Here is a 57,671-nt window from a genome sequence, read left to right on the forward strand (position 1 = left end):
ACGTATCGAAGCTGGTGAGTGGCGATCACAAGAACGTTTACCTGCTGAAAGAGATTTGGCACTTGAATTTAACGTGTCGCGTATGACATTACGCCAAGCAGTTCAAACATTGGTTGACGAAGGCATATTGGAGCGTAAAGTAGGATCAGGCACTTACGTCGCTGAACAGAAGGTTTCTGAACGTGCCCTGGGTGTCACTAGTTTTACAGAATTAATGGCAGCTACAGGTCGAACGCCGCATACGGTGACGGTTAGCTATAAGACCACGACGCCATCCGCTTCGGAAATTGAGCATTTGCAACTGGATAGTACAGATAAAGTATTGATCATGGAGCGTTTACGTTTGGGGGATGATGAACCTATTTTACTAGAACGTACAACCTTGCCAGTCCAATTAATTGAGTCATTCACTCGTGGCGCATTGACAGAATCATTGTACGCCACATTAGCATCAGCGGGGGTATACCCTGGACATGCTGAACAAACAATTACGGCCACGTTAGCAAATGAAAGATTGTCGGAATTATTACAGATAAAAAGAGGTGATCCAATTTTATCTGTGCGACAGGTCTCATATGATCAACATGATACGCCGTTTGAATATGTGCGATCATATTATGTAGGTGAGCGTTTCGAATTTACTTTAACAAGATAAAAAGATGGTTGATCTATGATCAACCATCTTTTTTTATTTATGATTAAACTTCTTAGCCAGGAAGTCACCGGTAACTTGAACAGTTAACACCAATATTAAGACAAGCAGTGTAGCGACCAAAGTTGTGTCAGTTGCAAAACGATTGTATCCGTATGAAATGGCCATATTACCTAGACCACCAGCACCAATGGCACCAGCCATGGCAGTTAAACCAATCAGACTAATTAAAGTCACAGTCGATACACGAATGATTTCTGAAAGGCCTTCCCGTAAATAAACGCCAAAGACAATATCCCAAAATGATGAACCCACTGACTGAGCAGCTTCAACAATTCCGCTGTCAACTTCGCTCAAGGCTACCTGTATTTGACGCGCATAGAAAGGGAATACACCCAATGATAATGGCACTAAAGCAGCTGTGGTACCAATTTGAGTACCAATGAGGAGCTTTGTAAATGGTGCGATAAAGGCCAGCAAAATAATAAATGGAATAGCACGGAAAAGGGACACGACCTTATCAAAAATCCAAAATGAAGCTTTGTTCGGTGCAATACCGTTGGGTGCAGTAATGATTAATCCAAGACCAAAAATTAGCCCAAGTATGCCACCAAAAATAGCTGACCAAAAAGTCATATACAGCGTTTGAATAATTGATGTCCACCAACCAGTATCGCCGCTCCAACCTTGATAAACAACGTTAGGGAATGTATTTGTAAACCATTGACTCATAATTAGTTGCCTCCTTTAAGAATTGTAACTTCAACATGATGATCATGTAATGTAGATAGGGCTGTTTGCACTTGCGTGGGTTCACCTGACAAAATAACAAGCAAAGATCCAACTGGTGTATCCTGCAAGACTTCGATATTACCATACAGAATGTTTGCCGTAACATTGAAATCACGGAACAAACTAGCGATTAATGGTTCATCAGTTGTTTCACCAACATATGATAAACGAGCAAAAATTTCGCCTTCTTTTAACTCATTAACTAGTGGTTCGTGCCTAATTGTTTCAATGGCTTTATCAATATTTGTAGCTGTTTCAATAAATTCTCGTGTCAACTGTTGCTTTGGCTGGGCAAATATTTCCAAAAGTGAGCCGCGTTCAATGATTTCACCATTTTGCATCACAGCCACTTTATTTGCAACTTCCTTGACGGCCTGCATTTCGTGCGTAATTAATACAATTGTTAAACCAAATTCCTGGTTTAGCTTTTTTAATAGGGCCAAAATTTGATTCGTTGTTCTAGGATCCAATGCGGAAGTTGCTTCATCAGAAATTAAAATTTCAGGATCATTGGCTAACGCACGAGCGATAGCGACACGTTGTTTTTGACCACCAGAAAGTTGTGAAGGGTATTGTTCTGCACGATCAGATAGATCAACTAATTCGAGTAGCTCAGCCACTTTAGCTTTCTTTTCATCGTCTTTTAATTTACTGTGTTGCAGTGCGAAGGCAACATTTTCTGTGACTGTTCGTTCATTTAATAAATTGAAATGTTGGAAAATCATTCCAATCTTTCGACGGCGAACACGCAAGTCATTTGTGCCAATGCGTGTTTTTTTAGCATCCTGACTATCAGCCTGAAAAAAAGTTTCTCCATTAACAGTTACAGAACCACTAGTTGGTTCTTGTAGTAAGTTAATTACACGTACAAGTGTTGACTTTCCAGCACCAGAATAGCCTACGATACCGTAAACATCACCACGTTCAATATTGATGGAAACGTTTTTGACAGCTTCTATGGTGCGCTTTTTTTGATGGAAAGTGACATCGATATTTTTTAGTTCAATGATTGGTTCTGTCATTTTTCATAACTCCTAATTAGTTCTTTGATTACAGCAATATGTTGATTATAATCTGTTAATCGGATATTTTCATTGGGTGCATGGTCTAATGTATGTGCGTATCCTACACCCAAGCTAGCTATGGGTGCGTTCAATGCTTCGTGAATGTAATACATTGGGCCAGTACCGGGTGACGTTGGCATAATAACTGGATGCTGATGATAATACTTTTCAGTGATATCAATAACACGCAAAATTTCGGGATCCGACATGTCACTGCGATATCCTGGTTGACCTAACGTCTTAGTTACCACGATATCAGAAAATCCTTCATTTTGGAAATGCTGTTTAATTTGTTGCAAGGTTTTGTCAGGATCCATATTAGGAACTAAACGTGCTTCAAGTTTAGCAGAGGCAACAGCAGGCAAAACAGTTTTTACACCGTCACCTAAATAGCCACTTTGAATACCTTCTATATTTAATGTTGGTTGAAAATATAATGTTTCTTTTAGGTCATCGCCAGTTTTATCACTTAAAAGTGGCGAGGTTAGACCATGTTGTTGAATCAATGTGTCTCTTGTTGTAGGAAGACTTCTAACCAGTTCTTTTTCTCGTTGATTAGGGATGGCTACATCGTCATAGAATCCTGGGACAGCAATGTGACCTTCTCTATCAAATAGGGTTGCTAAAGCTTGGGTCAGACGCCAAGCAGCAGAATCTACGACACCAGCTAAAGATGAATGAAGATCGGTCTTTGCTGTTTTTACATCAACATTGAATGTTACGATACCCTTGTTACCACCAAAAATCTCCACCACATCATGCACGTTTTTTCCGCCTGATTCCCAAATAACTAAATCTGCGAATAGTTGATCTTGATACTTACTTAAGTATTCATCCAAGTGCTGAGAGGATGATTCTTCAGAACCTTCAATAATAAAAGTGATATTTACTGGTAAATGACCTTCGTGTTCAGTTAAGTAATCTTCGATAGCTGTCAAGCGGGCAGTGATGTTTCCTTTGTCATCATCAGTTCCGCGTCCGTATAATTTACCGTCATGTTCAGAAAGCGCCCAAGGATCTGTTTGCCACAATGATATTGGTTCTACCGGTTGTACATCATAGTGATTATAGATAACTAGCGTCTGAGCATCAGGGACGCTGCTCCTAAATTGCGCTAATACGAATGGCGCAAAATAAGTATCATCATAGGTTACTTGAGCACCTAATTCACGAAAAGTTGTCGCCAAGAGTTGAGCTGCTTCGGGTAAACAGCGATGAGTTGCCGAAACACTGGGTAGTGCAACTAAATCGCGGAGTAAGTTTAGATATTTTTGATTAGAGCTCATGTTCATTTATTACCTTCCACAGAAATTATGTACGCGCCGAGGCGCATGTCTTTACTTGTTATAGTCCCAAACTGTAACTTCCGCTGAACCGTAATATTTTTTAACTAGTTTCTTTGTCTTATCAGTTTGCAATGACTTCACGACCTTTTTGTAAGTCTCGTTGTCTTTGTCTTTCTTATTGGCAGCGATGAAGTTGAAGTATTGTTCAGTTTCCTTATTCAAACCTTCCACGTAAATGGCTGAATTGACATCTAAGTTAGCTGATACGGCGTAATTGGTGTTCACCACGGCACCAGCAACTTTTGAATCATCTAACGATTTAGCGGTTTGCGAAGCATCAACCGGCGTAATCGTCAAGTTTTTAGGATTTGATGTAATATCTTTTGGTGTAGCTGTGTCAGTATCTTTAATCTTAATTAGTCCTGCTTCAGCCAAAAGATGAATACCACGGTTTTCGTTAGTGACATCGTTAGCTACCAAAATTTGGTCACCAGACTTAAATTCAGAGATCTTCTTATATGATGTTGAATATATACGAAGTGGTGTTGTCCAAGTGTCTCCAATAGAAACAATGTTAGTCTTGTAAGTCTTGTTCCAGTTCTTCAAAAAAGGATAGTTTTGGAAAGCATTCAGATCAATGTCACCATCTGCTAAGGCTTTGTTCGGTTGTGAATAGTCAGTGAATTTCTTTGTTTTCAAAGTAATGCCGTACTTATCTTTGGCAGTTTTAATAGTGGAAGCCCAGATTTCATCTTCCGCTTTTGATCCAGCCATTACACCAATAGTAACGGTCTTAGATTCTGTTTTTCCTTGTCCACCAAATGACAGGTAGGCCGCACCAGCGATAACGACAACGGCAACACCAGCGATAATATAGTTCTTTTTCTTACTCATAATAAATTCTCCCTTAGTATCTCATTCTTATTTTGAAAAATCTTTATCCCAAGCAGGTAGTTCAACACCATCATATTGCTTATTAATGGCTTTCTTAACGGCATCTGTTTGGTAAGCCTTCACAACTTGTTTATAAGTTTTATTGTCTTTATCTTTGCTGTTTGCGGCAATAATGTTAACCCATTGATGTGAATTCTTGTTGATTGGTTCAACGAAAATAGCTTTTTTATAGTCCAATTTAGCTGAATCTGCATAAGTACCGTTGATTACTGCGCCTTGGATGTCAGATAAGGTACGAGCTGTTTGATCTGCAGCTAATTCTTTAATTTTCAAATTTTTAGGATTTTTTGTGATGTCTTTAACTGTTGCAGTCGTTAGACCATTTTTTAAATCAATTAATCCAGCAGATTTTAAAACATACAGTGACCGGCTTTCATTTGATGGATCATTTGGTACGGCGATTGTGTCGCCACTTTTGAACTGAGAAACCTTGGTGTATGTTTTAGAATACAATCGGATAGGTGAAATAACCGTGTCGCCGATTGAAACAATTTTATTACCGGTTGCTTTATTTGACGCCTTTAAGAATGCATAATGCTGGAAGGCGTTAAGATCAATGTCGCCTGCAGCCAAGGCTTTGTTTGGTTGTGAATAATCTGTAAATTCTTTGAATTTAATTGTAATGCCATATTTATCTTTAGCAGTTTTCTTAACAGTATTCCAAATGGCTTGGTCTTGTTTAGAGCCAGACATTATACCGATGGTTACTGTTTTTGACGATGTTTTTGAGTGCTGCCCAAAGCTGGCGTAAGCGGCACCAGCAATTACAATCACTGCAGCACCACCAATAAGCCATTTGGTTTTTTTACTCATAATATATATTCTCCTCAATATTCCCAAATAACGTGCAAAACGGATTTTTAAAACAAACAACAGAACGAAACAGTTTTGATGAGTTCAAAAAAGCCGTTTCCATATCATAGTCATAGATACAGAAACGGCTAAAAAATAGCGTGTTACCATTCTGAGTTGTAGATATTTGTTACCAAATATTTGCTCACTAACCATCAGGCATCGGGAGATGATCCTAGCCGAATGGTGTGCCCGGTAACGGGGGCCAAGTCGTTGTAAGCTTAACGGTAAACCGATTCGCATACACCAATCACAGGTCATTTTCACAATCGCACTCACGCTGGCTCTCATCAACCGTCAGCTTTCTTAGCTTCGATAAATTGCTACTTTTCTGTTCAATTTGTTTTCGTTTTAAAAATCGTTATAGCCTATAATAACTAGATTATATTTATTTGTCAAATGTTTTATTTAATTCTTGAATAATAACAAGAAAACAACAAACATAATTATGCTGGAACCAAGTAGTGCGAAAGTGCCAAAGATACCAGAAAGAACAGCAGAAGAGAAGGCACCAACCATGAAAAAGACAACTAATATTGAAAATACCCATGCATTATGTAGAAAAATATGGTCACGGTTAATAAAGTATTTTACGAGATTGGTACCCACATTACGTAAATTACCAGTTGACATAACGCTTGTGAAAGGTAGACCACGTAATTTGGGGAATGAGTCTAATTGCATTGCTAATAGAAAGGATAGTGCCGATATGATGACCGTACTAGCTAGGTGATGATTAAAGACACCAATCATTGCAATACCAATAAATTCGATCAAAATACTGTGCTGTTGTAAGGATAATTTGCCGGCTGGAACAAAATGATTTAATACAGTATTAAATGCAGCCCCAAGCACGAAGAAAATGATTGGGATAACAAAAAATAAGGTTGCTTTCCAGTGTCCTTGGGCAAGGTGGAATCCTGCTTGGATAATATTTCCAGTTTGTAAGCTAGCAAATCGTTCGTGGTGGTATTCAAATGTGTACGAGTCGATAAAACCCGAATTCATGACGAGCAGTAGACCAATACGCAATCGTTCTTGCATTGGATTTTTATTCTTCAATATCATAACATCTCCTAAAAAATATTATTTTAACACGCCTGATTTGCTAATACTAGTAAAAAATAGATATACTGATACTACCATTTGGAGAGGGGAAGTTAATTGATAAAATTGAAGATAGTAGTATTTATATTTTTGTTTGCCATGATGGGTGTCTTAACGGTTTCCGCAGATGGCGATTATCGTATTACTGATTTGAATGAGGTTGTACGAATTGATGCCAATGGGGATGCGCGTATTACTAAAAAGGTCACTTATCATTTTGATGATGAGATGAACGGTGTGTATTTTAAAGAATCACTTAAAAAAGGAACTGATTCACAATCGTTACAGTGGGGAGGATTAACTTCAATTGAGGTTAGCCATAACAATGGGGAAAAGCAGACTATTTTACCTCGTCAGGGTGATAGTAGTTATGGTTATGTTGAAACAAAAACCAGTCAGCAGGTTCAAGAAAAAATATATTATCCAGTTCAAGAAAATGATCAGTTGACAATGTTTTATCATTACACTTTAAAAGGTGTCGTGGTAAATTGGGATGATATTGCTGAGATAAACTGGTTACCTATAGGAACTAGGGACGTTGCCATCGAAAAATTACGTTTGGAATTTGCACTACCTAATCAACCAGCATCAACTTTAAAGGCTTGGGTACATGGTCGGTCGGTGGGACATGTTCTTGTGAATAAGAAACAGGCGAACATAACAGTTAACAGCAAGAAAATTGGCCCCGATGATACCGTCGAAGTCCATACTTATTTTGATACCAGCCAGACACCGTTGAATACGAATAAGCAGTCAGGTAACCGTGCTGCCTATATTCAAAAGCAAGAAAAAGCGATTGCGTTAAAAAATAAGAAATCCCTACAGATAAAGAAAGTAATTGGATTCATTGTTTCTCCAATTGTTATTATGATACTCGTATTCATTATTATGCTAAAAACTATCCAACGACGAAAGCTATTACAAAGCGCGCGACAACAGAGCGGTGTAACTGGTGACATTGTCCATATCTTTGATATACCAAATGATATTGGACCAGCGCTGGTCAGCGAACGAATTGCTAAATCAGTTACAAATGCGAAACTTATTATTGCAACACTGCTCGATTTGATTGCCCGTCGCAAAATTGCAATGACATATGACGATATTCAAAAGCAAGATGACATAACCTATTCAGTTTTGGATGAAACGAATTTACAGCCATTTGAATTAGTTTTCATTAATATGATTTTTGGTAAGTATCGTAGAGCGGTTGTACATGCCGAATTTAGGCAGCCAGAATCAGGGGTGTCAAATCGGATTAAAAAAGATATCAGTTCTTTTACAAAAGCACTAAAGGAAGCTGAAAAGCAGGCTTCAATAATTGACCATGTACTGACTAACAAAATAAAAAGTCAGCAATTTTTTCTAACGCTAGCCCTAATTATTAGTACAATAATATCTACTTTTTTGTTAGGAATTTTTGCTTATAGTACACAAGCATGGTCCATGTGGTATGTTATTTTTACGGAAATTATTGTTGTCATATTAGTTCTTATTTTTAGTATTAAACCAGCAATATTTTATAAGGTTCCTGATGGCTTTCAGGAAAAATGGCAGTGGGATGGATTTGCCAAAATGTTACACGATATTGCTCATTTAGAGAATAAAACGGTTTTGGACGTACAACTTTGGGATAAGTTGTTGGCCTATGCTATCATATTTGGCGAGGCAAAAAATGTCGCAAAACAAATGAAAGTTTGGTCACAAAAGGTTGATACAGATGATTCTATAATTTTTGTGCCAATCATGTTATATGGCGATGACTGGAGCGAGAGCTTGATTTATAATATTGAAAATGACGGTGCTTTTCACGTCGATAATAATGTGAATGGCGACGGTGGGGGATTTTCCGATGGCTCATCAGGAGGTGCAGGGGGCGGCAGTGATGGTGCTTTCTAAAATGATAAAATTTCCAAACAAAAATGACACGTACTTAGAAAAATTTGTTATACTATAAACATAAGTTAATTTCTGAGGGAGTAACTGACGGAATGATCGTGGCTGAATCGTCAAAGCAAAACAGCAATGTTTTATATCGCGCTTTATTGCGCCGGTTTAGCATTAAACAGTGAGACTCATGTAAACACACTTTTATTTGTGTTTACATGAGTTTTTTCTTTTGTTGGTAAAAACTTGGAAATTTATTTGAAAGAATAAGGAGATATTCAACATGGCAGATAAGCCACTCTATAATCAAGATAACACAGAAGTGTTGTCTCATTTGCAGACGGATGCTAGTAAGGGGCTTTCGAGTTCTGAAGCTAATAAGCGTCTTGAGCAAAATGGCGCTAATCAATTGAATGAAGCTAAGTCAACGAATTTAGTCCAAAAATTTATTAATCAATTTAAGGACTTGATGATTGCTATTCTGTTGGCCGCCGCCATTGTTGCCGCATTTACTGGAGAAGTGGTTGATGCAATTTTCATTTTAGCTATTGTTATTATTAACGCCATTTTTGGTGTTTTCCAAGAAGCTAAAGCTGAGGATGCGATTAATGCCCTAAAAGAAATGTCGACACCAAATGCTAGTGTAATTCGTGATGGTAAAGAAACTTCAATTAAGTCCACAGAATTAGTAGTCGGTGATATTGTTCGTTTGGAAGCTGGAGATATTGTACCAGCTGATGTACGTTTGATTGAATCTGCGTCCTTGCAGGTTGAAGAAGCATCGCTGACCGGTGAATCTGTGCCAATCAATAAGAGTGCGGAAACACTGCAAGAGACAGATTTGCCCCTCGGTGATCGTACAAACTTGGGATTCATGAACACTAATGTGACTTATGGTCGTGGTGTTGGTGTCGTCACAGGTACTGGTATGCAAACTGAGATTGGTCATATTGCTGGTATGTTAGAAGCAACGGATGAAACTAAGACACCATTGCAAGCAAACTTGGCTAAGTTGGGACAAGTATTAACTTATTTGATTCTCGGTATTGCTGTGGTCACTTTCATCGTTGGTCTAGCACGTGGTAAGGAAACAATTATTGACATGTTGTTGACCTCCATTTCTCTAGCGGTGGCGGCAATTCCAGAAGGATTACCTGCCATTGTAACAATAACCTTAGCATTAGGGACAACGCGTATGGCCGCTCGTCATGCACTAGTTCGTAAACTACCTGCGGTAGAAACGCTAGGCTCTACAGATATTATCGGATCTGATAAAACAGGTACCTTGACACAAAACAAGATGACTGTGGAGAAATTAGTCGTCAATACTGAAATTTCTGATGCTGCTACTACTGAAGAATTGACGGGAACTTACGCTCGCTTAGCAGATATTCTGGCTTTAAATAACGATACAAAGCGAACTGAAAATGGTTTTATCGGTGATCCTACAGAAACAGCTTTGATTGCTTTTAATGAAAATCATGGGCGTGATTTAGATAAGCTGTTTACAGAAATGCCACGTGTGGCCGAGATTCCGTTCGATTCAGAACGTAAATTAATGTCAACTGTTCATCCGGCACCGACTGGGTATATTATAACTGTCAAAGGCGCGCCAGATGAATTACTTAAGCGTGCGACACGAATTGAGATTAATGGTGAAATTAAGCCATTATCTGATGACATTCGAGCAAAGCTCTTGTCGATTAACTCAGAGTTAGCAACGCAAGCTCTTCGTGTACTTGGTTTTGCTTATAAGACAGTTGACCAAATACCTGGCAATCTGGATACAGAAACGGTTGAGCAGGAACTAGTATTTACCGGATTCGTTGGCATGATTGATCCAGAACGTCCTGAAGTTGCACAAGCCGTTGCAGAAGCTAAAGCAGCTGGTATTCGTCCAATGATGATTACTGGTGACCATCGAGATACAGCAGCAGCTATTGCTATTCGATTGGGTATATTGGATGAAGCGGATAAAGAAACAGCTGTTATTTCAGGATCTGATTTAGATGCAATGAGCGAAGAGCAATTTGCACAAAATGTTGATAAATATAATGTTTATGCACGAGTAGCGCCTGAGCATAAGGTTAAAATTGTTAATGCTTGGCAAAAGAAGGGCAAAGTCGTTGCCATGACAGGAGACGGTGTTAATGATGCCCCAGCCTTGAAGACAGCTGATATTGGTATTGCCATGGGTATCACCGGTACAGAAGTATCCAAGGGTGCTTCTGACATGGTTTTGGCTGATGATAACTTTGCTACGATCGTTCATGCCGTTGAAGAAGGACGTAAGGTCTTTGCCAACATACAAAAGGCTTTGCAATACTTATTGGCCTCAAACTTAGCTGAAGTTATTGCAATTTTCGTTATGACATTGTTGGGCTGGAATATATTGGCACCAATCATGATTTTATGGATTAACTTAGTAACAGATACTTTGCCAGCTATTGCATTAGGTATTGAACCGGCTGAAAAAGGTATTATGAAGAATAAGCCCAGAGGTCGTGGTGCTAGCTTCTTATCAGGTGGTGTTGGACCAGCAATTATTTGGCAAGGGATTTTGCAAGCTGTGATTGTGTTAAGTGTATATGGGTTTGCGTTAGCAGCTCCTGTTCATCCAGAAGTACATTTGGCGCACCAAGATGCCTTGACAATGGCATTTATGACGCTTGGTTTAATGCAAATGTTTAATGCCATTAACGTAAAATCTGTCTATGGCTCAATGATTGGGCCGCAAGCATTCCAAAACAAAATGTTTAACTGGGCATTGTTAGGATCTGTCTTAGTAATGGCTGCAGTTGTTGTTATTCCAGGTTTGAACCCACTTTTCCACGTATCACATTTGGATGGTTATCAATGGGCTATTGTGTTAGTGGCTGGAATGAGTATCATTGTCATCGTAGAACTGGTAAAATTGATACAGAGATCAATTTTCAAAAAAGGATAAACAACATTGGCAAAATTCAACCCCAAACAAGCACAAGTTTACGTACAAACATTGCAAGAAGTATTAACAATAACTCAAGACACTGCTGATCGTGTAGCACCATTTTTTACAAAGTTAGATGATGCAAAGGAAGCGAATGCTGTTGCAGATATCCCTGCAGCAGAATTCGCCGAAATCAAAGCAGAATTTGAAGACGCTGTAGCAGCATATCAAAAGAATGCTCAAATTTTAAATACGGTTCAAGCACCTGTTCGTTTGTTGGGATTGCATAAATCATTGGCTAAAAATTATAGTGCCTATGCTGGAGCAACCAATATGATGAGCGAGGCATTAAATGTTGCCGATCAGACAGTAGATGACGTATTATACGTTAAATCAGAGGAAGACCAGGAACTTTATCTTGGCAAAATACAAGCAAATGTTTCAAAAATTATGATGGGTGCCGGTCGTTAAGAACGGTAACTTGCTATTAATATAAGGTTTGAAAAACGAGTAACTTACTCAGTAAGTTACTCGTTTTTTATTACATTAATTTTTTAAGTGTTTGCTGTGTGAAATAACCATTTTCTAGCTGCTTGGCCAAAGGAATAATATTTTTTTGCCAATTAGCATATTGTTTTTCCGATATTGAAGAAATCCTCTCAAGCTCAGACAAGGAGTCAATAACAAACCCTAGGTTGTATTGAAGGATTAAATGACCAATTGCACTTTGATTCCAAGCAATTAATGGCAAGCCAGCGCGCAAATATAGGCTAGCTTTGTGTGGTGCATTGAATCGTGTGTAGGTTTGGTATGTTTTGTCCTCAAAATCACTATCCCATAATAAGCCAAAACCATCATGAAAAGCATCTAAAATACTGGTAGGGTCGAAGTTTTCACGATAGTTAATGTTTGAAGGAAAGGCCACGTCAGCCCAACGCTTTGGTCTTGAACCAAAAAGATCCATTTTGGGGCCATTATAATGTTTAAGCCACGGAGATTTTTGAAAAGTACCCGCAAAGTTAATTTTGTGACTAAAAGTAGCTTTTTTAGTGACGTCACCTAAATAATCAAAAAAAGGTTGAATAATGGCAGGTACGTGAATACCCAATTTCTTAAGTTCATCATACATTGCTTGCGAATGAACGATAATGGTGTCGTAGCTATTTAACACATTTATTTCCCAAGGCGCTGTTTTAATCAAGCGTAAGGGCTCAATATCATGAATCAATAGAGCGCTCTGTGCCTGATGTTTACTCAAGGCCGTGATAAGTTCAAGTTCAAAATCAGCGCTCATATAAGTTGGAAATTGGTGGATGACCTGATCACCCGGATTTACCATATTTAGCCATGATCGAATCTTTTGTTGACGTGTTTCGCTGTCAAAACGTCCATCGTTATAGCGTTCTAAAGGTAAAATTTTCCAACCAGTTGCAGCGGCAATTGATGCGTAGTCCGCTTTTGCTTTTAAAGCACCTGGTGGCATCCAGGGTTCTATTGTATGAGTTATAAAGTTTGTCATAGTACGATTATATCAAAATCCGAACATTTTTAAATGTTTTTTGTCAAAAAACGAACTATAAAATAACAAAACGTTAAATATTCGGATATAAAACAGACTTTTAATCAAATTCTAAGAAAAAAGCTGCTTAAAAAACGGATAATAAGAGCATAAAGAATATTTGGAGAAAAGATATGCAACGTTCAGCAAAAATTGGTATTGGTGTAGCAGCAGTAGTCGTTATTGGTGGTGGTGTTTATGCCGCAACGCAAAAGTCTTCTACTAAAAGTACAGGATACGCTGTAGCTTTGGTTACTGATGGCGGTGGTATTGACGACCGATCATTTAACCAATCAGCATGGGAGGGATTGAAAGCCTATGGAAAGGCTAACAACCTCGAACAAGGGAAAGGTGGTTATAATTATTTCCTAAGTTCAGATACTTCGGATATAAAAACTAATTTGCAAACTGCTGTTAAGGGTGGTTACAAATTAGTATATGGTGTGGGATTCGCAGCCGCTCCTGCCGTTACTAGTGTTTCTAAGGCTAATTCTAAGACTAATTTTGCGATTATTGATTCAGTCGTAAACAACAAAAACGTAGCTTCATTGCTATTCAAGTCAGAACAATCATCTTATTTGGCGGGTGTCGCTGCGGCAAAGCAAACTAAGTCAAAGACCGTTGGTTTTGTCGGCGGTATTCACAGTGACACAATTGACACTTTTGAAGCTGGCTTTAAAGCTGGTGTGAAAGATACAGACAGCAGCATCAAGGTCATTACGCAATATACAGATTCATTTACAGATGCAGCTAAAGGAAAGACAATCGCGGCTTCAATGGTTGCGAATGGTGCTGATGTGATTTTCCAAGCTGCCGGTGGCGCAGGTAATGGTGTGTTTGCCGAAGCCAAGGCAGAAAACCAAAAGTTAGCTGCAAATGCAGATAAAAAGGTCTGGGTCATCGGTGTCGATCGTGATCAAAAAACTGATGGTAACTATAAAGATAAAGACGGTAAAGCGTCAAACTTTACTTTAGTATCTGCAGTTAAGCGCGTTGACAGTGCGGTTGAAGATGTGGCAAACAAGGCGAAAAACGATAAGTTCCCTGGTGGAAAGACCATTACATATGGACTGAAGCAAAAAGGGGTAAGCTTATCAAAGGATTCAGCTTCAGAAGATGTTTGGTCAGCAGTTCAGACGGCACAAAAGAAGATTATTAGTGGGAAAATCACTGTGCCAGTGCATCCTTAAAAACGAACAGCTAAGTAAAAAATTATCGATTAATAAGTCGATAATTTTTTTGATGTAATATTGAACTCAAAAATAAAGAGGCCAGTTTCTGCTACAATTTCTTGGATACAGATTAATAACATTTCTAAAAAACAGATGACTTTTCGTAAGACATAAACAGATTAGCTGCATTTCAGTATCAATTGTTATATGCTTTTAGATTAAAATCTAACATTATCTGGTCTAACCAATCGTTTTTTTGTTATACTAAATATATTATGAAAAAAATATGGATAATTCTCACAACGCTTGCAGTTAGTTTCATTGCAATGGCGTCTGTTACGACCGTCAGCGCAGCAAAACCAAACTACATCATCACAACGGATGCAACATATCCGCCGTTTGATTTTCAAGATAGCAATAATCAATATACAGGTATTGATCAAGAAATCTTGAAAACTATCGCAAAACGTGAAGGATTCACGTACACATTAAAGCCTATGAGCTTCAATGCGGCAACGCAATCGGTCACATCAGGTCAAGCTGATGGGATTATCGCTGGTATGTCAATTACTGACGAACGAAAAGAAGTGTTTGACTTTGGAACGCCTTATTATAAATCTGGTATTGCATGGGCAGTAAAAAAAGGATCTAATATCAAATCGTTAAGCGATTTAAAAGGGAAAACCGTTGCCTTAAAGACGGGAACTGCGGGTGCTGATTACGCACTTTCAATTCAAAAGCAGTATGGCTTCAAGGTTACCTATTTTAATGATTCAGATACGCTATACAATGATGTTGTGAATGATAATGCACAGGCAACATTTGGTGATTTACCAGTGTTGCAATACAGTATTAAAAATGGCACAAAGTTGAAAGTTATGAACGCGAAGTCACCATATGAATCAGGATGGTATGGATTCGCCGTTAAAAAGGGCCAAAACAAACAACTTTTAGCTTCTTTTAACAAGGGATATGCAGCAATTAAAAAAGACGGTACATATGACAAAATTATCAAAAAATATCTTGGTGCACCAGCATCGGATTTCACTGGTAAAAAGTCGGATAATAACTCAGTATTAGGTATTTTAAAAGCCAACAATGGGGCGTTCATGCGTGGCTTGTGGCAAACATTGTTGTTAACGATTTTGGGTATTATCTTAGCCTCAATTTGGGGCGTAATTCTAGGAGTCATGGGTGTTAGTCAAAACAGCGCAGTTCGTGGTTTGTCAACAACACTTATTTATATTTTCCGTGGTTTGCCATTGATGGTATTGGCATTCTTCATTTATATTGGCTTACCAGGAGTGATTGGAACAAAGATACCCGCCTTTACAGCGGGACTAATTACCTTAATCTTAAATGAAGGTGCTTATACAGGGGCCTTTGTACGTGGTGGCTTTGAAGCCGTTGATAAAGGTCAGATGGAGGCAGCACGAAGTCTAGGGTTCACTTATAATCGTTCAATGCGTAAGGTCATCATGCCACAAGGATTGAAGATTATGGTACCAAGTTTCATTAACCAATTTATCATCACGTTGAAAGATACCTCAATCTTGTCAGCCATTGGTATTTTAGAGTTAACACAAACTGGAACCTTAATCGTGTCACGTAATTCGCAAGGTTTCCGTGTGTGGGCTATTGTGGCTGTGATATACTTAGTCGTTATTACATTACTCACGTGGTTGAGTAATTGGGTAGAAAAGAGGACACGTGCATGAGTGAAGCACAAACTAAAGTTAAAGTACATGTCGATAAAGTTAATAAATCATATGGTTCGAACCATGTTTTGCGTGATATTTCCTTAGATATCAATGAAAATGAAGTTGTCGTAATGATTGGACCATCTGGTTCAGGTAAGTCAACATTCTTACGTATGTTGAATCAGTTAGAAACGCCTGACAATGGTACAATCGTTGTTGATGGCTACGATCTTTCTGATAAAGGCACAGATATTAATAAAGTTCGTGAAAATATTGGTATGGTTTTCCAAAGCTTCAATTTATTTAATAACTATACTGTTTTAGAAAATATCATGTTGGCACCTGTTGAACTTGGTAAGATGGATAAAGAAAAGGCCGAAAAAAAGGCCCGTGAATTACTGGAAACGGTTGGTCTAGCTGAAAAAGCAGATGTATCAGTGAATTCATTATCTGGTGGACAAAAGCAACGTATTGCTATTGCACGTGCCTTAGCCATGGAGCCAGATATTATGCTCTTCGATGAACCAACATCCGCTTTGGATCCAGAAATGGTAGGGGATGTTTTGGATGTTATGAAGAATTTGGCCGGATCAGGTATGACAATGATTATTGTGACACACGAAATGGGATTTGCTAAACAAGTGGCGGATCGGGTTGTGTTCTTTGAATCAGGTAAGATTCAAGAATCTGGTGTACCAGAACAAGTTTTCAATGCACCAAAAAATGAGCGTTTACAAGAATTCTTGAGCAAAGTTATGCATGCATAATAGCGTAAACAAAAAACAATTAAGTAAGATGGCTTAAAATGCCATCTTTTTTTGAGAGGGAAAAACATGTTCAAAAAAGGTTTCATCCTTGCTGTTACACTGGTTGTAGCACTACTATCTTTTTCATTGGCGGCAGATTGCATTCATGCCGATAAACCACACTATACAATTTCAACAGATGCCACTTATCCACCATTTGACTTTCAGGATAAGAACAATGATTATATTGGTATTGATCAAGATATTTTGAAAGAAATTGCTAAACGAGAAAATTTTACTTATACACTTAAACCAATGAGCTTTACCTCAGCGGCGCAACTAGTGGCTAATGGTCAAGCGGATGGCATTATTGCCGGTATGGCTATTACAGATGAACGCAAAGAAGTTTATGATAATTCGACGCCATATTATAAAACCGGTGTTGCTTGGATTGTAAAAAAAGGTAGCGAAATTAAGTCTTTGAAGGATTTGAAAGGTAAAACAGTAGCTTTGAAAACGGGCACAGCTGCCTCTGAATATGGTAAGTCACTTCAAAGAAAATACGGTTTTAACATCAAATATTTTAATGATACTGATACGATGTATAATGATGTCGTTGTGGGTAACTCTGCTGCCACTTTCGAGGATATGCCAGTCATTCAATATGCTATTAAAAATGGTGTAAAGCTCAAGGTAATGAATGCCAATAATCCAGGTAATGCTGGATCATACGGTTTTTTCGTTAAAAAAGGCGAAAATAAAGAATTATTGGCATCCTTCAACAGGGGATTTGCATCAATTAAAAAAGACGGTACCTACGACAAAATTATCAAAAAATATCTTGGTGCGACACAGTCAACGTTTACTGGTTCCAAGAAAAACAATAATTCAGTGCTAGGTATCCTAAAAGCAAATGATGGTGCATTTCTAAAAGGATTATGGTTAACAATTGAGCTGACTGTATTGGCAATTATTTTAGCCTCAATTTGGGGCGTAATTCTAGGAGTCATGGGTGTTAGTCAAAACAGCGCAGTTCGTGGTTTGTCAACAACACTTATTTATATTTTCCGTGGTTTGCCATTGATGGTATTGGCATTCTTCATTTATATTGGCTTACCAGGAGTGATTGGAACAAAGATACCCGCCTTTACAGCGGGACTAATTACCTTAATCTTAAATGAAGGTGCTTATACAGGGGCCTTTGTACGTGGTGGCTTTGAAGCCGTTGATAAAGGTCAGATGGAGGCAGCACGAAGTCTAGGGTTCACTTATAATCGTTCGATGCGTAAGGTCATCATGCCACAAGGATTGAAGATTATGGTACCAAGTTTCATTAACCAATTTATCATCACGTTGAAGGATACCTCAATCTTGTCAGCCATTGGTATTTTAGAGTTAACACAAACTGGAACCTTAATTGTGGCGCGAAATTCACAAGGTTTTCGTGTTTGGGCAATCATCGCTATTATTTATTTGATAATTATTACATTACTCACATGGTTGAGTAACTGGGCTCAAAAGAAAATACAGTGATAAGGACACCTCTAATTCGTATGATGAATTAGAGGTGTTTTATGATTATTGCATGTGATAGTAACAAGAAATATGTGCGGGCCGACGAAGCAAATAAAAGAAATAATTACTTTTGCCCTGGATGCCATGAAAAAGTTATTTTAAAGAATGGGGAAGTCAAACAAAAACATTTTTCACATTGTGCTGGTGCGGCATGCGTGACTTTTACTGAAAACGAATCGATGCAACATTTGTCTGGAAAATTGCAACTCGCGTCTAAACTACAGTGTTATGGTGATGTGCAAATTGAAGCAGTTTTGCCAGAAATTCAACAGCGACCAGATATACTACTAATACATAACCATAAAAGAATAGCTATCGAGTATCAGTGCAGTCCCATATCGCAAAAAAAACTCGACATGAGAAATAAAGGATATTTCGCTGAAAATATTCATGTTATTTGGATTTTAGGGCAAACTTATTTTAATAGAACAATGACACAAGGAACAATTATGAAATTCATGGCTGATAATGCATTGGTTTTCTATTTGCCCGATAAACAATATTTTGTACATCGGCAGCATTTTAGAAAACCAGATTTTTCACGTGTACTTTTTGTTGATAAAATAAATACAACATTATTTAATGCAAAAGTTCCAAAACAAAGAACGAGATTAAATATTCCAAAACAAATCTATAAACTGCAGAGCTTAATTCTACAGCAGCGAGTCGATCCTAAGTTGGTTGATTATCTATACAAAAAGAATCGGCTGCTAATGGATGTGCCCGTGTGGGTACATGGTGGAAATACTTTTGGGCTTAAGGTGCCTAATTGGTATTGGCGTTTGATTACTATTCTATTTTTAGAAAAAATAGGTCAACAAAATGTTGTGAAAAAGGCAGAATTAACAGTTAAGCTAATCCCTTTTTTGTTAGGTGATAATACATTTAAGCGACAACAAATTGCAGAGTTATACCATGATCTCGAAGTACATGATTACATCTTGCAGCAAGAGAACTACATATTAGTGAGGCGTCTGCCACAGTGGAAAAATGCGCGTCAACAAAGTATAGTGAAAATATGATAAAATGATTAGTACTGAATGATAAGGAGTATGCGTTTGATCGCAAATTAAATAATTATGTCTGAAAAACAACTATTACGTAATCAAGTACCAGAAAATCTTACATGGGATCTATCCTCAATTTTTCCGACAGATGAAGCTTGGGAAACCGCTTTTAATGAGACACGAAAGTCTGCACAAGCATTAAGCAAGTATGCTGGACACGTCGGGGATTCTGCGGATGTTTTGAAAGAAGCCTTAGAAGCAGATTTAGCAGTAGAACGTCAATTCGAAAAAGTCTACGTATATGCTCATCAAATTTATGATCAAGATACAACTAATCAAAAGTATAGTGCATATAATGCTCGTGTTCAAGGCTTATATGCTGAATTAAGTGCGAATACAGCCTTCTTCCAGCCTGAAGTGTTAGCATTGTCAAACGAGAAACTAGATGCATACTTAGCGACAGCTGGTTTGAAAAAATATGCACACTTTTTTGACGTTTTAAAAGCTCGTAAACCGCATACGCTACCTGCAGAACAGGAAGCCTTACTAGCAGGAGCAAGCGACATCTTTAATGCTTCTGAACAGACTTTTGGTGCATTGGATAATTCAGATATTGTTTTTGGTGATGTCCATACTGAAACAGGTGAAATTGTGCCATTGACAAATGGACTCTATTCATTGTTGTTGGAGTCTAAAGATCGTTCATTGCGTGAGGAAGCGTTCACAACGCTTTATGATAGTTATATTGCTTTACAAAATACATTTGCCTCAACGTTATCTTCACATGTCAAGGGACATAACTTTTTGGCTAAAACTCGTCACTATGATTCAGCTCGTCAAGCTGCTGTAACAGCCAATGATATTCCTGAGTCAGTTTTTGAAACATTAACCAAAACAGTTGATGCCAATCTGCCATTACTACACCGTTTTGTATCATTACGTAAAAAAATTCTTAATGTTGACGATGTACACTCTTACGATTTATATGTACCACTTGTTGATGAAATTAATTTTGAAGTAACATATGAAAAGGCAAAAGACATTGTTTTGGCGGCTTTGGCACCGTTAGGCGAGGATTACATCGCTATTGTTCAAAAGGCTTTTGATGAACGATGGATTGATGTGGTTGAAAATAAGGGGAAGCGTACTGGCGCTTATTCAAGCGGTTCGTATGATACAAAACCATTCATTTTGCTTAACTGGCAGAACAATTTGAATAATGTTTATACGTTGGCTCATGAAATGGGACATTCGGTTCATTCATACTTTACACGCCATAATCAAGAGTATCATTATGGTGATTATCCAATATTCTTAGCTGAAATTGCTTCAACTACTAATGAGGGATTATTAACGGATTATTTGCTAAAGACAAATGATGATCCCAAGTTTCAGGCCTACGTATTGAACCAGTATCTAGATGGATTCAAAGGAACAGTTTTCCGCCAAACTCAATTTGCTGAGTTTGAGCAATGGATTCATGAACAAAGTGCGGCTGGAGTGGCTTTGACAGCTGATGAGATGAGTACATTCTATGGATCGTTGAATCAAAAGTTTTATGGATCGGACTTATTTCCAGATGAAGCTATTGCTTATGAATGGGCACGTATTCCACATTTTTATTACAATTTCTATGTTTATCAATATTCGACAGGCGAAGCTGCTGCCACAACTTTGGCAGAACGCATACTAACACAAAATGGTGCTGAGGATTATAAGAACTATCTGAAAGCAGGTAATTCAGATTATGCTTTAAATGTGATCAAAAAAGCTGGCGTTAACATGAGTCAACCGGACTATTTAAATGAAGCTTTCAAAGTGTTTGAAGAGCGATTAAATGAGTTTGAAAAAATCATGTTAAAGTGAAATATTTGTCTATTGGTTAAATAGAAATTGTTAACCACGTATATAAAAAACAAAACTAATCAGTCCTTGCGGCTGATTTTTTGCTAAAATAATATTAGGAGAAAATGATCATGGCCCCACGAAAACTTGTCGACGTTGCAAATCAAGCACTTAACGATACATATACCCCTTACTCTCATTTTCCTGTAGGTGCTGCGTTACTCGGCGAAAATGGTGAAATTTTCAAAGGTGTTAATATTGAAAATGTATCATTTGGTCTAACCAATTGTGCCGAGAGAACTGCAATTTTTACAGCTATAGCAGCAGGGCAACGCCATTTTCATGGGTTAGTTATTTCAGGGCGTACAGACGAACCTATAGCTCCATGTGGTGCTTGTCGACAAGTGATGGTGGAGTTTTTTGATCCTGACATGCCGATTTGGTTGATTAACGATCAGGGTAAAGAAATTGAAACAAATATTGCAGAACTAATGCCGGGATCCTTTAATTCATTACAATAAAGAAAGAAGAATAATAATGTCACAAATCTATCTTGCAGGACCTTTTTTTTCAGATGAACAAATCGATCGTGTGAAACGTATTGAAGCTGCTCTTGATTCGAATCCAACTGTTACTGATTATTATTCACCCCGCAAACATCAAAAGACTGAAAACCCTGAATTCACCTCACCATGGGCGGCAGAGGTTTTTCAACGTGATATCAAGAATGTCACAGATGCGGACATGATTTTGTCGATTATTGATTATCGTGATGATGATGCCGATTCAGGAACAGCCTTTGAGCAGGGCATGGCATGGGTACAAAAAAAGCCAATTATTGTATTTAATGAATTGAAGTTCCCAGTGAATTTGATGCTATCAGAATCACTGACTGCCTACATCACAAATTCGGACGACATTGCAACGTATGATTTTGATCAAACACCAAAGTTACCATTTACGGGAGAACTATTCTAATGAAAAAAGTATTAGTAGCTAACATGACATCTCAAAAAGCTGTCGACTATCTTGAATCCAAGGGATATCAAGTGATTAAAAATGATCAGGCCTCAGATGATGATTTTCTGGAGCATGCAGATGTTGATGGCATTCTAATTATGATGCATCCATTTGGTGAAAGCTTGATGTCCAAAATGCCCAATCTCAAGGTAGTTGCACGTCATGGCGTTGGATATGATAATGTTGATTTAGATGCAGCCAGTGCACATGATATTGTTGTGACCAACACGCCTGGAGCGAATGCAACTGCGGTCGCCGAAACGGCTATGATGCATATATTGATGGCTGGACGACTGTTTTATCAGCGTCGTCAAGCTATTACTGATAACGCGAACAAGCGTTACCTAGCCGCGCATCACGGTCAAGAGTTAACTGGAAAAACAGTTGGTCTTATTGGCTATGGGCACATCGGCCAAGAAATTAATCGTATGTTGACAGGATTTAATGTAAAAGTATTGGCTTATGCACGACATCAACATGAGGTAACTAATGGTCATATGGCAACGCTAGATGAGATATATGAACAAGCGGATTTTGTAGTGACAGCGCTTCCAGCAACTCCTGAAACAAAGCATATGATTAATGCAAGTGTTTTTAGAAAAATGAAAAAGAGTGCCGTATTAGTTAATATCGGACGTGGAGCACTTGTTGATGAGAGGGCATTGGTTGAGGCATTAACTAATGAGGAAATTGCTGGCGCTGGGGTAGATGTTGTTGAAAAAGAACCAATTACAGCGGAAAATCCATTACTACACTTGCCTAATGCATTTGTTACACCACATGTCGCTATGATTTCCAAGGAGGCCATGGATAATGTAGCTTTGAAAGCGGCAGAGGATATCGTTCGTGTCTTGGAAGGTGAACGAGCTGTATTTCAAGTGAATTAACTAAAAATAGGGGGTTATGATGGTTAAAAAAACAAAAAATACTGAAAATACTTTGTGCAAGAACTTCACCTGTACTTTCGAACTTTTGGGGCGTAAATGGAACGGACTAATTATTGAAACATTGCTGATTAGTGGCGCCAAAAGGTTTTTAGAAATATCACGTGCTGTTTCAGGGTGTTCGGATCGGGTGTTAGTTGAGCGCTTAAAAGAGTTAGAGGCTGCAAACATAGTAATTCGTCAAACTTATAAAGATTCCAATTTAATTGAGTATAAATTAACTGAGGCGGGAGAAGCTATGCGACCTATGATGACAGCAATTCATGAATGGTCAGATCAATTCAATAACGTTGCTAACCTGGAAGAACCTGACAGTGCAACAAAATTTTGATATACTAAAGAAGCATACGATGAATGACCCAGTAATTGTATTGATGCCCTCAGCGAACGGTGATTAGTGAAAGACCGTGGCTAAGATACGGTGAAATTCAGTCAGGAGTATTGGTTTAATCGCCAACGGTTGTCTCCGTTATGGACACCAAAGCTGGATTTATCCAGGAATTTGGGTGGTACCACGGTATTTAACGTCCCATGTAGTTCTTTTTTGGAAGAATTACATGGGACTTTTAATTTGTAAAGTATAGGTGACTGGTAAAGACAAAAGTTAATGGTCACAATATTGAAAGGAAAAAATATGGGCTTAATTGAAGATCTTACGGCTTTAAAAAATTCAGCAGTAGAACGAATTAATGATAAAAATGCTGATATTGAGCAATTACGTGTGAAGTTATTAGGAAAAAAGGGTGAGTTAACAGGTTTGCTGAAGGGGATGAAGGATGTCGCCGCAGAAAATCGTAAAATGGTTGGTGAAGTTGGTAATGATGTTCGTCAAACTATCACAGAGTTATTGAAACAAAAAAAACAAGCGCAAGAAGAATATGCTTTAAATCAACAGTTATTGGCAGAAAAAATTGATGTTACTCTGCCGGGTAGCGCGCATCAGGTGGGACAACCACACGTTTTACAACAAATTATTGACGAAATTGAACAACATTTCTTGGGCCTTGGGTTTGAAATAATCGATGATACAGTTGATTCACCAGAAGTTGAGACTGATGAATATAACTTTGAACGTGAAAATTTGCCTAAGGATCATCCTGCTCGCGATATGCAAGATACATTTTACATTACGCCAGAAATTTTATTGCGTACGCAAACATCTCCAGTTCAATCTCGATCGCTTGAAAAACATGATTTTTCAAAGGGACCACTGAAAATGATTGCTCCTGGAAAAGTCTATCGTCGTGACACGGATGATGCCACTCACTCGCATCAGTTCCATCAAGTTGAGGGCATGGTGGTTGGCGAAAATATCACAATGGCTGACTTAAAAGGTACATTGCTTTCCATTATGCAAGAATTATTTGGTGAAAAACATCAAATTCGCATGCGACCTTCTTATTTCCCTTTCACTGAGCCATCTGTGGAGGTAGATGTTTCCTGGAATGAAGTTACACCAGATATGAATCCAGAAGACATTGAGTGGATTGAAGTTCTTGGTGCTGGAATGACACACCCAAATGTGTTAAAAATGGATGGCATTGATCCTGAAAAATATTCAGCTTTCGCCTTCGGCTTAGGACCAGATCGATTTGCTATGTTGAAATATGGCGTAGATGACATCCGCCAATTTTACTTGAATGATGTGCGTTTCTTATCACAATTCAATCGAAAGGGGAACTGATTATGAAAACAAGCTTAACATGGATAAATGAATATTTGGATAATGAAATTGACTTGCACCCAAAATCAGTGAGTGATTTAGCGGAAAAAGTAGAGCGTACAAGTGTAGAAATCGACAGTAATACAACGATTGCTTCAGGGCAAAACGGTCTTGTAGTAGCTAAAATATTATCAGTAATTCCACACCCAGATTCTGACCACATGGTTATTACTCAGGTTGAGGCTGGTGAGCCAGAACCAATACAAATTATCACAGGAGCGCCTAACGTAGCCGAAGGACAAATGGTTATTTTAGCTAAAGTTGGTGCACATATTATTAACCGTGAAAATGGTGAGCTAATTGAACTAAATGCAGTTAAATTACGTGGAGAATTCTCTTATGGCATGTTAGTTGCACTACAGGAAATTGGCTTCAGTGACAAAATTGCCCCCAAAGCGTTTGAAGCAGGGATTTATGTTTTTAATGAAACTGATGATGTTAAACCTGGAGATGATGCGCTTGTAGCTTTGGGAATGGATGAGCCGGTATTAGATACTGACTTAACGCCTAATCGAGCAGATATGCTATCAATGATCGGTACAGCCTATGAATTTGGGGCGATGTTAAATAAGCCGGTTACTCTGCCATCATTTGAACTGGTCGAGTACGAACAAACAGCAGATAGTCAAGTTTCTGTTCAAATTGATGATCAAGAACTAGTTTCAAAGTATGCGTTGCGCGTTGTAAACAACGTCACTATAAAGGATTCTCCCTTGTGGTTACAAAAGCGCCTGTGGAATGCCGGTATGCGTCCAATCAACAATATCGTTGATATCACTAATTATATGATGTTAACCTATGGGCAACCACTACATGCATTTGATTTGGACAAGTTAAATGGTTCAGATATTTACGTACGCCGTGCGAAAGATGGCGAAAAGTTGGTAACCCTCGATGGTGAAGAGCGATCATTGCGATCCGGTGAAGACATTGTCATTGCTGATGAATCAGAAGGATTGATGTTAGCTGGTGTCATGGGTGGCATGGGTTCTGAAATCGATAATAATACAAAAAATATTGTGATTGAAAGTGCCATATTTAACCCAAGTTTGGTTCGAGCAACTGCAAGACGCCATAATTTGCATTCTGAGGCATCATCACGCTTTGAGCGTGGATTAAACTGGGATGAAACACTTAATGCCTTGGATCATGCAGCTAGTTTAGTAGATGAATTAGCAGACGGTCAAGTAGCACGTGGCCAAATTGTTGCCGCTGATAATGTTCGTAAAGATATCCGCTTGTCATTGTCAACGCAACGGGTAAATAATATTTTGGGTACATCATTAGAAACAGATGAAATTGCTAACATTTTTGATAAGCTGAACTTTGTTTATGAAAAAAATGATGAAAAAATTGTTGTTGATGTGCCAGCACGTCGTGCTGATATTTCTATTGAGGCCGATTTAATTGAAGAAGTAGCACGTTTGTATGGTTATGATAACTTACCAGTTACATTGCCTTACGGTCCTACAACGTCTGGTAAATTGTCTAGAGAGCAACGTCAAATCCGTGCTAGTCGGCATATTATGGAAAGCTTGGGATTAAATCAAGCAATTTCATATGTGTTAACAACGAGTGAAAAAGCCCAGTTATTTGCTGAAAATAAAGCAGATGGTGTTGTAACATTAAACTATCCTATGAGCTCTGACCGTACAACGGCTCGCCAAAATTTATTAGCAGGATTATTAGATGATGTCAGTTATAATGTGAGCCATTTTGTACCTAACGTTGCGTTATATGAACAAGGTCGAGTGTTCATTGCTAATGAACCTAATGAGCAACCAAAAGAAATTGAGCATATAGCGGGAGTAGTAACTGGTAATTTACAAAAATCATCATGGCAAGAATCTAAGCAAGAAAAAGCCGTTGATTTTTATGATATCAAAGGAATTGTAGAAAATTATTTAGATCAGATTGGTGTCGATAACGTCCGTTATATTGCGACAGAACGCCATGAAAGTATGCACCCTGGTCAAACGGCTGATATTTATATTGGAGAACAATATGTCGGATTTGTTGGTCAAATTCATCCCAAGATTACAAAAAAGCAAAAATTAGCGCCAGTATTTGGGTTTGAACTTAATTTATTTACTGTATTTAATCATGTGACAGATAGTATTCAATTTAATCCTATTTCACGTTTTCCACAAATTAGTCGAGATGCCGCATTATTAGTTGATCAGGCGACAACAAATAGTGAAATTAGTGCAACAATTGTAGAGACAGCAGGGGAGCACTTAGTTGATGTGACTTTGTTTGATGTTTATACAGGTAACAATCTGCCAGAAAGCAAAAAATCACTTGCTTACACGTTAACTTATCAAGATAGTGATGGCACGTTGCTAGAAACTGATGTGAATTCTGATTTTGAACATATTATGAGTGAATTACAATCTAAATTTAATGTAGAAATACGCTAATTATTTTTCTAATGTTATTTGAGTTGTCATTGTAAATACGATATAATGGGTTGCAGACTATAAAGTTATAGGATAATTTCATGGCAAAAATAATCGTACACGGCGGTAAACGCATACGTGGAGAAGTCACAATTGGTGGCGCTAAAAATTCAACAGTAGCATTAATCCCGGCGGCCATTTTAGCTGATACACCGGTGAAATTTGATACGGTACCACAAATTCTAGATGTTAAAAACCTGCAATTGATTTTGCAAGCAATGAATGTGACGTCTAAGTTTGAAAATGGGGTGTTGGATATTGATCCAACACGCATTGAAGAAAGTGATTTGCCCAGTGGCGCTATTAAGTCATTACGCGCTTCATATTATTTTATGGGTGCATTACTTGGCCGGTTTGGCCGTGCAACAGTGACTTTCCCTGGTGGTGATAATTTAGGCAGACGCCCTATTGATCAGCATATTAAGGGGTTTGAAGCGCTAGGTGCCGTGGTGACTGAAAGCAATGATATTATTCATATTGATGCAACGGATCATGGTCTAATTGGTGCGCGTATCGCTTTAGATACTGTATCTGTTGGTGCTACTATTAATATCGTTTTGGCTGCGGTTCGTGCAAAAGGCCAAACAGTTATTGAAAATGCTGCACGAGAACCTGAAATCATTGATATTGCAACATTTTTGAACAACATGGGTGCTAACATTCGTGGTGCGGGAACAGATACTATTCGTATTGCTGGCGTACCGACTTTGAAGGCACGCAATACGCACACTGTTATTCCTGATCGGATTGAAGCTGGAACATACATGAGTATGGCAGCAGCATATGGGGATGGCGTGACAATAAAAAATGTTATTCCAGAACACTTAGAATCATATACATCAAAACTAATTGAAATGGGTGTTAACCTTGATATTGGTGAAGATGCAGTTCATGTATACAAATCAGATGCATTAAAACCGGTCGCCATCAAAACGATGCCGTACCCTGGTTTTGCTACTGACTTGCAACAACCTATCACTCCTTTACTGCTAATAGCTCAGGGTGAAAGTACTATTATTGATACCATTTATCCAAAACGAGTGAAGCATATTGCTGAATTACGTCGTATGGGTGGTGATATTGCTTCAGCTAAGCCGGGCGAAATTAAAATTAATCAGTCACCGCGCTTGGTTGGTACGGATGTTGAGGCTGCAGAAATTCGCGCAGGAGCAGCATTAGTCATTGCAGCAATTATGGCTGATGGTGAGACGATCATTAACAATGCCGATCATATTTTACGTGGATATGATCGTATTCAAGAGAAGTTAACAAGTTTAGGTGCCGACATTAATATTGAAGGCATCGACCTTATCAATCTAATGCCATAATGTATTGCGTTACGAATTAATATTTGGTATACTAGTTTAGTTAATAACTGACTCTGGGTCACGAGACTCAGGGCGCTAAGGAGAAATGAACAATGCAAGCAGAAATCCACCCAGATTATCGTCAAGTTGTTTTCATTGATGCTTCAACAGGAAAGAAGTTCTTGTCAGCTTCAACTGTAACATCAAATGACACAACTGATTTTGAAGGTAAAGAATATCCAGCAATTCGTATGGATATTACATCTGATTCACACCCATTCTACACAGGTAAGCAAAAGTTTACGCAAGCCGATGGTGCGGTCGACAAGTTCAACAAGAAGTTTGCTGGATTTGGTTTCAAGAACAACGAAGACAAGTAATTGTTCTTTTAGAAGCGTTCACTTTAGTGAACGCTTTTTATGTATGAGGTGAAAATTATCGCACGCACAGTTTTACCAGTAAAATTAAATCAAGAGTTGATCGTTGTCGTCGATGATATTCGGATTGATGGTATGGGTATTGTTTATGTCACAGCAAAGTATCCGTTGTATGTTGCTGATGCATTACCAGGAGAAAAGGTGCATTTACTGGTAACTCAAGTAGACAAATTTTCTGGCTATGCTAAAGTTCTTGATTGGTTGGAAAGTTCAGATAAACGTCAAAATAGTGACCGGCAGTATTTGATTGATGCCGGTACAGCACCATTAGTGAACTTGAAATATGAGGCACAACTTGAACTAAAACAAGCCCAAGTGAAGAGACTGTTTGAAGAACAGCATATTGATGTGTCAGTTGACCGAACGATTGGGATGGACAATCCAACATACTATCGTAATAAGACTATTGTGCCAGTGAAATGGCAGAATGATCATTTGACTAGCGGGTTTTACAAGAGGGGGACTCATGATTTAGTACCCATGGATGATTATTTTGTTAACGATGCAGAAATTGATCAGGCAATTATTGTGGTTCGAAATATTCTGGAGAAGTATGATATCACAGCATTTGATCCTGATTTGGAACGTGGTGCGATTCGTTATATAATGATACGTCGTGGCTATTATTCTCATGAATTAATGGTCGTATTGGTTTCAAACGAAGAAGTCATTTCGCACGAAACAGAAATTATTGCTGATATCCGAAACCAGCTGACAGAATTAAAAAGCTTGATTTTGAACTATAGTCCCAAAAAAGACTACGTTTTGTTAAGTCCAAATAATCGAATACTATGGGGCGAGAAAGCAATTTATGATACTTTGCTTGGGTATGAGTTCATTATTGGTCCTAATTCGTTTTATCAAGTTAATCCGCAAACCACCGAAGTTCTATATGATTTAGCTGCCCAAAAAGCGGATTTGAAGCCGACAGACACTGTTATTGATGCTTACTCAGGTATTGGGACTATTGGAATTAGCGTTGCTAGTCGGGTTAAAAAAGTACTTGGTGTTGAAGTTGTTCCTGGTGCAGTTGCTGATGCACAATTGAATTTACAGGTCAATAATATTTCTAATGCCGAATATATTTTGGCTGATGCACCTGTGCAATTTAAAAAGTGGCAAGAACAAGGTTTGAAGCCAGATGTTGTTTTCGTTGATCCACCGAGACGTGGCTTAACGACTTCTCTCATTAACGCCACAACTGATATGTCACCAGAAAAAATAGTATATATTAGCTGCAATCCAGTAACTTTGAGTCGTGACGCCGTTGAGATTATTGAAAATGGGTATCATATTGATGGTTCGGTCTTACCAGTGGATCAATTTCCACAGACTTCTCACGTCGAAAGTATTACAGTGTTCCGAAAGGATTAAAATGAATTACTCAGTAAAAAAGATAGGTCAGATATTAAATGCGACAACACAAATAGATTCCAAAATAGTTACTGGTGTGTCTTTTGATTCTCGTAAAGTTAAATCTGGAGATTTATTTGTTGCTCTGGTTGCTGAAAACGATGGGCATGATTATGTGCAACAGGCGTTGACAAAAGGGGCCACAGCCGTTTTAGTGGACGACAGGCATCAAATAGATTCAAAAATTCCAGCTATTATTGTATCAGACACATTGTTAGCTCTTCAGCAATTGGGAGAATATCGTCGTCATCAAATTAATCCTAAAGTTGTTGCTATTACTGGTTCAAATGGTAAAACAACAACAAAAGATATGACTTCGGCAATAATGGGTTCTCAATACAAAACCTTTAAAACACCTGAAAACTTTAACAATGAAATTGGTGTTCCTTTGACGTTGCTCACTATGCCAGATGATACAGAAGTGTTAGTGGTAGAATTAGGTATGGATCGACCTGGTCAATTGACGACATTATCTGAGTTAGTGAGTCCAGACATTGCCATCATTACTATGATTGGAGAGGCGCATATTGAGTTTTTCAGAACACGTGAAAATATCGCTAAGGCAAAACTCGAAATTACTAAAGGTCTCAAATCACAAGGAACATTATTGATTCCTTACGATGAACCTCTCCTGACAAATGCACAAGTTAAACAAAATGTGCAAACCTTTGGACAAGATATTAAAGATATTAATTCGTCATCCTCCAAGACAATTTTTACTTATCAAAATACTCGATTTGCTATTCCACTGTTGGGTCGGTATAATATAATGAATGCGCTCGCAGCGATTTCAGCGGGTATCTTATTACATATTGAATTAAAAAACGCTGCAGAAGCGCTTCAGCATTTTGATTTGACAAAAAATCGCACAGAACAGCTCACCACATCTCACGGCGTGAACTTAATTAGCGATGTTTATAACTCAAATCCAACGGCTGTTGCTGCTGTCTTGGCAACATTAAAAATTATACCGGCCACACACAAGTATGTTGTGTTGGGTGATATGTTAGAATTAGGCGAACAGGCTGCAAGCTTGCACGCTTGTCTGGCAGAAACGGTGATAAATGCGAATGTTGATGGCGTTTACTTGGTTGGACCATTGATGAATAAATATCTATATCCAATCTTGCAACGACGCTTTGATTCAGCGCACTTGCACCAATATGAAACAGATCAGTTAGCCGAATTAATCAAAGATTTACAGACGTTAGGTGAAAACGGGGACGTGATTTTGTTAAAAGCAAGTCATGGGATTCATCTTGAGAACGTTGTTAACGCATTGGTAAAATAGTTTTATGTGTTGAGGGGCACAAAATGAAACGCAGTCAGAAGCAACAATTTAAGATCAGAAAATGGTCTGTGTTCTTAATATTAGTTTGTACCATGGGATTAGTGTTATGGCCGAATCAGTTGAATAACGGTCAATATACGATTAATCCAATCGTTGATGATAAGTATAGTGCTAACAGTATGTCAGCACTAAAAAGCAATATCTCGCCACAAAATAAATTTGCTGAGACATTGGATAAAAAACTTCAGTCGGAAAACTATATAGGTACAGCGCTGATTGTGCACCATAATGAAATTATTTTGCAAAAGGGCTATGGTGAGGCAGATGAAAAAATGCATCGTGATAACGATGCCTCAACACTTTTTCAGCTTGCCTCAATTGAAAAATCCATGACTGCTGTATTAATAATGCAGCAAATAGAATCTGGTAAACTGTCATTTGATACCAAGCTGAGTGATTATTATCCGAATGTGGTGAATGCTAATCGTATTACGATTAGCGATTTAATCACCATGACTAGTGGTTTAAGTCAACGTATTCAACCGACGACATTTGAGTCCGAAGAAGATAACATTGATTTTTCTGCTGTTCATGCTGTTAAAATTGGTGAACCTGGTACTGGAATCGGTTGGTCTTACCAGCCGGTCAATTATCGTTTGTTAGCAGGTATTTTGATGAAGCTCACTAATAAAACGTTTGCCGTATTGTTGAACCAAGTATTCAATAATACTTATCATTTAAATGTGAGAAATTACCAAGATTTCATCAATTCCAAACATCGTTCTATTGGGTATGATAATAGTTACGAAAAAGCTTATAGTGAAAATCAAGTGGCATACAACCGTGAAACTGGCACCGGAAATGTTGCCATGACAACTGGAGAATTGTATCACTTTTATCGATTAATGATTGATAAAGTTATCATTAAACATCCCAGTCAGTTATGGCAAACACGAACCGGTGAGACTTATGCTGCTGGAATGTATCACGAGGGAAAATACCTTAATGCTCACGGCATTTTGCCAGGATTTGAACCCACGGTTGTTATAAGCAATAATGGACAAGATGCGGTAATATTGCTTAGTAATCAATATTATAAGAATCACAGTTTTCAACCATTAGCCAGAGAATTATTTACAAAAATGACTGCCATTCCAACAAAGTAATGGCAAACGCGCACAAAGCGCAAGGAGAAAAAATTTTGAAATTTAGTGAATTAGGTTTGTCACAAGACATTTTGGATGCTATTACAACGCATGGATATGTTGAAGCTACACCAATCCAAGAAAAGACAATTCCATTAACATTAGCAGGACGTGATGTAATTGGACAAGCACAAACAGGAACTGGTAAAACAGCAGCATTTGGTTTGCCAATCTTGGAGCACATTGATTTAAATAATAAAAACATTCAAGCATTGATTGTATCACCAACGCGTGAATTAGCAATTCAAACAGCTGAAGAATTAAAAAAGTTGGGACGCGACAAGCGAGTTGATGTACAGGTTGTCTTTGGTGGTGCTGATATTCGCCGTCAGATCCAAAATTTGAAGTCACATCCACAAATCCTAGTTGGTACACCTGGTCGTTTACTTGATCACATTAACCGTAAGACTGTAAAAATTGATAATGTTCGTACATTAGTATTGGATGAAGCTGATGAAATGTTAAATATGGGCTTCTTAGACGATATTGAGGCAATTATTTCAAAGACACCAGCAGAGCGTCAAACACTGTTGTTCTCAGCAACAATGCCACCAGCAATTAAGCGTATTGGTGTCAAGTTCATGACGAACCCTGAACATATTCAAATCGAAGCAAAAGAATTAACAACTGATTTGGTTGATCAATACTTTGTTCGTATGCGCGAAAACGAAAAGTTTGATACTATGACGCGTATCTTTGATGTGCAGGCACCAAAATTGGCGATCGTCTTCGGTCGTACAAAGCGTCGCGTTGAAGAATTATCACGAGGATTAGAAGCACGTGGTTACCACGCTGCTGGTTTGCATGGTGATTTAACACAACAAATGCGTTCACGTGTGTTGGCTCAATTTAAGTCACATGAAATTAATATTTTAGTTGCAACAGACGTTGCTGCACGTGGTTTGGATGTGAAGGACGTATCTCACGTTTATAACTTTGATATTCCGCAAGATCCAGAATCTTATGTTCACCGTATTGGACGTACTGGTCGTGCTGGAGCTAAGGGTGTATCTGTCACTTTCGTTGCACCAAACGAAATGGATTACTTACGTGCTGTTGAAGATTTGACTAAGAAGCGCATGACGCCTCTTGAACCAGCATCTCTAAAGGACGCTCGTATTGGAAAGATTAACAATGCTGCTGGTGAAGTTGCTAAGTTAATTGATACAACTGAGGTTTCAGAAATTCAATCTCAGGTAGATGCGTTGACAGCAAAGTATAGTGCTGAACAATTAGCTGCTGCTGTATTATCTAGCGTTGCTGATTTAGAAAAGCAAAATACACCAGTTGAAATTACTCGTGAACGTCCATTACCACGTCGTAAGGGTGGTAATGGTGGCTCACGCGGTGGTTCACGTAATGGCGGCGGACGTCGTAATGGTGGTGGCGGTGGTTACCGTGGCAATCGCGAACGTCGTGGTAATGGTGACACCCGCGGTAATGATCGCCGTCGAGGCAGTGGCGCTGCTTCTAGCGAACGCCGTTTTGGAGATTACAAGCGTCGTGACGGTCGCTCAACTGAAAGTCGTCGCAACAGTAGTGGCGGATCACGTCGCGAATTTACTGTACGTGAAAAAGATTAATAAATTAAAATGCTGTTTGAGACATCTTTGTATGATGTCTTATGAACAAGTGGAGCTCAGCTATTATTGAGTTGTTATCCACACATTTTGTAACACGATGAAACCGTCCAAACATTTTGGACGGTTTTTAGTTGGAGAAAGTAAATGAAAACAGTTGAAGATGCCATATCTTATATTCATAACCGGCCAAAAGGTGGTCAAAAAGAGTCATTATACCGCATGACCACATTGTTAGCAGCCTTGGGAAATCCACAAAATGATTTACCATATGCCATACATGTCACTGGTACGAATGGTAAGGGCTCAGTATCAACGATGGCTAGTAACATTTTACGTGTGGCAGGTTATGATACTGGTTTGTTTGTTTCACCTTTCATCACTAATTTTCGGGAACGAATACAAATCAATAATGAGATGATTTCGAAAGATGATTTACTGCACGCTACTAACAAAGTCGCACAAGTGTTAATAAACGTTGATGCAGAATTATATCCGGATATTCCTGTAGAATTTGAAGTTTTGACAGCGATTATGTTCACCTATTTTTCTTCAAAAAAATTAGACGCATTAGTGATAGAAGTGGGTATTGGTGGTTTACTTGACTCTACTAATGTGATGCCAAATACAAAGGTAGCTGTTATCACTAGCGTAGGATTAGATCATCAGAAAATGTTGGGTAATACAATTACTGAAATTGCATCACAGAAGGCCGGTATTATTCATGATGATGTTGCTGTTGTTACCGGTGATTTACCAGATGAAGCACGCTTGGTCATTGAAAAGAAAACCCCACATGTCATAAAAGGTCTGCGCCATGAATTTCAATCCGGATTGCCAGGAGAATATCAGATAGAAAACACAGCGACTGCTGTTGCAGCAGTACGTGCTTTTGCTCAGAATATTTCTGATGATACAATTCAAAAAGGGCTAGAAGAGAGCCACTTTTCGGGACGGTTTGAATTAATTGCACCAAACATTATGGTGGATGGTGCTCATAATGCTCAAGGACTTCGTGCTTTATACAAGTCGTTGTCAGTGGCATATCCAAAGGAAAAAATCACCTTGATTATTGGTAGTTTGATGGATAAAAATGTTACTGCTGAATTCAATGAAATATTGCGAGATGACAGATTTAATATTGTTCTTGTGCCATTTAGTGGACCTAATGGCCGTCCTAGTTTATCCATTGAGCAGACATTAAAACAGTATCAGGTATCTGCGATGCCACATTGGCAAGAAGCGGTTGAAAAATCAACCGCGGATTTAACGGTATTGACTGGATCATTATATTTTATAAGTGAGGTAAGAGAGCAATATGATAGATGATAAGTTATCCCCACGTTTGGTGCTAAGTGTCTTAGCGATTGGATTGCTGGGATTTACTGATATTATGTTAGAAACTGCCTTGAACGTCAGCTTTCCAATGTTGATGACAGAATTTAAGGTAACCTCTAGCACAGTACAATGGTTGACCTCAGGTGTCATCTTGTTGACAAGTATGGTAGTTATTTTGTCGCCATGGTTAAAGAAAAACTTCACCAATCGGAGCCAGTTTATTGTTGCCACGGTTATATCGATTGTAGGTGTTCTGATTGATGCTGTGAGTAATACCTTTGTGATTACATTGTTCGGCCGGTTGCTACAAGGGATTGGTGGTGGCGTTGGCTTACCATTAATGTATAATGTTATTTTCGAACAAGTTCCTGAGAAAAAGCGTGGCACGATGGTCGGACTTGGCTCATTAATTATTTCTTTTGCTCCAGCAATTGGTCCAGCTTTTGGTGGTTATCTAACTCAAAATTACGGTTGGCATATGGTCTTTTGGGTTGTGCTGCCCGTTCAAATTGGTTCTCTCATACTTGGGTGGGCCACAATCAAGCAAGTTTCAACAATTAAAAAAGAAAAATTAGATATTATTGGCTGGCTGTTGTTAAGTCTGTTTTTTGTCTCTGGTATTTTTGTCATCGAAAGAATCAGCACACATGGATTAGTAAATCTTTTAAGTTTATTGATGACTTTGGCGATGTTTGTGGGTATTATTGGATATATTCTTTATGCAAAAAGAGTTGAAAATCCATTGTTAAGCCCAGAAATATTTAAGTTTAAGGTTTTTCGTTTTGGTATAGCAGCGGCATTTGTAGCTCAAATAGTTAATCTAACGTTTAACTATGCAATACCCATGGTTCTACAAATTGTTTTACTCAAAAACCCACAAGTTGCCGGTTTGACTTTACTTCCAGGTGCTTTAAGTTATGCTATGATGGCTATAATTTCTGGTCGCCTATATGATCGATATAGTGCACGGCTACCAATTACAATTGGTGTGACATTGATGTTTGTTGGGACGTTACTAATTGCATTTATCCCAATTAATCTCATTAGTTTAACAGGTGGATTCATGGTTATTCAGATAGGGGCGGGTTTCTGGTTTGGTAACAACATGACCTATTCGGTAAGCAGTGTACCAGTTGAATTTCAAAGCTCAGGAAATTCTATTTTTTCTGCAACAACGAACTATTCCGCTGCAGTTGGTATTGCACTTGCTGCTGGCATTATTGCTACATTTCAAAAGCAAGCAATTAACGTACGTGAGTTGGCTTCATCAACACACATTGGTGCATTGTGGACATTTAGAGTGGACATAGTACTGATTGTTTTAGCCGCCATTCTTTCATTAAGTGCTTTAGGTTCTATAAGAAAATAGAGAGAATGACGTATCATATTGTAGAGGTAAACAATATGGTCAAAGAAAAAGTAGAGAAATTTTACAATGTTTTGGGGTATAAGGAAAAGAAAGATATTCGTATTTTTCAACGTTACTTTCCAAATAACTATAATTTAAATGAATTGACAAATGATATAGTGGAAGATTTTTTGTCTCATAATCCGATTGCTAATGAAGCTTTGCTGTTAGGAATTGAAATTGGCAAACATGTTGCGCACCAGCGACGGCCACAGTTACTAAATGCCAAATATTCAGCAGCAATAGGCCGGTTTGCGCAACAACAAATTGGTAATTTAATGCAGGAACAATTAAGTGTAGCTTTGCTTGATACGCAGTTGAATGTTATCGGTTGGGAAGTAGTCTTTGTGGGTACTTTAAGTCAAGTACAAGCTTCACCACGAGAGATATTTCAACGCGTACTAAAAGCCAACGCATTTGGATTCATGATTGCACATAACCATCCTAGTGGTAATATTATGCCTTCCAATGCAGATATTACTTTCAGTCAGCGTTTGGCAACAATTGGTCATCAAATGGATTTACGTTTATTTGACTCGTTTATTGTGACACAAAATGAGTATTGGAGTATGTCAGAAAATCAACAATTAAAAAAAGTTATCTGATTTTTCAGATAACTTTTTTTATTTAGACAGCTACGGGCGCTTTAATGGCCGGTTCACTATCGTAATCTAATATTTTGATGTCATCCATCGTATAATCAAACAATGATTTAACTTCCGGATTTAGCCATAGTTTTGGTAATTTGTGCATAGGCCGTGACAATTGTTCTGTTATTTGATCAACATGATTATTGTAGATATGCGTGTCACCAATGGTATGAATAAATTCACCAACTTCGTAGCCAGTTTGAGCTGCCACCATGTGTAGCAACAGTGAATAGCTGGCAATATTAAATGGAACACCAAGGAAAAAGTCACCGGAGCGTTGATACATTTGCAAACTGAGTTTACCGTCCGCAACATAAAACTGACTAAGTACGTGACAAGAAGGTAAGGGAGCTTGCGGTGTGGTCTCAGCATTCCAAGCTGTTAAAATGAGGCGACGTGAATTCGGTGTTTCCTTAATTTGATCAATAAGTCTGGCGACCTGATCAACGGTTTCATCACCGGCGGTCAGACTATTTGTTTCCCAGCTACGCCACAATTTTCCATAAACATTTCCAATATAACCAAATTCTTCCTTGAATTCGTCATCATTGAGAATGTTGTTAACGAAAATGTCTTTTTGTTCTTTGTATATTTTGGCAAAATTTTCATCAGTTTGTGAACGAAGACCAAAATTAGTCATATCGGGACCGGTATATTTATCAGATTCAATCCACTTTTTAAACGCCCATTCATCCCAGATATGATTATTGTGTTCAAGTAAGAATCGGATATTATTATCTCCTCTTAAGAACCATAAAAGTTCACTTTTAATCAAACCAAAGAAAACCTTTTTGGTAGTTAAAAGGGGGAATCCTTCAGCCAGTTTAAATCGCATTTGTGTACCGAACAATGAACGTGTTCCAGTACCAGTGCGGTCTCCTTTATGTGATCCTTCATCAAGAATCTTTTGTGCGAGGTCGAGATATTGTTGTTCATTTTGAGACATATGTCAAAATACGTAATGTGCGCGACTGAATCATTGGCATGCAATGCCTCCAGGCGATTCCTTATCAAACACATTTCCTTTCAAAATTAATCTTTACTTAAAATACTAACGAAAACCCCGTTAAATAGCAAATGATTTAACGGGGTTTTCGATGTGATATCTCTTTCTATTGGATTAAAAAACGCTAAGGTATATCGTATTCATACAATGAATTGGTTCATATCAATTTGCTGTGCTGTAAGTGCAGAAAGTGGAACTTGTTTTAATTCAATTCCTTTTTGTGCTAATAGTTCTTCGGCAAAGGTATTATTTCGATAATCTCTCATAAAATAAATTTTATTGATGCCGGCTTGTAAAAGTAATTTAGTACATTGGACGCAAGGTACGTCTGTTACATAAACTTCCGATCCATCAATTGTTATACCCATTTTTGCTGCTTGCATCAAGGCGTTTTGCTCTGCATGAACTGCTCGAATACAGTGACCGTCAACCATCAAGTCACCAACTTCTGTACAGTGAGGCGTGCCAGATACAGAGCCATTGTACCCACTGGCAATAATGCGATGATCACGAACAATAATGGCACCAACGTGTAATCGCGTGCAGGTAGATCGTGTGGATAAAATTGCTGCTTGTGCAATGAAATATTGATGCCAACTAATGCGTTGATCTGCCATGAATAACTTCCTTTATCAAATAAATCTGTTAGAATGATAATAACACATTTTTATTTGAAGGAGTAAAAAATATGACAGAGATTTTAGATGGTAAGGCGGTTGCAAAAACCATCAATGAACAAACAAAAGCACGTGTGGCTAAACAAAAAAGACCTGTCACTTTAGCAGTTATTTATGATCCTTCAAATGATGGGAGCCAATTATATGTTGGCATGAAGTCACGTCAAGCAGCTAAACTCGGAATTGTAACGCGAGATATACCAATCTCAACTGATGCAACAACAGAAAGTGTTATTCAATTAGTAGAAGAGCTAAATGACGATGAAAGTATTACAGGAATCCTTGTTCAGAGTCCGTTAGCCAAAGGAATTAAAGAACGACAAATTTTTTCTGCTGTGGCACCACATAAAGATGCTGATGGTCTAGGAGCAACAGTTCAAGGAATGCTATTCGGTGATTCTTTGGAAAATTATACTGTTGCGGCAACGCCTCAAGGTGTGATGACACTTTTGGCGCAATATAATATTTCTTTAAAAGGAAAAAATGCTGTGGTTGTTGGCCGCTCACAATTATTTGGCAGGCCAATGTTTGCTTTGCTCACTAATGCAGACGCTACGGTAACCTTAGCACACCGCTATACTGAACCAACGACCTTAAAGGCACTTTTAAAAAATGCAGATATTGTTGTTGTTGGTGTTGGTATTCCAAACTTTATTCAAGGTGAAGACCTGAAAAAGGGCGCTACAGTAATCGATGTTGGTATGAACGTTGTTGATGGGAAAGCCACGGGGGATGTAAACTTTTCCTCAGCCCAAGGGATTGCCGGTTATATAACCCCTGTTCCAGGTGGTGTTGGACCAATGACTATCGCAACGCTGTTAGAAAATACAGTAACACTAGCAGAACAACATCAATAAAACGATAAATAAAAAAGCATCTGGCATATTTGTCAGATGCTTTTTTGTGCGAAAAGATATCTAAACTCGTATGATACTGTGAGCTCAAAAAAGAGAAAGGAGTTAATGATGGAAATTGATCAATTACTTGATAACGCTGTTGCTGAGGAAGCTAGTGATATTTACATATTGCCCAACGATGATAGGTTTACGATAAAGTTTCATGCTGGTGGTTCAATAGTAACTCAAGAATATCTGGACAATAAAGCTGCTGAAAAAATGATTTCAGCTATTAAATACCGTGCTAAGATGAATATTTCTGAGCGACGAAGGCCACAACTCGGGCGTTTTCAAAAACAGGATATTTGGATACGTGTTTCAACTGTGGGAGATTTTTTGAACCGAGAGACAGTAGTTTTGCGTGTAATTTATCCAGAGCACAATACACAAAATTGGTTGGCTGAAAAGCAGTTTGATGATATGAAATTAAAGTTACCTGATTCAGGATTGTTTTTAATCTCAGGACCAACCGGATCAGGTAAAACAACAACACTTTATCATTTATTAAAAAGCATTGCGGAAAATAAATTAGTATTAACCATTGAAGACCCCGTAGAAATTAATGCCCCAGAGTTTGTGCAGTTGCAGGTTAACGAGACAGCGGGCATTAACTATACAGAATTAATTAAAGTAGCTTTACGCCACCGACCTGAAATTTTACTAATCGGAGAAATTCGTGATGTTAAAACAGCTCAAGCTGTGATACAAGCAGCTTTGAGTGGACATTTAGTATTTAGTACTATTCACGCAATGTCAACAAAAGACGTCGCTTTACGGTTGTTGGAACTAGGTGTTGATAAAAGTCAGCTCGAAGCAGCATTAACAAAAATTGTTTATCAAAGGTTAGTGCCCACGATAGACAATAAACAAGCAGCTGTTGCTGATGTTGTAGAAGGAATGCCTTTAAAAGGTTCACCAAAATTTACTAATAGATGGCGAGAAACGCTTGCGGATGCCTTAAAGGAAGGGAAGATAACAAATGAAACCTATCAAAAATTTAGCGCGCTTTAATAAGCGGGACCAGGTATTATTTTTTCAAGAGCTGGGTGAGCTACTATCATCAGGATATAGTATCGCACAGAGCATTGATATCTTAGCTAGTGCACATCAAAAATGGCAATCAATCCTTAGCCAGGTTCAGAAAGGTCTATCAACAGGGCAAACATTCTATCAAGCCCTCGAGGCATTTATTAGTCCAAATATTTTATTACAATTGCGGTTATCAGACCAACATGGGGATATTTCCAATACACTGGTTCGAATTGGGCAGACCCTTGCCAAATTTCAGCAACAACAAAGCAAGTTATCACAGGTCATGCGTTATCCAATTATTTTACTGGGTATCCTTGGTTTGTTGTTGATTGGACTAAAATGTTTTTTATACCCTATGATCAATCAATGGCGAGAAACTAATCAAGAGACGATCAATTATCCATATGCATTTATTTTCTGCACCGGTCTCTTAACTTTAACCTTCTTAACACTGTGGTTATGGTATTGGCATCATTTATCATCAATTCAACAATTAAATATACTGGCTAAAGTACCATTTGTGGGGACGCTAGTGCGCAGTATTGTTACCTATCAAGTTAGCCAACAATTATCAATGTTAATGTTTAGTGGACTAACGTTACCAGAAATTATTGATGAAGTTGCACAACAAAATAATAAATCATACGCAGTTGCACTTGCACATGATATTCAAAAGCATCTCAAATTGGGAGGCAATATCGAGAGGTATATATTATCACAGTCATTTGTTAATGATTCATTGGCTGGATATTTTATTCGTGGTCATAAACCTAAGATACTTGCTCGATATCTCGATTATTATGCAAAAACACAATTTAAATTACTTATGCAACAAACAGACCGTTTTATTGGCACGCTGCAACCATTATTTTTTGGTATTATCGGCGTTGCAATTGTTGGTCTGTATATGAGCATGCTATTACCAATGTATCAAACAATCGGAGGACTATATCAATGAGTATTTTTAAAAAATCGAAAAAAGCATTTACACTAATTGAAGCAGCAATTGTACTCTTTATTATTAGTTTGTTAATGTTACTTATTTTGCCAAATTTAAATGCACAGCGTAAACATGCGGTAGAAAACCATGCGACAGCGATGGTATCAACTGTTCAAACACAAATTGATTTGTATCAAAATGATCACCCCAATCAGGATAATGTGACACTCGCTGCACTAAAATCAGAAAATTATTTAACTGAGAAACAGTTTCAAAAAGCACAAGATCTTAAAATAACAATTGTTCATAATGAAGCACGTAAATAGTGGGTTCACATTAATCGAGTCAGCTGTAACATTAATGATTGTGAGTTTGCTGCTTTTTGTTGGAGCACAAACATCGGCGCGTCCCAAAATAGACACGCAACAATGGTTAGCAACATTTCAAACCTACTGGCAAAACGCAAGACTAACGGCACAACATGAACAAAAAACAGTTGAGGTTATTTTTGATAAGAAGGAGGTGAGATTTAATAATCAAGTACTGGTTTATCCATCAGGTATAAAAAAAGATACGCAACAAAGAATAAATGTCTTAACAACAGGCTATGTTGCACCAACCACAGTGACACTCACAGGAGAACAGACGACAAAACTAATATTTAGTCTTGGAGGAGGAGAATATCGTGTTGAAACAAATAATTCAAAATAAGCAGTCCGCATTTGTTTTGGCAGAATCAATGTTAGCTTTAATACTAGTATCAGTATGCATGTCATTTGAGTATGAACAAGTTCACCAATTTCATATTCACAAAAGTAACTTGGAAAGGAAATTAAAAGTTGCAGAACGAGAACGAATTGATGCAATAAATCAGTGGGAAGGGTGTAATGAAAAATGATGGGTTTACATTGCTAGAAGCCTTGATATCATTGCTTATAGCCGCGTTAGTTTTGACTTCTTTACAATTTGTTGTTCCGTTTTTAAAGCAAATTTCTGATGCTCCAAAGGCAACAGTCCTGCAAACGATCACGCATCAACTTGAAACTCAAAAATATACCATAACCTCAGCAACATTGACATCAGTTAGACTTAAAAGCTACTAGGGTAAAGATATGTATCTTGAAGTCAAAAATAATAAATTACAAATAAGTGGCAGTGGTGCGGGTCAGATAATTTTAATGGAGAACGTAACAAATCTAGCGGTGGATGATCGCAATAATTATTTGAATTTAACAATTACAACTAACAAAGGTAAATTTTCAAGTATATTGCATTTAAAGAAGACGGTACAAAATGAATAAAAAAAATGCCTATGTTTTAGTACCAACCATTTTTGTTCTGGGGGCATTAAGCGCGTTATTTATTTTGCAGAATATGGCTTTTAATCAACAGTTGCGGGCACAAACACATTTGATCGAAATAGCAAAAATTGACAAGATACAAATGATTGTCAGTACGCAAGTATACAAAAATAATGAGACCAAATTCAATTTTGATGAGGCTAAAGTCACCGTTATTAATAAGCAAATAAAAATTGACTTAGGAAAGCGTATATATCAGCGTGAATTGCTTGTGAAATAACCTTGAAAATTGGTCCTAAAACCGCTAAAATAAACCTATGACACAAGAAAAAATAGCACAATATTTTGATGCTTTAACTAGCGCTTCACAATCTTTGGTTAAAGACACGAACATCAGTTATATCGATGCACTAATTGAGATACTTGAAGATATTAATTTGCAGACTGTCCATCGCGAGTTTGATAAGCCAAGTAACGATGTGGTGCAAATAATACAGTCAACAATTGATATGGACTGGTCTTTATTATCACCAGCTGAAAAACGCAAAGCATTACAATTGGCTGTTTTGAAAGCTAATCGTGAAGATCAAACTCCTGCTAATTACCAGATTACCCCCGATGGAATTGGCTATTTGCTGGCTGATTTTATTAACCAGACAGCTGGGTTACGAGATAATGATACTATTATCGACATGAATGTTGGTTCAGGTAATCTTTTATGGACAATAAATGAGATGCTAGATGTGACAGTTAAACGCATAGGGATTGATAATGATGAAACACAACTAGCGCTCGCGTCCGCCACAGATGAAATAATCAATAGCGATGAAACAACTCTATACAAGGAAGACACCATCGGCATAGAAGAGGCCCCTAAAGCCAAAGTTGTTATAGCTGATTTGCCAGTCGGGTATTATCCACTCCAGCCAAGTGACAAATTTATAACTCGTAATCAAAATGGGCGTTCCTTCGTTCATCACCTACTTATTGAAAAGTCATTGGATTTTGTTGCAGATGATGGATGGATATATCTACTTGTACCCGCAAATGTTTTGAACGGCGATGAAGCAAAAAAAGTATTACAATTTGTTACGTCACGGGCACAGCTAAAAGCATTTCTACAATTACCAAACGAATTTTTCCAAGACGCGCGTGCAGCAAAAGCTATTTTAGTGCTTAAAAAACAAAGGACTAAAAATAATGAAGTGCTCATGGGCCAATATCCTTCGCTCAAGGATCTAAAATCATTGCAAAATTTTTTGCAAGAAATCAAAGCGTGGGTTAAACTAGAGAATGAACAAAATTGATGTATTCGTGGCATTGTCACTTAGAATTTAGGTAAGGAAGAAAGACAGGTAAAAAGAATATCATGGCTAAAACAATGGCTGTTAACGCAGGTAGTTCATCACTAAAGTTTCAATTATTAGAGATGCCTGCAGAACAAGTAATTGCACAAGGTGTTATCGAACGCATTGGTATGGACGATGCAATAGTAACGATTAAATACGGTGCAGAAATCAATGCAGAGCGCTTGGTTGGCCATTCAGAAGATGACGAACATATTACTTTGTCCAAAGACGGCAAAGGTAAAAAGTACGAAAACGTTACTGCAATTAAAAACCACCAACAGGCCATTAACTTCATGTTGCAAAAGTTAACAGATCTGGGTATTATTGAGGACTTTAATGAAATTACTGGTGTCGGACATCGTGTTGTTGCTGGTGGTGAATGGTTTAATCATTCCGTGGTGGTAACAGATGATGTGCTGGCTAAAATTGATCGTCTTGCAGATTATGCACCACTTCATAACCCAGCCAATGCTATGGGAATTCGTGCTTTCCAAAAGCTCCTCCCTGATGCATTGTCAGTGGCGGTTTTTGATACTTCTTTCCATCAAACAATGCCTGATGAAAACTTTCTTTATGCCTTGCCATATGAATACTACACGCGTTATGGCGCCCGCAAGTATGGTGCTCATGGCACATCGCACCGATATGTTGCATCGCGTGCAGCCGAATTGATCGGTAAAGATTTAAAAAGCTTGAAATTAATCACGCTGCATTTGGGTGCAGGTGCCTCAATTACGGCTATTAAGGATGGTAAGTCATTAGATACTTCTATGGGATTTTCTCCCTTAGCTGGTGTTGCTATGGCAACGCGTTCAGGAGATGTCGATGCTTCGCTTGTTTATTATATTCAAGAACGCGAAGGACTATCTAACGAAGAGATGTTAAATATATTGAACAAAAAGTCCGGTTTGCTTGGTATTTCGACAATTTCAAGTGATATGCGTGACTTGTTAGATGTCCAAGACACTAATGAGCATGCTGACATGGCGATTAGAATATTTATTAATCGTGTTGTTAAATATGTGGGACAGTATGTTGCTGAAATGGGAGGCGTTGATGCTATCGTATTTACAGCAGGAATTGGTGAAAACTCAGTCCCAGTTCGTAAAATGATTATTGATAAATTAAACTACTTTGGTGTGAAATTAGATGAAGAAAAAAATAATGTTCGCGGCAAAGAAGTTGAAATATCTACGAATGACTCCAAGGTAAAAGCCTTGTTGATCCCAACCAATGAAGAACTAATGATTGCTAGAGATGTTGAATCTTTGAAAGCATAGTTAGATGTAGAGTATGTGGACGGCTAGTGGACAACACTAGCCGCTTTATTACGCTGTAAGAGGTGAGATGAGATATGCAGTCTAGAAAAGAAAGACATCAGCATGAGATCAAAAATGCTGAGGCGATTGAGAAAGGCCTCGATCCATTTGCTGATACAATGAATAGTGGGAATAAGGGCGATAGCCCTAGAAAAAAACGTAAAAAGCCTAATCGTCTGATATTACTTTTGTTACTTTTAGTTATAGTGATAGGTCTGTTTTTCGGATTAAAAGTGTTATTGACAGATAATACAGCTGCATTAGATCCGAATGACACAACGTTTAAAACTGTGAAAATACCATCCGGATCTACACCCTCTCAGATGGCAAAAGCATTGCAAAAACAAAAAGTTATTAAAAGTTCTGAGGCCTTTTACAAATATTCATTAAAGCACGGTGCCGAAGATCTCCAAGCAGGCACTTATAAAATATCACCTTCTCAAACTGTTCAATTGATTTTTAAACAGTTGACGATGGGGCCTAATGCCGGACCACAATTGGGTAAAGGATATGTTTTGGTAGCAACAGGTCAAGATCAGGCGGCTATTGCCAAAAACATTGCCAGTGAGACTAAATTGTCACAAGATAAAGTGAATAAGGCATTTAGTGATAAATCTATTATTTCTAAGATGAAATCAAAGTATCCGGATTTATTGAAAAATATGTCTTCTAAGAGTAACTTGGCCGATTACGTTTACCCAGCAGCATACGATTTAAATAAAGTGACAGATGTTACTGATTTAATGACGAAATTGTTGGCAACTTCAGATAAACAACTAAAGTCGTATTATAAAGACTTGAACAAAGATGGTATAAATAAGCCTGCTGTTATAACATTGATGGCTACTTCGGGTAAAAGCGAATTTGAACATCGTTTGGCTTTTGTCAATAAAATTGCGCCATATGCTCAGACACTCAGTAAGAAATATGGTATCTTAGCATCAATATCGATAGCTCAAGCGGCACATGAATCAAACTGGGATAACTCAAAGCTATCATCTAAATACAATAACTATTTTGGTGTTAAAACTCAGGATGAGACAGCAGGAAAATCAGTTGTTTTGGAGACGACTGAATATGTTGATGGAAAACCTGAAACACAAAAAGCACGTTTTGCTGTGTATAGTGATTGGAAAGATAGCATGAAAGAACATGCTGAGACATTAGTGAATGGTAATACTTGGAATCCTAATCAGTTCCAAGATGTATTGGATGCAAAAAACTACAAGGAAGCCGCTAAAGCTCTGTATAAGGATTCATATGCAACCGATGTTAATTATCCAAAATTGATTATAAATTTAATCGAGACATGGAATTTACAACGTTTTGATAAATAAAAAATGTACCCGATCATCTAGACATTTTAGATGATCGGGTTTTAATATACGATATAACTGAATATGTTTTCAATTTTTATTTCTTATTTAATTTTAATATTTAAAAAAAATGATGTAAATTTTCAAAAATTATCGTGTAAATGATTGTATTGTACTTAATAAAAGTAAGTGCACACCAATAGTAATAAAGATTATCAGTAATTTTATAACGTAAACTTTTTCATGATTTTTATTCAAAATTTTTAATAAATTAACAATTATTTGAAAACGTTTACAGAAATTCTAAAAAAAGACTTGTGTAAACGGTTTCACTAATGTAAAATAAACAGTGTTAAAAAATGATGTGTTGCAGAACATCATATGAAAAAGGAGCAATATTTAGCATGAGTTTAGCAATTTTACTGGCCCTAGTGCCGGCACTAGCTTGGGGTTCCGTTGGAATCGTCAACACAAAAATGGGGGGAACAGCAGGGCAACAGACCTTAGGTATGACTTTTGGTGCTTTGATATTTGGCCTAGCAACAATGTTTTTCTTTGTCATGCCACGCCACATCGAATTAAGCAGTCATATTTGGGTTGTCGGTATCGTTTCTGGATTGGTTTGGGCAGTTGGAACAGCAGGACAATTTTTGGCTATCAAGGATTTGGGCGTTTCGCTTGCTATTCCATTGTCAACAGCCGGTCAAATTGTAGCAAATGCTTTAATGGCTGCTGCTGTCTTAGGCGAATGGAAAACTGCTAAAATGTGGGCAATTGGTGTGATTTCAATCATTACGGTTGTTATCGGTGCAACTTTAATTTCAGCACGTGATAAATCAAAAAACAGCGCAGGAATTGAAGCACAAGAGCAAAAAAAGGACTGGACTAAAGGGCTTATCTACCTGATTGTTTCAACCATCGGATTCATGTTCTATTTTGTTTTACCAAACTTCTTAAACAAAGTTGGTTACATCTCTGATGCCATTAAAGCACGTGGTAATGGTGTCGATTATATGACCGCCATTGTTGGACCACAAGCTATCGGTCAAGTTATTGGTGCCTTTCTAATTGTTGCCTTCGTTTTGAAAGAATCAAGTATCATGTTTAAGTTACCAACTTGGCGTAACATTGTAACAGGTTTAGTTTGGGCTGCTGGTAATATTTTCATGTTCATCTCAGCTGCCAATCCTGATGTTGGTCAAACTATCGCGACAACATTCTCACAATTAGGTATTATTGTTGGTACTTTTGGTGGTATCTATATATTAGGAGAGAAGAAGTCAAGTTATCAGATGAAGTTAATTGTGATCGGTACAATATTAGTTGTTATTGGCGCAATTATCATCGGCAATATTTATACTTTCGCATAATATAAAACGTCTGAAACATTGTTCAGACGTTTTTTAATGCAATAAAAAAGCACCTAGGCAGGTGCTTTTTGAATACTGAAATTATTTAGTTACGTTAATAATTTCAACGTCAATGCTAATACCATTTGGTAATGGAACAGCAACGGTTTCTCCGACCTTTTTACCAATTAAGGCATTAGCCATTGGAGACTCGTTAGAAATTTTTCCTGCCAAAGGATCAGCTTCTACAGAACCAACGATAGCATATGTTTCAGGTTCTTCATTTGGTAATTCTTTGAATGTCACCGTCTTACCTAATGAAACTTCGTCCTTAGCTGTTGCATTAGAATCAATGATTTCAGCATTATCAATCATATTTTTTAATGTTTGAATGCGTCCTTCAACAAAGGCTTGTTCATCTTTAGCTGATTGATATTCCGAGTTTTCTGATAAGTCACCGTATGATCTTGCAATCTGAATACGTTTTGTAATTTCTGGTCGTTGATTAGCAATAAGATCTTCCAACTCAAGTTGAAGCTTGTCACGGCCTTCAGCAGTCATTGGATATGTTTTTTCTTCAGACATAAGTGTTTCCTTTCAATTTGCGCTTTTTTCCGCAAAATATAACGGAAAAAGCATATCATGTGTGGATTTTTTTTGCAATAGATTTTCGATTAATTATTAATAATAGCAATAAGGCGAGTAAGCTAATTATTACACCGTAATAGAAAAGAGGTGGTGTATATACAAAGGATATTTTATGAAGGCCAGGTTTTGTTTTTACTGCTATAAAATAATTAGCTACTTTGGTCGTTTTGACTGTTTTACCATCAACCTTAACTTGCCAGCCTGGAATTGACGGAATAGTTGTCATAACGAGTGGCTTTTTTGTCGTTGTTTTGATAGTGCCTTCAATGCGTCGCTGCGAGCGTTTGCTTATCTTTAGACCATTCTGTTTCAAATTAGTCGAATCATTGGCTATTCGCTCATTATCGATGTGATACAGAGTCACCTTTGTCAGCGCTAGTGTTTGGGTATCTTTAAGCCTAAACGTGATAGTTTGCAGTTTATCTTTGGCATTTGTGGCCAAATTAACAACAACAGTGTGTCGGTAAGTATTGAATTGTGTAATTATCTTGCCGTTAATTAATAAATCAAAATTTTTAATGTCTAATCCGCTGCCGATCGTCAGATAATAACTATCATTATTTGTGGGCGTAAATTGTAAGTCAAGACTTGCAGGTTTTGCAGCATTTTGTCGAGTGATAATTGAACCAGTAATCATACTTGGTGCAGTAAGATTATGTCCGATGGACTTCTGGAAGTTATCTACATGAACAGTTGAGGTTGTTGAGCCTGTTATACCTTGCCAAAGATTACCTTGATTTTGGAGTGGATTATTGAAAAGCATTTTCGTATTCAATGCACCAGAGCTAGCTGCAAATGCGAGTGGCAAAGCATTTTTATTTTGATAAACATTTGTGGTTTTGGTAGTGGCCTTAAGGTTGTATTTTTTGCTATCAGGACGAAAACCAATTAGATGTTGGCTAGGCTGGCCAGCGTCTCCATTATCTTTGCCATTTGCCGTGATAAAATACTTCATCCCCAAAAAGGCATCGGATAATACGCTACCATTACTATAAACAACGTAATTATCACCATCTGGTTGACCAAAATTACCAAAGAAAGTTGGTGTTGCCTTTGGTAAAGCAGAACTAAAATGAGCACCACCATAATAGTTAAGCATCATTGAGTCGCCACGTGTGCGCTGGAATGTTTGTGCCACGCGGTACCATGAACGATCTTTTTTAATTTTTTGATTTGCGTCGGTAAGGGCGTGAATGGCATTCTGATATTCGGTGTTTGTAAGATATGAAAAATGATTCAGTGTTAATGCTACATTGGCGCCAAGGGAAACGATGGTGATTAGACTAAGTATCGGCAACCAAATACGATCGTGACTTTTAAAAGTAAATTGGGCTAGGGTTAATAAAGCTAATCCAATAAAAATGGCAATGCTATTACTGTCTGTGTAGCTTGTTTTTTGATCATTTATAAACGCATATACCGCGACGCCTACTAAAAAGACAAATAGCAAAACAAGTGTTATTTTTTGAGGTCGCCAAGTCGGCTGCCAACTCATTGCAGCTAAGTATATAACAAAAAAACTAATTAGAAAACTAAACCGGTAAGGATACCAAACCGGATATTGAAAACCATGAAAAAGCAAGGTTAAGGGCGCCCATGTTGTTGCCAAGATGAGAAAACTCAAAATAGCAAACGCACCAACTTTGACACGCCAATGTATGACACGAGTGGTAATAAAGGTAACCAATGTGATTAAAATAAACGCGCTAACATAAAAATTGGCTTGACCACTCTGCATCTGGTCAAAATCAAAGCTGCCCGGAATTAACTTGAGAAATAGATGCAAAGGATTGTTATCAAATTTGAAAGAAAATTCGGAATTATATTGTGATTTACCAAGCGTCAATTGGAAGTAGGTGGGCAAAATAAGCCACGCGGATAATGCGCCACCAATAATAGAACCAAGAGTAAAGTGCCATAAAATAGTTAGACGATGTTTAACATTAGGCCATGTGAGGCGCCACAAAAAATAAAGAACAATAAAGATGGCTACCATGAAGCCAATATAATAGTTCGTGATGATAGTAATAGCAAGTAAGACGCTATAACGCCACCATGTTTGACGGTAGAATACTTGTTCAAGCTGATAAATTACAAGTGGCAGCATGACAGCTGTATCAATCCATAATAGGTTGAGATTATTAGCGACAAACCAACCTGATAGAGCAAAGTTGATGGCAAAGAGGGTAATATAGTAGCCATGTTGTAAATGCAATTTTTTTAAAAGGTAACCCATTGAGAGACCAGCTGCACTAATCTTTAAACAGATAACCAATAGAATCGCAGCAGGTAAATTAGCGTTTGATACAAAAAGAAAAATGAAGTTAAATGGGCTCATCAAATAGTAGGCCCATTCACCTAACATATCTCCACCTAGTGCGTTTGAAAATGAATAGAAGAAACTGGACGGGTGTTGTAAAATAGTGTATTTGAATGCTGCAAATTGATCAATGTATTGTTGACCAAGATCAACAGTCAGGATAGAGTTGGAACCAAAGGGTGCCATTTTTCGATAAGCAAAATATCCGATTAGAACAAGAAAAGGAATCCAGAAACTGAGTGCAAGCGGTGAAATTGTGTATTTTTTAATTTTACTTTTCATAAGTATTAGCATACCAAATTTTATTTAAATTGAGAAAAATTAAAACCAGAATCTTCTTCCGTATTAGAAAATTCTGGCCAAGTTGTTGTTATTTAGTTGAAGAAATCGCAACAGATTCTGCAATATGTTGTTCGGGATTTAATAATAGCTGTGCAATAAATTCTGCGACGCTTGTTCTAGTGATTGGGCCACCAATAATTTTTTCGTGAGGATCAGTTTGGACATTCAGTTGTTGCATTTTATTATCATCTGTTAATTCATTGGGTCGGATGATTGTATAGTCCAATTGGGACTCTTCGATGCGCTTAGCTGCAGCAGCTTGATCGCCCATGTAGGTGTTTTCATTGTCTGGGGTGCCCAAAATATTACGCCAAATGTCAGCAGTTTCGGTAGCTATCTCATTGTAAATACCGATTGTTGCGACCCAAATTAAGCGCTTAACGCCGGCAGTGTGCATTGCGTTAACTAAGGCATTAGCGGCGTTTTTTTGTCGACCTTCTGCACCAATATTTGCATAAACAATATCAATGTCTTTTAGCGCACGAACCAAGTTTTCTTCCTTGGTAGCATCAAGTGATTTGATTGACTTTTCAGGGCGAGCATGAAGAGAAGTTAATGTAATTTTTGTATCGGTATTTGCCAGTATGTCAACCACAATTTTAGCAATTTGACCGTTGGCACCGAGGATTAAAATGTTTTTTGTCATGTCTTCATTTTAGCACGATTGTTTGTGTTGCGGTAGAATATACTTAGAAAGGGTATAGAAATAAACGTGGTGATAATTATTAGCTTTTAGACACGGTTAACTATACATAAAACATGAGGTTTATATGAGTTTAACTTATCAAAAATTACTAGTAGCTGTACCTTTGATTTTGCGTGGCGGTAACGTACCGACGATTGTGGGAGAAGCTGGAATTGGAAAATCTGCCCTTGTTGCTGAAATAGCTAAAAAATTGGGTGCAAAACTTTTTACAACAGTAGTTTCATTATCTGAAAAAGGAGATTTAGCAATTCCAATTCCACCTTTGAATGAGACATCATTCTTGCAAACTAAAAATTATGGTCGATTGGCTGATATCAAATTTGGTTATACACACACTTTGATACAAATTATAGAACAAGCTGAAGTCGAACCGGACCGAACAATTATCTGGTTTTTAGATGAATTCAACCGAGGATCACAAGCAGTACAAGGTGAACTAATGAATCTTGTTTTACAGCGACAGATTAATGATCTGGTATTGCCTGATAATGTTAAACTCATTCTCGCAGAAAATCCTGATGATTCAATGCAAGGGTTTGAGAATGCCGAATACGCGGTTCAAACATCTGATGCAGCGATTAAAGATCGAACCACTCGACTTGTCATGACTGTTTCAGTTCGTGATTGGTTGCAGTGGGCCGCATCTGGAAAAAAGCGGCCGCACATACACGACTTGGTCCGCCAATTTATTGCCGAAAATGCCGAATTATTGTACCCAAAAAATCGAGATATTGACTTGAACCCTACCCCGCGTGCGTGGCAGCGCGTATCTGATAATTTATTCCAGTTGCAAAAACTAACCAATGAGCAGCAGGATGAACTGTTATTTGATATCGTGGCAGGAGATCTTGGGGACAATTGTGCCACACAATTTGTGACTTTTGTCCAAGAAAAAACAACTAGTCTAACAGCTGAAGATGTCTTTAATTCAGTACCAAGTGGTCCAAAATTACCACAGACAATACGTGAAAAATTTGAGAGCTTTTCAGAAATTCAAAAGCTGAACGTGATGAAAACCTTATTATTAACGGCAGATATGAGACTAGACAATAATGCTGGACGTTTCAGTGAGTTACTCAATTTGATTGCTCCCGATGGACAGTATGCACTGGTAAAACAAATGACGAGCGCGCCAATTTTGGATGATTTATATGCTTCTGATAATCATTATGCCAACGTGTTATATCAACAGATTATGGATATTGCTACACGATGAAATCAGAGAATGACAATCTAATTATTGATGGTATTAAAACATTGCTCGATGTATCGCCCCTCTACGGCAATATTGTGATGAACTTAGTCCGAGAGGTGAACCCACAGGCTGCTAATCCATTAGCGTTAAAATGGCAAGGACACCATTGGTACTTAGTGGTTAACCCTAATTTATTAACGGCTCGTTTTACATCACACAACCAGGTTGCTGCTGCGTTAGCTCACGAGGCTTTGCATGTTATTTGGCAGCATCCGACTCGTTATGCGCAAGAACGAGAACATAATCAAATGGTTGATATAGGTACTGACTTAGCGGTCAACCAATACTTACCAAGAGATTTGGGTGAACTACCTGGTGCAATATCGTTTCAAACTATTAATGAACTCTATCACGTTAATTTACCACACGATCAAGATTCATCGACCTATATTTCTTTATTGTCAGAAGTTGATCAAAAAAATTCACGGGCAAAAAAGAAGGCTTTGCCAAAACATACGGAATGGCAGAGCGCGAGTAATTCAATAGAAGAAGCTGAGTCTGCACTTAAAAATGTGATAAAAAAAGCTAATGACGATACGAAATACGCTGGGCGTGGTAATGTATCGGGTGCGGTTTTGCAACAAATTAGCGAGGTTGTCGTACCAAAACGTAACTGGAAAAGTATTTTGCGATCTGGTATCAGTCAAGCACCAAATAAAAAGAAAGATTCACGAGCTAGGTTTAATCGCCGACAGGCTTATCGACTTGATCTACCAGGAGAAATTAGTCGTTATGATACGGAAATTGCTGTTTTCATTGATAATTCTGCATCAATATCTAATTCACAGGCAAGTGAGTTTTTAGCCAATGCAATGCAGATAACAAAACAATTTGATATTAACGTGCATTTCTTTTCGTTTGATACGAAGGTGCATCAAATTAAAAATATAAAAACTTGGCAGCGCCATGCCGGTGGTGGGACAACTTTCCAAAGCATATTTGATGCATTGCCCGCTTTAAAATTTTTCCCTTTGCAAACACTGGTAGTCATTTTTACGGATGGCGATGGCGAAAAAGAGTTGATTCAAACCAAATTTAAACATGTGTATTGGGTACTACCAGAGGGGCAAACATTAAGCATACCATCACCATTTGGAAAGGTTATTACGCTATGAAATTAAAACCTCGAGATCTTAAGAGTTTTATTGATAAAGACATACGCTACAAGCGGGCAGAAGCATTACTGATTGGGCAGTGGGAATCATTGTTATTAAGTGATCCGTGGGACATGCCGATGATTACACGAGCCGATGTTTCTTTTGCGAAAACATTAAGCGAAGCAAATGTTGTTAAAACAGATGTTGATTTGTCGACGTTTAAAGGTGTACAGAAATTTATAAGCCACAACAACAGTCGACTATCACCAGACGTTGTTAAACTATTAAAGGAGCCATTTTTATGAAAATAAACTTAGTATTAGCACCAGAGCAGCCAGTTTCGGAACTGTTAACATTACAAAGTGCTCAACCGCAAAATGTATTTTATTTAGGAAAAATTTCTCAACTGGCGGGGACAAATTTACTCATCATTGATGCTCAGAATGTCGTTGCAAAATTTGCCCGTCCTATTGGATTTGAGAGTCGAGCAGTTATCGGACAATTTAAGGGGAATGTTATCCATCAAATTGCTTTTCAGGCTAAAGATAACAATGATGAATTGATTGCAAAGTTATTAACTGGGAATGCCATTATGGCTCAAAATGACAATGGTAAGTCAGAGTACATGATTTGGTCATTCTGGTCTACTCACGATGAATTGGCACGTTTTCTAGCTAGTGAAATCTATCAACAAATGCACGCTTTGATGAAAAATCCGTATACTACAACTTATCAGCACGTGACTGATCAATCGCAATTATCCTTGACTACCAAAATGCGTGACTTTGACAAGGAGTGGTGGGGATAAGTAATTACGAAGGCTAATTTTCACATTTTTATCGTGTAAATCCCGATATGTTCTTGACAATGTTTTTACTGGCCTGTATGATATTAGATATTAAGAAATTAGGAGGCAACACATCATGCAAAACATGAATCAAAAACAAAACTCATCTCAAGCCCTCCTTCTCCTCCTCATGCTGTAGTCATGATGAGGTTTTTCGCACTCATGACTAACTGGAATCAGTGTTCATGGGTGTTGAAGTGATGAGTATAACTGCTGTCATTATTAACGATTAGTAACCCATGAATTTTGGTATTCATGGGTTTTTTGTTTGCGAAAAGAAGGAATTGAGAGAATAAATTGGAGAAGAAAGAATGAAAAAAATTGTAATTGTCGGCGCTGCGTTTATTGTTGCTATTGGTGGTATTGTTGCATTTGGGGTAGTCAATAAGTCTAGCAAAGCATCAACATCAAATGTGATCAAAATTGGGGGTGTTTTTGATACATCTGGTGACGCTTCCTCATATGGAAAAGCTGAGCAAGATGGTGCTAACTTTGCTATAAAGCAAATTAATGCTAATGGTGGTGTTAAAGTTAACGGAAAAAGCTATAAGTTTAAAATCATTAACAAAGATGCTAAGACGGACAATACTGAAACTGCTTCGGTAACAAGTAGTTTGATTAACAAAGAAAAAGTCAGTGCTATCGTTGGTCCCGTGATTACCTCTGGTGTTCAAGCAGCAGTGCCAGTGGCAACTCAGGGTAAGACGCCGATGATTTCACCAACTGCTGGTGCAGACAACATTACTTTGCAAAAGAATGGGAATGTTCAACCTTACGTATTCCGCGCACAATACAAAAATTCTTTTATGGGTACAAAGATGGCACAATTTGCCACAGAGACTTTAAAAGCTAAAAATATTGTGATTTTCCAGGACAATTCTTCCGATTACGGTACTGGTATCACATCTGCATTTAAAAAAGCCTTTAAGGGTAACGTCGTAGATGTTGAATCTTATCAAGAAGGGACGAAAGACTTTCAAGCAGTTTTGACAAAAATTAAGGATAAAAAGTTTGACGCAATTGCAATCAATGGCTATTACACTGAGGGTGGCGCAATTTTGAAGCAAATGCGTGATATGGGGATTGATGTGCCGGTTATTGGACCAGATGGCATTGGTGATCCTAAAACGGCTGAAATTGCAGGAAATAAAAATACAAGCAATGTTTATTACGCGGCACATTTCTCAGTTGATGCACCAGCTACTAAGGTTTCAGCACCATTCGCCAAAGCTTATAAAAAGGCTTACGGCAAGTATCCATCACAATTTACAGCTTTAGCTTATGATTCAGTTCGCATGATAAAAGCAGCTATTGAAAATGAAAATGCAACTAGCAAATCGGCAATTACTAAGGGATTGGCTAACTTGAAA

54 protein-coding genes and 1 other annotated feature (2 of these 55 only partly in view) are annotated in these 57,671 nt (G+C 37.9%); of the genes, 42 read left to right on the forward strand and 12 right to left on the reverse strand.

Going from position 1 to position 57,671, the window contains the following annotated elements:
- Positions 1 to 655: the 3' portion of a GntR family transcriptional regulator gene (locus RHP64_RS02095; RefSeq protein WP_011679277.1), read on the forward strand. It extends 44 nt beyond the left edge of the window; the window shows 655 of its 699 coding nt (coding positions 45-699); the start codon falls outside the window, past its left edge; the stop codon is at positions 653 to 655.
- Positions 656 to 688: 33 nt separating this feature from the next.
- Here the strand turns inward: RHP64_RS02095 and RHP64_RS02100 are convergent, their stop codons facing one another.
- The 6 genes from RHP64_RS02100 to RHP64_RS02125 all read right to left on the reverse strand — a co-directional run bounded on the left by RHP64_RS02100 (position 689) and on the right by RHP64_RS02125 (position 6,668).
- Positions 689 to 1,384 (reverse strand): methionine ABC transporter permease, encoded by a 696-nt coding sequence (locus RHP64_RS02100; protein WP_004164688.1) that lies wholly within the window; start codon positions 1,382 to 1,384, stop codon positions 689 to 691.
- Between the two features lie 2 nt (positions 1,385 to 1,386).
- On the reverse strand, positions 1,387 to 2,466 hold the full coding sequence (locus tag RHP64_RS02105; RefSeq protein ID WP_011679278.1) for a methionine ABC transporter ATP-binding protein: 1,080 nt from the start codon (positions 2,464 to 2,466) through the stop codon (positions 1,387 to 1,389).
- Positions 2,463 to 3,794 carry a M20/M25/M40 family metallo-hydrolase gene (locus RHP64_RS02110; protein ID WP_025267780.1) on the reverse strand — a complete coding sequence of 444 codons (1,332 nt, stop codon included), beginning with the start codon at positions 3,792 to 3,794 and terminating at the stop codon, positions 2,463 to 2,465. Before RHP64_RS02110 ends, RHP64_RS02105 begins: the two co-directional genes overlap by 4 nt.
- 51 nt (positions 3,795 to 3,845) lie before the next feature.
- Complete coding sequence (locus tag RHP64_RS02115) at positions 3,846 to 4,688, reverse strand: MetQ/NlpA family ABC transporter substrate-binding protein (RefSeq protein WP_011679279.1); 843 nt, start codon at positions 4,686 to 4,688, stop codon at positions 3,846 to 3,848.
- A gap of 27 nt (positions 4,689 to 4,715) precedes the next feature.
- The gene (locus RHP64_RS02120; protein WP_011679280.1) at positions 4,716 to 5,561 is read right to left on the reverse strand and encodes a MetQ/NlpA family ABC transporter substrate-binding protein; all 846 of its coding nucleotides are present in this window, start codon (positions 5,559 to 5,561) and stop codon (positions 4,716 to 4,718) included.
- Between the two features lie 447 nt (positions 5,562 to 6,008).
- Complete coding sequence (locus RHP64_RS02125; RefSeq protein ID WP_011679281.1) at positions 6,009 to 6,668, reverse strand: YoaK family protein; 660 nt, start codon at positions 6,666 to 6,668, stop codon at positions 6,009 to 6,011.
- A 96-nt stretch (positions 6,669 to 6,764) separates the two neighbouring features.
- Here RHP64_RS02125 and RHP64_RS02130 point away from each other — a divergent pair, with 96 nt between their 5' ends.
- The 3 genes from RHP64_RS02130 (at position 6,765) to RHP64_RS02140 (ending at position 11,994) form a co-directional block, all read left to right on the forward strand.
- Positions 6,765 to 8,606, forward strand: coding sequence for a DUF2207 family protein (locus RHP64_RS02130; RefSeq protein WP_462785055.1), 1,842 nt, complete (start codon positions 6,765 to 6,767; stop codon positions 8,604 to 8,606).
- 271 nt (positions 8,607 to 8,877) lie between these two features.
- Entirely contained in the window at positions 8,878 to 11,541 is a 2,664-nt protein-coding gene (locus RHP64_RS02135) for a calcium-translocating P-type ATPase, PMCA-type (protein ID WP_025267782.1), read from the forward strand.
- A 6-nt stretch (positions 11,542 to 11,547) separates the two neighbouring features.
- On the forward strand, positions 11,548 to 11,994 hold the full coding sequence (locus RHP64_RS02140; protein WP_014324321.1) for a hypothetical protein: 447 nt from the start codon (positions 11,548 to 11,550) through the stop codon (positions 11,992 to 11,994).
- Positions 11,995 to 12,064: 70 nt separating this feature from the next.
- Here RHP64_RS02140 and RHP64_RS02145 read toward each other — a convergent pair whose 3' ends face one another.
- A complete protein-coding gene (locus tag RHP64_RS02145; RefSeq protein WP_025267783.1) occupies positions 12,065 to 13,042 on the reverse strand; it encodes a sugar transferase in 978 nt (325 codons plus the stop codon).
- Between the two features lie 173 nt (positions 13,043 to 13,215).
- Between RHP64_RS02145 and RHP64_RS02150 the strand changes: the two genes are divergently transcribed.
- The 21 genes from RHP64_RS02150 to RHP64_RS02250 all read left to right on the forward strand — a co-directional run bounded on the left by RHP64_RS02150 (position 13,216) and on the right by RHP64_RS02250 (position 37,856).
- A complete protein-coding gene (locus tag RHP64_RS02150) occupies positions 13,216 to 14,271 on the forward strand; it encodes a BMP family lipoprotein (RefSeq protein ID WP_462785056.1) in 1,056 nt (351 codons plus the stop codon).
- 257 nt (positions 14,272 to 14,528) lie between these two features.
- Positions 14,529 to 15,971, forward strand: a complete 1,443-nt coding sequence (locus RHP64_RS02155) for an ABC transporter substrate-binding protein/permease (protein WP_011679287.1) — start codon at positions 14,529 to 14,531, stop codon at positions 15,969 to 15,971.
- The gene (locus RHP64_RS02160) at positions 15,968 to 16,720 is read left to right on the forward strand and encodes an amino acid ABC transporter ATP-binding protein (protein WP_025267784.1); all 753 of its coding nucleotides are present in this window, start codon (positions 15,968 to 15,970) and stop codon (positions 16,718 to 16,720) included. Before RHP64_RS02155 ends, RHP64_RS02160 begins: the two co-directional genes overlap by 4 nt.
- A 66-nt stretch (positions 16,721 to 16,786) precedes the next feature.
- Positions 16,787 to 18,232, forward strand: a complete 1,446-nt coding sequence (locus RHP64_RS02165; protein ID WP_011679289.1) for an ABC transporter substrate-binding protein/permease — start codon at positions 16,787 to 16,789, stop codon at positions 18,230 to 18,232.
- Between the two features lie 41 nt (positions 18,233 to 18,273).
- The gene (locus tag RHP64_RS02170; RefSeq protein WP_025267785.1) at positions 18,274 to 19,296 is read left to right on the forward strand and encodes a competence protein CoiA; all 1,023 of its coding nucleotides are present in this window, start codon (positions 18,274 to 18,276) and stop codon (positions 19,294 to 19,296) included.
- Between the two features lie 57 nt (positions 19,297 to 19,353).
- Positions 19,354 to 21,147, forward strand: a complete 1,794-nt coding sequence (pepF, locus tag RHP64_RS02175; RefSeq protein ID WP_025267786.1) for an oligoendopeptidase F — start codon at positions 19,354 to 19,356, stop codon at positions 21,145 to 21,147.
- 110 nt (positions 21,148 to 21,257) lie between these two features.
- Complete coding sequence (locus tag RHP64_RS02180) at positions 21,258 to 21,647, forward strand: cytidine deaminase (RefSeq protein ID WP_011679291.1); 390 nt, start codon at positions 21,258 to 21,260, stop codon at positions 21,645 to 21,647.
- A 16-nt stretch (positions 21,648 to 21,663) separates the two neighbouring features.
- Entirely contained in the window at positions 21,664 to 22,104 is a 441-nt protein-coding gene (locus tag RHP64_RS02185) for a nucleoside 2-deoxyribosyltransferase (RefSeq protein WP_025267788.1), read from the forward strand.
- On the forward strand, positions 22,104 to 23,033 hold the full coding sequence (locus tag RHP64_RS02190; protein ID WP_025267789.1) for a phosphoglycerate dehydrogenase: 930 nt from the start codon (positions 22,104 to 22,106) through the stop codon (positions 23,031 to 23,033). Before RHP64_RS02185 ends, RHP64_RS02190 begins: the two co-directional genes overlap by 1 nt.
- Positions 23,034 to 23,052: 19 nt before the next feature.
- Complete coding sequence (locus RHP64_RS02195; RefSeq protein WP_011679293.1) at positions 23,053 to 23,421, forward strand: winged helix-turn-helix transcriptional regulator; 369 nt, start codon at positions 23,053 to 23,055, stop codon at positions 23,419 to 23,421.
- A 10-nt stretch (positions 23,422 to 23,431) separates the two neighbouring features.
- Positions 23,432 to 23,625 (forward strand) — a binding site (T-box leader).
- Between the two features lie 99 nt (positions 23,626 to 23,724).
- On the forward strand, positions 23,725 to 24,774 hold the full coding sequence (gene pheS, locus RHP64_RS02200; RefSeq protein WP_025267790.1) for a phenylalanine--tRNA ligase subunit alpha: 1,050 nt from the start codon (positions 23,725 to 23,727) through the stop codon (positions 24,772 to 24,774).
- A gap of 2 nt (positions 24,775 to 24,776) precedes the next feature.
- Positions 24,777 to 27,233, forward strand: a complete 2,457-nt coding sequence (pheT, locus tag RHP64_RS02205; RefSeq protein WP_025267791.1) for a phenylalanine--tRNA ligase subunit beta — start codon at positions 24,777 to 24,779, stop codon at positions 27,231 to 27,233.
- Positions 27,234 to 27,313: 80 nt separating this feature from the next.
- Positions 27,314 to 28,600 (forward strand): UDP-N-acetylglucosamine 1-carboxyvinyltransferase, encoded by a 1,287-nt coding sequence (locus RHP64_RS02210; protein WP_011679296.1) that lies wholly within the window; start codon positions 27,314 to 27,316, stop codon positions 28,598 to 28,600.
- Between the two features lie 92 nt (positions 28,601 to 28,692).
- Positions 28,693 to 28,959, forward strand: a complete 267-nt coding sequence (locus RHP64_RS02215) for a type B 50S ribosomal protein L31 (RefSeq protein WP_004164650.1) — start codon at positions 28,693 to 28,695, stop codon at positions 28,957 to 28,959.
- Between the two features lie 39 nt (positions 28,960 to 28,998).
- Positions 28,999 to 30,390, forward strand: a complete 1,392-nt coding sequence (gene rlmD, locus RHP64_RS02220) for a 23S rRNA (uracil(1939)-C(5))-methyltransferase RlmD (protein ID WP_036089955.1) — start codon at positions 28,999 to 29,001, stop codon at positions 30,388 to 30,390.
- A 1-nt stretch (position 30,391) separates the two neighbouring features.
- Positions 30,392 to 31,720 (forward strand): UDP-N-acetylmuramoyl-tripeptide--D-alanyl-D-alanine ligase, encoded by a 1,329-nt coding sequence (locus RHP64_RS02225; protein ID WP_025267793.1) that lies wholly within the window; start codon positions 30,392 to 30,394, stop codon positions 31,718 to 31,720.
- Positions 31,721 to 31,743: 23 nt separating this feature from the next.
- Complete coding sequence (locus tag RHP64_RS02230; RefSeq protein ID WP_025267794.1) at positions 31,744 to 32,886, forward strand: serine hydrolase domain-containing protein; 1,143 nt, start codon at positions 31,744 to 31,746, stop codon at positions 32,884 to 32,886.
- A 35-nt stretch (positions 32,887 to 32,921) separates the two neighbouring features.
- The gene (locus RHP64_RS02235; RefSeq protein ID WP_011679300.1) at positions 32,922 to 34,508 is read left to right on the forward strand and encodes a degradosome RNA helicase CshA; all 1,587 of its coding nucleotides are present in this window, start codon (positions 32,922 to 32,924) and stop codon (positions 34,506 to 34,508) included.
- Positions 34,509 to 34,652: 144 nt separating this feature from the next.
- Positions 34,653 to 35,834 (forward strand): bifunctional folylpolyglutamate synthase/dihydrofolate synthase, encoded by a 1,182-nt coding sequence (locus tag RHP64_RS02240; protein WP_025267795.1) that lies wholly within the window; start codon positions 34,653 to 34,655, stop codon positions 35,832 to 35,834.
- Positions 35,824 to 37,212 (forward strand): MFS transporter, encoded by a 1,389-nt coding sequence (locus RHP64_RS02245; RefSeq protein ID WP_014324337.1) that lies wholly within the window; start codon positions 35,824 to 35,826, stop codon positions 37,210 to 37,212. The genes RHP64_RS02240 and RHP64_RS02245 overlap by 11 nt, the downstream gene beginning before the upstream one ends.
- A gap of 5 nt (positions 37,213 to 37,217) precedes the next feature.
- Entirely contained in the window at positions 37,218 to 37,856 is a 639-nt protein-coding gene (locus tag RHP64_RS02250) for a JAB domain-containing protein (protein ID WP_223825229.1), read from the forward strand.
- A gap of 22 nt (positions 37,857 to 37,878) precedes the next feature.
- Here RHP64_RS02250 and RHP64_RS02255 read toward each other — a convergent pair whose 3' ends face one another.
- Positions 37,879 to 38,847 carry a thymidylate synthase gene (locus RHP64_RS02255; RefSeq protein ID WP_025267797.1) on the reverse strand — a complete coding sequence of 323 codons (969 nt, stop codon included), beginning with the start codon at positions 38,845 to 38,847 and terminating at the stop codon, positions 37,879 to 37,881.
- Between the two features lie 200 nt (positions 38,848 to 39,047).
- Positions 39,048 to 39,524, reverse strand: coding sequence for a deoxycytidylate deaminase (locus RHP64_RS02260; RefSeq protein WP_014324339.1), 477 nt, complete (start codon positions 39,522 to 39,524; stop codon positions 39,048 to 39,050).
- A gap of 71 nt (positions 39,525 to 39,595) precedes the next feature.
- Between RHP64_RS02260 and RHP64_RS02265 the strand changes: the two genes are divergently transcribed.
- From RHP64_RS02265 to RHP64_RS02320, 12 genes are all read left to right on the forward strand, one after another.
- On the forward strand, positions 39,596 to 40,441 hold the full coding sequence (locus RHP64_RS02265) for a bifunctional 5,10-methylenetetrahydrofolate dehydrogenase/5,10-methenyltetrahydrofolate cyclohydrolase (RefSeq protein WP_004164635.1): 846 nt from the start codon (positions 39,596 to 39,598) through the stop codon (positions 40,439 to 40,441).
- A 108-nt stretch (positions 40,442 to 40,549) separates the two neighbouring features.
- Positions 40,550 to 41,491, forward strand: coding sequence for a competence type IV pilus ATPase ComGA (gene comGA, locus RHP64_RS02270; protein WP_038534117.1), 942 nt, complete (start codon positions 40,550 to 40,552; stop codon positions 41,489 to 41,491).
- Complete coding sequence (locus RHP64_RS02275) at positions 41,460 to 42,470, forward strand: type II secretion system F family protein (protein ID WP_025267799.1); 1,011 nt, start codon at positions 41,460 to 41,462, stop codon at positions 42,468 to 42,470. The genes comGA and RHP64_RS02275 overlap by 32 nt, the downstream gene beginning before the upstream one ends.
- Positions 42,467 to 42,778, forward strand: a complete 312-nt coding sequence (gene comGC, locus RHP64_RS02280; RefSeq protein WP_004164625.1) for a competence type IV pilus major pilin ComGC — start codon at positions 42,467 to 42,469, stop codon at positions 42,776 to 42,778. Before RHP64_RS02275 ends, comGC begins: the two co-directional genes overlap by 4 nt.
- Complete coding sequence (locus RHP64_RS02285) at positions 42,762 to 43,163, forward strand: type II secretion system protein (protein ID WP_025267800.1); 402 nt, start codon at positions 42,762 to 42,764, stop codon at positions 43,161 to 43,163. The genes comGC and RHP64_RS02285 overlap by 17 nt, the downstream gene beginning before the upstream one ends.
- A 176-nt stretch (positions 43,164 to 43,339) precedes the next feature.
- On the forward strand, positions 43,340 to 43,555 hold the full coding sequence (locus tag RHP64_RS02290) for a prepilin-type N-terminal cleavage/methylation domain-containing protein (RefSeq protein WP_462785057.1): 216 nt from the start codon (positions 43,340 to 43,342) through the stop codon (positions 43,553 to 43,555).
- 9 nt (positions 43,556 to 43,564) lie between these two features.
- A complete protein-coding gene (locus tag RHP64_RS02295; protein WP_257229676.1) occupies positions 43,565 to 43,753 on the forward strand; it encodes a hypothetical protein in 189 nt (62 codons plus the stop codon).
- Complete coding sequence (locus RHP64_RS02300) at positions 43,746 to 44,033, forward strand: hypothetical protein (RefSeq protein WP_014324343.1); 288 nt, start codon at positions 43,746 to 43,748, stop codon at positions 44,031 to 44,033. The genes RHP64_RS02295 and RHP64_RS02300 overlap by 8 nt, the downstream gene beginning before the upstream one ends.
- Before the next feature lie 37 nt (positions 44,034 to 44,070).
- The gene (locus RHP64_RS02305; protein ID WP_014324344.1) at positions 44,071 to 45,060 is read left to right on the forward strand and encodes a class I SAM-dependent methyltransferase; all 990 of its coding nucleotides are present in this window, start codon (positions 44,071 to 44,073) and stop codon (positions 45,058 to 45,060) included.
- A 62-nt stretch (positions 45,061 to 45,122) separates the two neighbouring features.
- Positions 45,123 to 46,382, forward strand: a complete 1,260-nt coding sequence (locus RHP64_RS02310) for an acetate/propionate family kinase (protein WP_025267801.1) — start codon at positions 45,123 to 45,125, stop codon at positions 46,380 to 46,382.
- A 74-nt stretch (positions 46,383 to 46,456) separates the two neighbouring features.
- Positions 46,457 to 47,758: a glycoside hydrolase family 73 protein gene (locus RHP64_RS02315; protein ID WP_061514773.1), complete on the forward strand. Its 1,302-nt coding sequence runs from the start codon at positions 46,457 to 46,459 to the stop codon at positions 47,756 to 47,758.
- A 383-nt stretch (positions 47,759 to 48,141) separates the two neighbouring features.
- A complete protein-coding gene (locus RHP64_RS02320) occupies positions 48,142 to 49,107 on the forward strand; it encodes a GRP family sugar transporter (RefSeq protein WP_071951818.1) in 966 nt (321 codons plus the stop codon).
- Between the two features lie 81 nt (positions 49,108 to 49,188).
- Here the strand turns inward: RHP64_RS02320 and greA are convergent, their stop codons facing one another.
- From greA to RHP64_RS02335, 3 genes are all read right to left on the reverse strand, one after another.
- Positions 49,189 to 49,671 (reverse strand): transcription elongation factor GreA, encoded by a 483-nt coding sequence (greA, locus tag RHP64_RS02325; RefSeq protein WP_011679314.1) that lies wholly within the window; start codon positions 49,669 to 49,671, stop codon positions 49,189 to 49,191.
- Positions 49,672 to 49,726: 55 nt separating this feature from the next.
- Positions 49,727 to 52,336 carry a YfhO family protein gene (locus tag RHP64_RS02330; protein WP_462785058.1) on the reverse strand — a complete coding sequence of 870 codons (2,610 nt, stop codon included), beginning with the start codon at positions 52,334 to 52,336 and terminating at the stop codon, positions 49,727 to 49,729.
- An 88-nt stretch (positions 52,337 to 52,424) separates the two neighbouring features.
- Positions 52,425 to 53,042, reverse strand: a complete 618-nt coding sequence (locus tag RHP64_RS02335; RefSeq protein ID WP_025267805.1) for an NAD(P)-binding oxidoreductase — start codon at positions 53,040 to 53,042, stop codon at positions 52,425 to 52,427.
- A gap of 124 nt (positions 53,043 to 53,166) precedes the next feature.
- Here RHP64_RS02335 and RHP64_RS02340 point away from each other — a divergent pair, with 124 nt between their 5' ends.
- From RHP64_RS02340 to RHP64_RS02360, 5 genes are all read left to right on the forward strand, one after another.
- The gene (locus RHP64_RS02340) at positions 53,167 to 54,318 is read left to right on the forward strand and encodes an AAA family ATPase (RefSeq protein WP_025267806.1); all 1,152 of its coding nucleotides are present in this window, start codon (positions 53,167 to 53,169) and stop codon (positions 54,316 to 54,318) included.
- The gene (locus RHP64_RS02345) at positions 54,315 to 55,472 is read left to right on the forward strand and encodes a vWA domain-containing protein (protein WP_025267807.1); all 1,158 of its coding nucleotides are present in this window, start codon (positions 54,315 to 54,317) and stop codon (positions 55,470 to 55,472) included. Before RHP64_RS02340 ends, RHP64_RS02345 begins: the two co-directional genes overlap by 4 nt.
- A complete protein-coding gene (locus RHP64_RS02350) occupies positions 55,469 to 55,759 on the forward strand; it encodes a hypothetical protein (RefSeq protein WP_025267808.1) in 291 nt (96 codons plus the stop codon). The genes RHP64_RS02345 and RHP64_RS02350 overlap by 4 nt, the downstream gene beginning before the upstream one ends.
- Positions 55,756 to 56,262, forward strand: a complete 507-nt coding sequence (locus RHP64_RS02355) for a hypothetical protein (protein WP_014324351.1) — start codon at positions 55,756 to 55,758, stop codon at positions 56,260 to 56,262. The genes RHP64_RS02350 and RHP64_RS02355 overlap by 4 nt, the downstream gene beginning before the upstream one ends.
- A 350-nt stretch (positions 56,263 to 56,612) precedes the next feature.
- Positions 56,613 to 57,671 carry the 5' portion of an ABC transporter substrate-binding protein gene (locus RHP64_RS02360; protein ID WP_061514775.1) on the forward strand. It continues 117 nt past the right edge of the window, so 1,059 of the gene's 1,176 nt are visible here — the first part of the coding sequence; the start codon lies at positions 56,613 to 56,615; the stop codon falls past the right edge of the window.

The sequence above is a fragment of the Leuconostoc sp. XM4 genome (genome assembly GCF_055698815.1).

Bases quoted from the DNA above. Each gene is read 5' to 3' on its own strand.
- RHP64_RS02100 (WP_004164688.1), bottom strand. From the start codon at position 1,384: ATGAGTCAATGGTTTACAAATACATTCCCTAACGTTGTTTATCAAGGT.
- RHP64_RS02105 (WP_011679278.1), bottom strand. From the start codon at position 2,466: ATGACAGAACCAATCATTGAACTAAAAAATATCGATGTCACTTTCCAT.
- RHP64_RS02110 (WP_025267780.1), bottom strand. From the start codon at position 3,794: ATGAGCTCTAATCAAAAATATCTAAACTTACTCCGCGATTTAGTTGCA.
- RHP64_RS02115 (WP_011679279.1), bottom strand. From the start codon at position 4,688: ATGAGTAAGAAAAAGAACTATATTATCGCTGGTGTTGCCGTTGTCGTT.
- RHP64_RS02120 (WP_011679280.1), bottom strand. From the start codon at position 5,561: ATGAGTAAAAAAACCAAATGGCTTATTGGTGGTGCTGCAGTGATTGTA.
- RHP64_RS02125 (WP_011679281.1), bottom strand. From the start codon at position 6,668: ATGATATTGAAGAATAAAAATCCAATGCAAGAACGATTGCGTATTGGT.
- RHP64_RS02135 (WP_025267782.1), top strand. From the start codon at position 8,878: ATGGCAGATAAGCCACTCTATAATCAAGATAACACAGAAGTGTTGTCT.
- RHP64_RS02145 (WP_025267783.1), bottom strand. From the start codon at position 13,042: ATGACAAACTTTATAACTCATACAATAGAACCCTGGATGCCACCAGGT.
- RHP64_RS02150 (WP_462785056.1), top strand. From the start codon at position 13,216: ATGCAACGTTCAGCAAAAATTGGTATTGGTGTAGCAGCAGTAGTCGTT.
- RHP64_RS02155 (WP_011679287.1), top strand. From the start codon at position 14,529: ATGAAAAAAATATGGATAATTCTCACAACGCTTGCAGTTAGTTTCATT.
- RHP64_RS02160 (WP_025267784.1), top strand. From the start codon at position 15,968: ATGAGTGAAGCACAAACTAAAGTTAAAGTACATGTCGATAAAGTTAAT.
- RHP64_RS02165 (WP_011679289.1), top strand. From the start codon at position 16,787: ATGTTCAAAAAAGGTTTCATCCTTGCTGTTACACTGGTTGTAGCACTA.
- RHP64_RS02170 (WP_025267785.1), top strand. From the start codon at position 18,274: ATGATTATTGCATGTGATAGTAACAAGAAATATGTGCGGGCCGACGAA.
- pepF (WP_025267786.1), top strand. From the start codon at position 19,354: ATGTCTGAAAAACAACTATTACGTAATCAAGTACCAGAAAATCTTACA.
- RHP64_RS02180 (WP_011679291.1), top strand. From the start codon at position 21,258: ATGGCCCCACGAAAACTTGTCGACGTTGCAAATCAAGCACTTAACGAT.
- RHP64_RS02185 (WP_025267788.1), top strand. From the start codon at position 21,664: ATGTCACAAATCTATCTTGCAGGACCTTTTTTTTCAGATGAACAAATC.
- RHP64_RS02190 (WP_025267789.1), top strand. From the start codon at position 22,104: ATGAAAAAAGTATTAGTAGCTAACATGACATCTCAAAAAGCTGTCGAC.
- RHP64_RS02195 (WP_011679293.1), top strand. From the start codon at position 23,053: ATGGTTAAAAAAACAAAAAATACTGAAAATACTTTGTGCAAGAACTTC.
- pheS (WP_025267790.1), top strand. From the start codon at position 23,725: ATGGGCTTAATTGAAGATCTTACGGCTTTAAAAAATTCAGCAGTAGAA.
- pheT (WP_025267791.1), top strand. From the start codon at position 24,777: ATGAAAACAAGCTTAACATGGATAAATGAATATTTGGATAATGAAATT.
- RHP64_RS02210 (WP_011679296.1), top strand. From the start codon at position 27,314: ATGGCAAAAATAATCGTACACGGCGGTAAACGCATACGTGGAGAAGTC.
- RHP64_RS02215 (WP_004164650.1), top strand. From the start codon at position 28,693: ATGCAAGCAGAAATCCACCCAGATTATCGTCAAGTTGTTTTCATTGAT.
- rlmD (WP_036089955.1), top strand. From the start codon at position 28,999: ATGTATGAGGTGAAAATTATCGCACGCACAGTTTTACCAGTAAAATTA.
- RHP64_RS02225 (WP_025267793.1), top strand. From the start codon at position 30,392: ATGAATTACTCAGTAAAAAAGATAGGTCAGATATTAAATGCGACAACA.
- RHP64_RS02230 (WP_025267794.1), top strand. From the start codon at position 31,744: ATGAAACGCAGTCAGAAGCAACAATTTAAGATCAGAAAATGGTCTGTG.
- RHP64_RS02240 (WP_025267795.1), top strand. From the start codon at position 34,653: ATGAAAACAGTTGAAGATGCCATATCTTATATTCATAACCGGCCAAAA.
- RHP64_RS02245 (WP_014324337.1), top strand. From the start codon at position 35,824: ATGATAGATGATAAGTTATCCCCACGTTTGGTGCTAAGTGTCTTAGCG.
- RHP64_RS02250 (WP_223825229.1), top strand. From the start codon at position 37,218: ATGACGTATCATATTGTAGAGGTAAACAATATGGTCAAAGAAAAAGTA.
- RHP64_RS02255 (WP_025267797.1), bottom strand. From the start codon at position 38,847: ATGTCTCAAAATGAACAACAATATCTCGACCTCGCACAAAAGATTCTT.
- RHP64_RS02260 (WP_014324339.1), bottom strand. From the start codon at position 39,524: ATGGCAGATCAACGCATTAGTTGGCATCAATATTTCATTGCACAAGCA.
- RHP64_RS02265 (WP_004164635.1), top strand. From the start codon at position 39,596: ATGACAGAGATTTTAGATGGTAAGGCGGTTGCAAAAACCATCAATGAA.
- comGA (WP_038534117.1), top strand. From the start codon at position 40,550: ATGGAAATTGATCAATTACTTGATAACGCTGTTGCTGAGGAAGCTAGT.
- RHP64_RS02275 (WP_025267799.1), top strand. From the start codon at position 41,460: ATGAAACCTATCAAAAATTTAGCGCGCTTTAATAAGCGGGACCAGGTA.
- comGC (WP_004164625.1), top strand. From the start codon at position 42,467: ATGAGTATTTTTAAAAAATCGAAAAAAGCATTTACACTAATTGAAGCA.
- RHP64_RS02285 (WP_025267800.1), top strand. From the start codon at position 42,762: ATGAAGCACGTAAATAGTGGGTTCACATTAATCGAGTCAGCTGTAACA.
- RHP64_RS02290 (WP_462785057.1), top strand. From the start codon at position 43,340: ATGAAAAATGATGGGTTTACATTGCTAGAAGCCTTGATATCATTGCTT.
- RHP64_RS02295 (WP_257229676.1), top strand. From the start codon at position 43,565: ATGTATCTTGAAGTCAAAAATAATAAATTACAAATAAGTGGCAGTGGT.
- RHP64_RS02300 (WP_014324343.1), top strand. From the start codon at position 43,746: ATGAATAAAAAAAATGCCTATGTTTTAGTACCAACCATTTTTGTTCTG.
- RHP64_RS02305 (WP_014324344.1), top strand. From the start codon at position 44,071: ATGACACAAGAAAAAATAGCACAATATTTTGATGCTTTAACTAGCGCT.
- RHP64_RS02310 (WP_025267801.1), top strand. From the start codon at position 45,123: ATGGCTAAAACAATGGCTGTTAACGCAGGTAGTTCATCACTAAAGTTT.
- RHP64_RS02315 (WP_061514773.1), top strand. From the start codon at position 46,457: ATGCAGTCTAGAAAAGAAAGACATCAGCATGAGATCAAAAATGCTGAG.
- RHP64_RS02320 (WP_071951818.1), top strand. From the start codon at position 48,142: ATGAGTTTAGCAATTTTACTGGCCCTAGTGCCGGCACTAGCTTGGGGT.
- greA (WP_011679314.1), bottom strand. From the start codon at position 49,671: ATGTCTGAAGAAAAAACATATCCAATGACTGCTGAAGGCCGTGACAAG.
- RHP64_RS02330 (WP_462785058.1), bottom strand. From the start codon at position 52,336: ATGAAAAGTAAAATTAAAAAATACACAATTTCACCGCTTGCACTCAGT.
- RHP64_RS02335 (WP_025267805.1), bottom strand. From the start codon at position 53,042: ATGACAAAAAACATTTTAATCCTCGGTGCCAACGGTCAAATTGCTAAA.
- RHP64_RS02340 (WP_025267806.1), top strand. From the start codon at position 53,167: ATGAGTTTAACTTATCAAAAATTACTAGTAGCTGTACCTTTGATTTTG.
- RHP64_RS02345 (WP_025267807.1), top strand. From the start codon at position 54,315: ATGAAATCAGAGAATGACAATCTAATTATTGATGGTATTAAAACATTG.
- RHP64_RS02350 (WP_025267808.1), top strand. From the start codon at position 55,469: ATGAAATTAAAACCTCGAGATCTTAAGAGTTTTATTGATAAAGACATA.
- RHP64_RS02355 (WP_014324351.1), top strand. From the start codon at position 55,756: ATGAAAATAAACTTAGTATTAGCACCAGAGCAGCCAGTTTCGGAACTG.